The organism is Herbidospora yilanensis, from assembly GCF_001570565.1.
Taxonomy (GTDB): domain Bacteria; phylum Actinomycetota; class Actinomycetes; order Streptosporangiales; family Streptosporangiaceae; genus Herbidospora; species Herbidospora yilanensis.
In genome coordinates this window covers 226937-282724 of sequence record NZ_BBXE01000017.1, presented here as the reverse complement: position 1 = coordinate 282724, position 55788 = coordinate 226937, and the positions used below count along the sequence as shown (strand labels likewise).

General features: G+C 72.5%; 54 protein-coding genes (2 of these 54 only partly in view). 25 read left to right on the top strand and 29 right to left on the bottom strand.

Annotated elements, in window-relative coordinates:
- Positions 1 to 2411, bottom strand: partial view of a WD40 domain-containing protein gene (locus AW273_RS11010; RefSeq protein WP_232327278.1) — the 5' portion only. It extends 3307 nt beyond the left edge of the window; only the first 2411 of its 5718 coding nucleotides appear in the window; its start codon is at positions 2409 to 2411; its stop codon lies beyond the left edge, outside the window.
- 17 nt (positions 2412 to 2428) lie between these two features.
- On the opposite strand from AW273_RS11010, the gene AW273_RS11005 reads away from it, so the two are divergent.
- Together AW273_RS11005 and AW273_RS11000 are read left to right on the top strand one after the other, a co-directional pair.
- Positions 2429 to 3664 (top strand): ArsB/NhaD family transporter, encoded by a 1236-nt coding sequence (locus AW273_RS11005; protein WP_083949664.1) that lies wholly within the window; start codon positions 2429 to 2431, stop codon positions 3662 to 3664.
- Positions 3665 to 3678: 14 nt separating this feature from the next.
- Complete coding sequence (locus AW273_RS11000) at positions 3679 to 4323, top strand: hypothetical protein (RefSeq protein ID WP_062347876.1); 645 nt, start codon at positions 3679 to 3681, stop codon at positions 4321 to 4323.
- On the opposite strand, the gene AW273_RS10995 is transcribed toward AW273_RS11000, so the two are convergent.
- From AW273_RS10995 to AW273_RS10980, 4 genes are all read right to left on the bottom strand, one after another.
- The gene (locus tag AW273_RS10995; RefSeq protein ID WP_062347874.1) at positions 4312 to 5088 is read right to left on the bottom strand and encodes an inositol monophosphatase family protein; all 777 of its coding nucleotides are present in this window, start codon (positions 5086 to 5088) and stop codon (positions 4312 to 4314) included. The two genes, AW273_RS11000 and AW273_RS10995, sit on opposite strands and share 12 nt — an antisense overlap.
- 12 nt (positions 5089 to 5100) lie before the next feature.
- Positions 5101 to 5751, bottom strand: coding sequence for a hypothetical protein (locus AW273_RS10990; protein ID WP_062347872.1), 651 nt, complete (start codon positions 5749 to 5751; stop codon positions 5101 to 5103).
- 20 nt (positions 5752 to 5771) lie between these two features.
- Positions 5772 to 6797: a hypothetical protein gene (locus AW273_RS10985; protein ID WP_062347870.1), complete on the bottom strand. Its 1026-nt coding sequence runs from the start codon at positions 6795 to 6797 to the stop codon at positions 5772 to 5774.
- Positions 6798 to 6987: 190 nt separating this feature from the next.
- Positions 6988 to 7956, bottom strand: a complete 969-nt coding sequence (locus AW273_RS10980; protein WP_062347868.1) for an FAD-dependent oxidoreductase — start codon at positions 7954 to 7956, stop codon at positions 6988 to 6990.
- Between the two features lie 312 nt (positions 7957 to 8268).
- Here AW273_RS10980 and AW273_RS10975 point away from each other — a divergent pair, with 312 nt between their 5' ends.
- Complete coding sequence (locus AW273_RS10975; protein ID WP_062347866.1) at positions 8269 to 8745, top strand: hypothetical protein; 477 nt, start codon at positions 8269 to 8271, stop codon at positions 8743 to 8745.
- A gap of 26 nt (positions 8746 to 8771) precedes the next feature.
- A complete protein-coding gene (locus AW273_RS10970; RefSeq protein WP_232327276.1) occupies positions 8772 to 9494 on the top strand; it encodes a sulfite exporter TauE/SafE family protein in 723 nt (240 codons plus the stop codon).
- A gap of 48 nt (positions 9495 to 9542) precedes the next feature.
- Here AW273_RS10970 and AW273_RS10965 read toward each other — a convergent pair whose 3' ends face one another.
- The 3 genes from AW273_RS10965 to AW273_RS10955 all read right to left on the bottom strand — a co-directional run bounded on the left by AW273_RS10965 (position 9543) and on the right by AW273_RS10955 (position 13394).
- Positions 9543 to 10577: a family 2 encapsulin nanocompartment cargo protein polyprenyl transferase gene (locus tag AW273_RS10965; protein WP_062347864.1), complete on the bottom strand. Its 1035-nt coding sequence runs from the start codon at positions 10575 to 10577 to the stop codon at positions 9543 to 9545.
- Positions 10574 to 11941, bottom strand: a complete 1368-nt coding sequence (locus AW273_RS10960) for a family 2B encapsulin nanocompartment shell protein (RefSeq protein ID WP_062347862.1) — start codon at positions 11939 to 11941, stop codon at positions 10574 to 10576. Before AW273_RS10960 ends, AW273_RS10965 begins: the two co-directional genes overlap by 4 nt.
- Positions 11942 to 12017: 76 nt before the next feature.
- Entirely contained in the window at positions 12018 to 13394 is a 1377-nt protein-coding gene (locus AW273_RS10955) for a family 2B encapsulin nanocompartment shell protein (RefSeq protein WP_062347860.1), read from the bottom strand.
- Between the two features lie 266 nt (positions 13395 to 13660).
- On the opposite strand from AW273_RS10955, the gene AW273_RS10950 reads away from it, so the two are divergent.
- The 3 genes from AW273_RS10950 to AW273_RS37130 all read left to right on the top strand — a co-directional run bounded on the left by AW273_RS10950 (position 13661) and on the right by AW273_RS37130 (position 16435).
- The gene (locus AW273_RS10950) at positions 13661 to 14260 is read left to right on the top strand and encodes a ScbR family autoregulator-binding transcription factor (RefSeq protein WP_062331890.1); all 600 of its coding nucleotides are present in this window, start codon (positions 13661 to 13663) and stop codon (positions 14258 to 14260) included.
- A gap of 106 nt (positions 14261 to 14366) precedes the next feature.
- Complete coding sequence (locus tag AW273_RS10945; protein ID WP_062347858.1) at positions 14367 to 15113, top strand: IclR family transcriptional regulator; 747 nt, start codon at positions 14367 to 14369, stop codon at positions 15111 to 15113.
- Positions 15114 to 15280: 167 nt separating this feature from the next.
- Positions 15281 to 16435: an acyl-CoA synthetase family protein gene (locus AW273_RS37130; RefSeq protein WP_157555689.1), complete on the top strand. Its 1155-nt coding sequence runs from the start codon at positions 15281 to 15283 to the stop codon at positions 16433 to 16435.
- Between the two features lie 6 nt (positions 16436 to 16441).
- Here AW273_RS37130 and AW273_RS10935 read toward each other — a convergent pair whose 3' ends face one another.
- Entirely contained in the window at positions 16442 to 19174 is a 2733-nt protein-coding gene (locus tag AW273_RS10935; protein ID WP_063909906.1) for a helix-turn-helix transcriptional regulator, read from the bottom strand.
- A gap of 201 nt (positions 19175 to 19375) precedes the next feature.
- Between AW273_RS10935 and AW273_RS10930 the strand changes: the two genes are divergently transcribed.
- The 3 genes from AW273_RS10930 to AW273_RS10920 are packed head-to-tail and all read left to right on the top strand — an operon-like array spanning position 19376 to position 22875.
- Positions 19376 to 19711: a type 1 periplasmic-binding domain-containing protein gene (locus AW273_RS10930; RefSeq protein ID WP_157555687.1), complete on the top strand. Its 336-nt coding sequence runs from the start codon at positions 19376 to 19378 to the stop codon at positions 19709 to 19711.
- 11 nt (positions 19712 to 19722) lie between these two features.
- Positions 19723 to 20010 carry a hypothetical protein gene (locus tag AW273_RS10925; RefSeq protein ID WP_062347849.1) on the top strand — a complete coding sequence of 96 codons (288 nt, stop codon included), beginning with the start codon at positions 19723 to 19725 and terminating at the stop codon, positions 20008 to 20010.
- 15 nt (positions 20011 to 20025) lie between these two features.
- Positions 20026 to 22875, top strand: coding sequence for a tetratricopeptide repeat protein (locus AW273_RS10920; RefSeq protein ID WP_157555685.1), 2850 nt, complete (start codon positions 20026 to 20028; stop codon positions 22873 to 22875).
- 1 nt (position 22876) lies between these two features.
- Here AW273_RS10920 and AW273_RS10915 read toward each other — a convergent pair whose 3' ends face one another.
- Genes AW273_RS10915 through AW273_RS10895 form a run of 5 tightly spaced genes read right to left on the bottom strand, consistent with a single transcriptional unit; the run spans position 22877 to position 27684 of the window.
- Positions 22877 to 24148 carry an ABC transporter substrate-binding protein gene (locus AW273_RS10915; protein ID WP_062347845.1) on the bottom strand — a complete coding sequence of 424 codons (1272 nt, stop codon included), beginning with the start codon at positions 24146 to 24148 and terminating at the stop codon, positions 22877 to 22879.
- Complete coding sequence (locus tag AW273_RS10910) at positions 24138 to 25238, bottom strand: branched-chain amino acid ABC transporter permease (RefSeq protein ID WP_062347843.1); 1101 nt, start codon at positions 25236 to 25238, stop codon at positions 24138 to 24140. The genes AW273_RS10915 and AW273_RS10910 overlap by 11 nt, the downstream gene beginning before the upstream one ends.
- Entirely contained in the window at positions 25231 to 26121 is an 891-nt protein-coding gene (locus AW273_RS10905) for a branched-chain amino acid ABC transporter permease (RefSeq protein WP_062347841.1), read from the bottom strand. Before AW273_RS10905 ends, AW273_RS10910 begins: the two co-directional genes overlap by 8 nt.
- A complete protein-coding gene (locus AW273_RS10900; RefSeq protein WP_062347840.1) occupies positions 26118 to 26885 on the bottom strand; it encodes an ABC transporter ATP-binding protein in 768 nt (255 codons plus the stop codon). The genes AW273_RS10905 and AW273_RS10900 overlap by 4 nt, the downstream gene beginning before the upstream one ends.
- Before the next feature lie 28 nt (positions 26886 to 26913).
- Entirely contained in the window at positions 26914 to 27684 is a 771-nt protein-coding gene (locus AW273_RS10895; RefSeq protein ID WP_062347838.1) for an ABC transporter ATP-binding protein, read from the bottom strand.
- 188 nt (positions 27685 to 27872) lie between these two features.
- On the opposite strand from AW273_RS10895, the gene AW273_RS10890 reads away from it, so the two are divergent.
- Entirely contained in the window at positions 27873 to 29072 is a 1200-nt protein-coding gene (locus AW273_RS10890) for a PucR family transcriptional regulator (protein WP_062347836.1), read from the top strand.
- Positions 29073 to 29102: 30 nt separating this feature from the next.
- Positions 29103 to 30128 (top strand): LacI family DNA-binding transcriptional regulator, encoded by a 1026-nt coding sequence (locus tag AW273_RS10885; RefSeq protein WP_062347834.1) that lies wholly within the window; start codon positions 29103 to 29105, stop codon positions 30126 to 30128.
- Positions 30129 to 30254: 126 nt separating this feature from the next.
- Here the strand turns inward: AW273_RS10885 and AW273_RS10880 are convergent, their stop codons facing one another.
- The gene (locus AW273_RS10880; RefSeq protein ID WP_232327274.1) at positions 30255 to 30983 is read right to left on the bottom strand and encodes a DUF3152 domain-containing protein; all 729 of its coding nucleotides are present in this window, start codon (positions 30981 to 30983) and stop codon (positions 30255 to 30257) included.
- 156 nt (positions 30984 to 31139) lie between these two features.
- Between AW273_RS10880 and AW273_RS38530 the strand changes: the two genes are divergently transcribed.
- Entirely contained in the window at positions 31140 to 31934 is a 795-nt protein-coding gene (locus AW273_RS38530) for a CHAP domain-containing protein (protein ID WP_062347833.1), read from the top strand.
- Positions 31935 to 31944: 10 nt separating this feature from the next.
- Here the strand turns inward: AW273_RS38530 and AW273_RS10870 are convergent, their stop codons facing one another.
- The 3 genes from AW273_RS10870 to AW273_RS10860 form a co-directional block, all read right to left on the bottom strand.
- Entirely contained in the window at positions 31945 to 32466 is a 522-nt protein-coding gene (locus AW273_RS10870) for a hypothetical protein (RefSeq protein WP_062347831.1), read from the bottom strand.
- Positions 32467 to 32572: 106 nt separating this feature from the next.
- Entirely contained in the window at positions 32573 to 33007 is a 435-nt protein-coding gene (locus tag AW273_RS10865) for a type II toxin-antitoxin system PemK/MazF family toxin (RefSeq protein ID WP_062347999.1), read from the bottom strand.
- A gap of 10 nt (positions 33008 to 33017) precedes the next feature.
- Complete coding sequence (locus AW273_RS10860; protein WP_062347829.1) at positions 33018 to 33515, bottom strand: hypothetical protein; 498 nt, start codon at positions 33513 to 33515, stop codon at positions 33018 to 33020.
- An 80-nt stretch (positions 33516 to 33595) separates the two neighbouring features.
- Here AW273_RS10860 and AW273_RS10855 point away from each other — a divergent pair, with 80 nt between their 5' ends.
- Genes AW273_RS10855 through AW273_RS10845 form a run of 3 tightly spaced genes read left to right on the top strand, consistent with a single transcriptional unit; the run spans position 33596 to position 35924 of the window.
- On the top strand, positions 33596 to 34687 hold the full coding sequence (locus tag AW273_RS10855; protein WP_062347826.1) for an MBL fold metallo-hydrolase: 1092 nt from the start codon (positions 33596 to 33598) through the stop codon (positions 34685 to 34687).
- A gap of 42 nt (positions 34688 to 34729) precedes the next feature.
- Positions 34730 to 35086: an Lsr2 dimerization domain-containing protein gene (locus AW273_RS10850; RefSeq protein WP_062347824.1), complete on the top strand. Its 357-nt coding sequence runs from the start codon at positions 34730 to 34732 to the stop codon at positions 35084 to 35086.
- Between the two features lie 4 nt (positions 35087 to 35090).
- The gene (locus AW273_RS10845; RefSeq protein WP_062347821.1) at positions 35091 to 35924 is read left to right on the top strand and encodes a PHP domain-containing protein; all 834 of its coding nucleotides are present in this window, start codon (positions 35091 to 35093) and stop codon (positions 35922 to 35924) included.
- Here AW273_RS10845 and AW273_RS10840 read toward each other — a convergent pair.
- Positions 35885 to 36142 (bottom strand): hypothetical protein, encoded by a 258-nt coding sequence (locus tag AW273_RS10840; RefSeq protein WP_062347819.1) that lies wholly within the window; start codon positions 36140 to 36142, stop codon positions 35885 to 35887. The genes AW273_RS10845 and AW273_RS10840 overlap by 40 nt on opposite strands.
- Before the next feature lie 18 nt (positions 36143 to 36160).
- Complete coding sequence (locus AW273_RS10835) at positions 36161 to 37864, bottom strand: glycoside hydrolase family 15 protein (protein ID WP_062347818.1); 1704 nt, start codon at positions 37862 to 37864, stop codon at positions 36161 to 36163.
- 70 nt (positions 37865 to 37934) lie between these two features.
- Here AW273_RS10835 and AW273_RS10830 point away from each other — a divergent pair, with 70 nt between their 5' ends.
- The gene (locus AW273_RS10830; RefSeq protein WP_062347816.1) at positions 37935 to 38162 is read left to right on the top strand and encodes a hypothetical protein; all 228 of its coding nucleotides are present in this window, start codon (positions 37935 to 37937) and stop codon (positions 38160 to 38162) included.
- A 188-nt stretch (positions 38163 to 38350) separates the two neighbouring features.
- Positions 38351 to 38839 (top strand): MarR family winged helix-turn-helix transcriptional regulator, encoded by a 489-nt coding sequence (locus AW273_RS10825; protein ID WP_062347814.1) that lies wholly within the window; start codon positions 38351 to 38353, stop codon positions 38837 to 38839.
- Here AW273_RS10825 and AW273_RS37835 read toward each other — a convergent pair.
- On the bottom strand, positions 38836 to 39204 hold the full coding sequence (locus tag AW273_RS37835; protein WP_198168106.1) for an STAS domain-containing protein: 369 nt from the start codon (positions 39202 to 39204) through the stop codon (positions 38836 to 38838). The two genes, AW273_RS10825 and AW273_RS37835, sit on opposite strands and share 4 nt — an antisense overlap.
- Before the next feature lie 235 nt (positions 39205 to 39439).
- Here AW273_RS37835 and AW273_RS37830 point away from each other — a divergent pair, with 235 nt between their 5' ends.
- From AW273_RS37830 to AW273_RS10800, 4 genes are all read left to right on the top strand, one after another.
- Positions 39440 to 39730, top strand: a complete 291-nt coding sequence (locus tag AW273_RS37830; protein WP_062347811.1) for a hypothetical protein — start codon at positions 39440 to 39442, stop codon at positions 39728 to 39730.
- The gene (locus AW273_RS10810) at positions 39727 to 40758 is read left to right on the top strand and encodes a PP2C family protein-serine/threonine phosphatase (RefSeq protein WP_062347998.1); all 1032 of its coding nucleotides are present in this window, start codon (positions 39727 to 39729) and stop codon (positions 40756 to 40758) included. The genes AW273_RS37830 and AW273_RS10810 overlap by 4 nt, the downstream gene beginning before the upstream one ends.
- A gap of 229 nt (positions 40759 to 40987) precedes the next feature.
- Positions 40988 to 41611, top strand: a complete 624-nt coding sequence (locus tag AW273_RS10805; RefSeq protein ID WP_062347996.1) for a TetR/AcrR family transcriptional regulator — start codon at positions 40988 to 40990, stop codon at positions 41609 to 41611.
- Positions 41608 to 42864, top strand: a complete 1257-nt coding sequence (locus tag AW273_RS10800) for a glycosyltransferase (protein ID WP_062347809.1) — start codon at positions 41608 to 41610, stop codon at positions 42862 to 42864. Before AW273_RS10805 ends, AW273_RS10800 begins: the two co-directional genes overlap by 4 nt.
- A 40-nt stretch (positions 42865 to 42904) precedes the next feature.
- Here AW273_RS10800 and AW273_RS10795 read toward each other — a convergent pair whose 3' ends face one another.
- The 4 genes from AW273_RS10795 to map all read right to left on the bottom strand — a co-directional run bounded on the left by AW273_RS10795 (position 42905) and on the right by map (position 46764).
- Entirely contained in the window at positions 42905 to 44494 is a 1590-nt protein-coding gene (locus AW273_RS10795) for an ABC transporter permease (protein ID WP_062347807.1), read from the bottom strand.
- Positions 44491 to 45069 carry an ATP-binding cassette domain-containing protein gene (locus tag AW273_RS10790; protein WP_062347806.1) on the bottom strand — a complete coding sequence of 193 codons (579 nt, stop codon included), beginning with the start codon at positions 45067 to 45069 and terminating at the stop codon, positions 44491 to 44493. The genes AW273_RS10795 and AW273_RS10790 overlap by 4 nt, the downstream gene beginning before the upstream one ends.
- Before the next feature lie 247 nt (positions 45070 to 45316).
- Positions 45317 to 45958 carry an alpha/beta hydrolase gene (locus tag AW273_RS10785; protein ID WP_062347804.1) on the bottom strand — a complete coding sequence of 214 codons (642 nt, stop codon included), beginning with the start codon at positions 45956 to 45958 and terminating at the stop codon, positions 45317 to 45319.
- Between the two features lie 38 nt (positions 45959 to 45996).
- A complete protein-coding gene (map, locus tag AW273_RS10780) occupies positions 45997 to 46764 on the bottom strand; it encodes a type I methionyl aminopeptidase (RefSeq protein WP_062347802.1) in 768 nt (255 codons plus the stop codon).
- Between the two features lie 65 nt (positions 46765 to 46829).
- Between map and AW273_RS10775 the strand changes: the two genes are divergently transcribed.
- The 3 genes from AW273_RS10775 (at position 46830) to AW273_RS10765 (ending at position 48478) form a co-directional block, all read left to right on the top strand.
- Complete coding sequence (locus AW273_RS10775) at positions 46830 to 47084, top strand: helix-turn-helix domain-containing protein (RefSeq protein ID WP_062347799.1); 255 nt, start codon at positions 46830 to 46832, stop codon at positions 47082 to 47084.
- Positions 47081 to 47581, top strand: a complete 501-nt coding sequence (locus AW273_RS10770; RefSeq protein ID WP_063909916.1) for an HAD domain-containing protein — start codon at positions 47081 to 47083, stop codon at positions 47579 to 47581. Before AW273_RS10775 ends, AW273_RS10770 begins: the two co-directional genes overlap by 4 nt.
- A gap of 246 nt (positions 47582 to 47827) precedes the next feature.
- Positions 47828 to 48478, top strand: coding sequence for an HAD family hydrolase (locus AW273_RS10765; protein WP_062347793.1), 651 nt, complete (start codon positions 47828 to 47830; stop codon positions 48476 to 48478).
- A gap of 160 nt (positions 48479 to 48638) precedes the next feature.
- Here the strand turns inward: AW273_RS10765 and AW273_RS10760 are convergent, their stop codons facing one another.
- From AW273_RS10760 to AW273_RS10745, 4 genes are all read right to left on the bottom strand, one after another.
- Complete coding sequence (locus AW273_RS10760; protein WP_062347792.1) at positions 48639 to 51008, bottom strand: Tex family protein; 2370 nt, start codon at positions 51006 to 51008, stop codon at positions 48639 to 48641.
- Positions 50993 to 52807, bottom strand: a complete 1815-nt coding sequence (locus AW273_RS39070) for a WD40 domain-containing protein (protein WP_062347790.1) — start codon at positions 52805 to 52807, stop codon at positions 50993 to 50995. The genes AW273_RS10760 and AW273_RS39070 overlap by 16 nt, the downstream gene beginning before the upstream one ends.
- A 120-nt stretch (positions 52808 to 52927) precedes the next feature.
- Entirely contained in the window at positions 52928 to 55183 is a 2256-nt protein-coding gene (locus AW273_RS36145; RefSeq protein WP_083949660.1) for a glycosyl hydrolase family 18 protein, read from the bottom strand.
- Positions 55184 to 55309: 126 nt separating this feature from the next.
- A protein-coding gene (locus AW273_RS10745) for a TetR/AcrR family transcriptional regulator (RefSeq protein ID WP_062347788.1) crosses the window boundary here: on the bottom strand, positions 55310 to 55788 show its 3' portion. 94 nt of this gene lie beyond the right edge of the window; 479 of the gene's 573 nt are visible here — the last part of the coding sequence; its start codon lies off the right edge, out of view — the gene reads right to left on this strand; it ends in the stop codon at positions 55310 to 55312.

Sequence of the window (55788 nt, the reverse complement as noted above, 5' to 3'; positions counted from 1 at the left end):
CTCGCCACGACGATCTTCGCCTGGTCCTGCGCCGCCTGGAGCAGCGTCTCGAGATGGTCGGCGGCCCGGTCGTAGGTGACCCGGGTGACCAGTTCGTCGAACCCGTCGAAGAACAACACGATCCGGCCCTGCCGGAGCATGTACTGCACGGCCTTCAGGTCGATCTGGTCTTCGCCGTGGTTGGCCAGGTGGGCGGCGATCAGCGTCTCGACCGAGTGGGCCTTGTCGAGCGTGCGCAGGTCGATCAGGACCGGCGTCAGATGGGGCGTCTCGGTGGCCATGCGCCGCACGACCTGGCGCAGCACGAACGTCTTGCCCCGGCCGAAGTCGCCCAGCACCAGCACGAACCTGCCCTGGTCGCCGTGGAGCTGGGAGATCAGCTCACCGGCCAGGTCGTGGCGGACCTCGCCGCCGGTCGGGTCGAGCTCGCGGTAGTCCTGGGTGACGTAGAGGTGGGCGGGGTAGGTCGGGTCGGCGTTGAGCCGCCGGGTCTGGGCCGCGACGTAGCCCGACAGGTCGACCAGGCCCTGGAACTCGATCAGGCTGCGCAGCCGCACGCCCCGCCGGGCGGCGTCCTCGCGCAGGCTGCGCGGCGGGGTCGGGCCGAGGTAGACCAGCTCGGCCGACTGCCCCATGTGGCCCGCGTGGACGTGGCGCACGAACTCGTCGACCTCGCCCTCGGTCGGCTCGCCGACGATCACGCCGACCCAGAACTCGCGCACGAACCCGCCGTCGCGGTAGCTCACCCGCAGGTGGGGCGGGTCGTCGTCGACGGTCCGGATGACGGCGTGGTCGAAGCGGGTCTCGCAGGCCTCGGCGACCCGGTCGAGGAGCTGGGCCCGGGGCCCCTGCGCCCGCGCCGGGGGCTGCCGGTCGGGCTCGGGCCCGCCGACGGCCAGCGGCTCGGGCACGGCCCCCGGCGCGGGGAAGATCCCGCCGGCCGAGATCCAGCGCCGCTCGATCGTGGCCGGGGGCGCGGTGGTCCGGTGGACGACCAGGCCGTCGGGCGTGAACTCCAGCACCTGCTGACGGCCGGGCTCCAGCGGGGGCAGCACGAGCGCCCCGGCCCCCAGCGGAGCCGGGTCGCCGTCGCGGCCGCCGCCCTGGAGGATCGTGTGGAGCTTCCCGCCGAGCAGCCCCTCGACGACGCCCGCGTCGGTGAGCGAGTCGGGGTGCCCCGGCGTCAGGCCGTGGTGGACCACGCCGAGGCGCAACCAGCCCTCCCGCTCGAAAGCGCGGACCCGCTCGGCGAACCACGCGGCCTGCGACTCGCCGACCAGGCCGAACCGGTGCTCGGTCCGGTGGCTGATCGCCATCGTGGAGTTGAGCCCGGCCACCACGACCTTGATCTCGGGGATCGCGAAGAGCGTCCACGGCTGGGCGCTGTCGAACATGACCGAGTCGACGCCCTGGTAGAACTCGCGGAACAACGACGCGAAGTGGCGCCACTTCGGCCAGTAGGGCGCCTCGGGGCGTTCGTCGTCGGCCTTGCAGTCGTTGAAGTAGGCCTCGCAGGCGGCCAGGTTCACGTCACGCGCGCCCGGCACCAGCACCACCCGCTGGGGTTCGAGCCCGGCGAGCGCGCGCAGCCCGGTGAGGAAGGTCAGCGCGTCGGTCATCTGCCTGCGGCTGCCCGCCGCCGTCAGGTCGCCGGCCACCACCATCAGCTCGGGCCGGGGCACCCCCGCGTCGGTCAGCCGGGTCAGCTCGGCGAAGATGTGGGACTGCAGCCCGGCCGGGCTCAGGGGCGGCTCGGCCCCCATCGTCCGGCCGAACCGGGGGCCCGCCACGTGGAGCACGCTCAGGCTGTCGCGCCGGGCGGGCGGCTCGAAGTCGGCCGGATATCCCGGCGGCACCACCGGCACCCGGCGGGCCCGCCGATGCCCGGTCGGCACGGTCGGCCGGGGCGAGGTGAGCGGCGCGGGCGGCCGGGCGTCGGACCCGGTGGGGAAGGCGGGGCGTAACTCGGGCTTGGCCCGCCCGGCCAGCGCCTCGCGGATGCGGGTGAGGACGAGCCCCCGCGCGTGGTCGGGAGTGGTCACCCCGACGAGGTCGACCCAGGTGATGTTCGAGAGGAGCCCGTCGACCCGGCAGTCCTCGATTCGCACGGTGATGAGTTTGTTTTCTGGATTATCCGGATTGGCGCGGAGCGCGGCCTGCCATTCGAGTTTCCCGTAACGGGAACCCAGATAATTCTCGGTCAGCAGGGCCAGCACGACCGCGGCCTCCCGGACGCCCCGGTCCATGAAGTCGACGAAATTGGTGCCGGGGACGAAATCCCAGGCCTGCAGCATGGTGCGGTATCCTGCTGCCTCGAGTTCCCAGCCCAGCCAGGACGCCCAGCGTTCGTCGGCCGGAGAGTAGCTGATGAAAATGTCGATCGGCCGCTCCATGACGCCGGTATCACCCACCTCGCCGGAATGAAGCCATGATATTTTCTACCGTGGGCGACGAAGGGTCACCGTCCGTGCCGTTGTGGAAACGGGCCGTACGAGCACCGAGTGTACTCGACTGGATTCGAATCGGCCTGCTTTTCATCGGCGTCGGTTGCGTATTGACGGGTCTGCTGCCGATTGCGGAGGCGCGGGCGAGTGTCGAGCGAATAGCTCCCCTCATGGTGTTTCTGGTCAGCGTTATCGTGCTGGCCGAATTGACCAAACAGGCGCAGGTGTTCGACGTCATCGCGGCCCGGCTGGCGCTGCTCGGCCGGGGGGCCTATCCGGCGCTGTTCCTGCTGTGCGTCGCGTTCGCCTCGGCCACCACGGTCTTCCTCAACCTCGACACCACGGCGGTCCTGCTCACGCCCGTCATGCTGGCCCTCGCGCCGCGCGCGAAGATCGCGCCGCTCCCCCTGGCGATGACCACGGTGTGGCTGGCCAACACCGCCAGCCTGCTGCTCCCGGTGAGCAACCTGACCAACCTGCTGGCGCTGAACAAGGTGGGCCTGTCGGCGCCGGAGTTCGCGGTCCGCATGTGGCTCCCGCAGACGGTCGCGATCGCGGTCACGATGGCGCTGCTGTGGGTGTTCTACTGGCGGCGGAGCGTGCGGGGAGCCGACCGCTACGAGCCCGCCCAGCCCGAGCCGGTCAAGGACCCGGTGCTGTTCTGGGGCACCGGCGCGGCCTGCCTGCTGTTCATCGCGGCCATCCTCGCCGGGCTGCAGATCGAGGTCGCGGCGATCGTCGCCGCCGCGCTGGCCGTCACCGCCTACCTCGTCCGCGACCGCCGGTCGCTGCGCCCCTCGCTGATCCCCTGGCAGCTCCTCGTGTTCGTCACCGGCCTGTTCCTGGTGGTGCCGACGCTGATGCGCCACGGCCTCAACGACCTGATGAGCCTGCTCATCGGCGCGGGAGAGGGGTTCGCCGGGCTGCTGCGCACGGCCGCGGCGGGCGCGGGCCTGTCGAACACGGTCAACAACCTGCCGGCCTACGTCGCGGGCGAACAGGTCGTGCCCGCGGACAATCTCGACCAGTTGCTGGCCCTTCTCGTCGGCACCAATGTCGGCTCGGTCGTCACGCCCTGGGCCTCGCTGGCCACGCTGCTCTGGTTCGAATGGTGCCGCCGCCGGGGCGTCAGGGTGCCCATGGGGAAATTCGTGCTGACCGGCGCGTTGCTCGCCATTCTCCTGCTCCCTTCCGTCGTCTGGGTGCTGGCGCTCACCTGAAATAGAGTGGGCGCATGTCGGGTCTTCCGGTTTACGACGCGGTGCTGTTACCGGGCGCCGATGTCGAGGAGCGTTCGGTGCGGTTGAGCGCGTGGTGCGCGGAATTCGCGCCGGTCGAATTCACGCTGCGGAGCGGTTCGCTCTATCCGCACATCTCGCTTTACATGGCGAATTTCGAATCCGCGCGCCTCGGCCAGGCGCGGGAGGCGCTTCGCCGGGTCGCGGGGCGAACCGCCGAGATCCCGCTGGAGGGCGGCCATTTCGCCGCCAACGACCAGGGCATGTTCGAGCTGTTCTACCGGAAGACCGCCGCCGTCACCCGGCTCCAGAACGACCTCGTCGCCGGGCTCGGCCCGCTGCGCACCGGGTTGCGCGAACTCGACCCGGTCGGCCGGGTGCTGGCCGACCACCGCCTCGTCGCGCCGCCGGAGGCCCGCGCCAACCTCGACCGCCACGGCTACGACGAGATCGGCGGGCTGTTCCGCCCCCACATCACGATGACCCGGTTCCGCGACCGCGGCCTGCGGGTGCCCGCCGGCCTGCTGCCGCCGGCCCGGACGTTCGACGACGTCTTCCGCACCCTCGCGTTGTGCGTGATGGGCGACCACGGCACCTGCGTCGAGGTCGTCGAGACCGTCGGGCTCGGCTCAGCCGCCTGAGGGCCAGATCCGGGCGAACTGCCCGGCCCGGCAGGCGACGAAGTTCCGCTCCGACTCCGGCAGGTCGACCCGCAGGTCGAACGGCCGCCCGTCGAACCGGTGGATCTCCACCCCCGCCTCGGCCGCGATCAGCGCGCCCGCCGGGAAGTCGACGAGTTCGGCCCGGTAGCCGACCATGCCGTCGATCCGCCCCCGGGCCAGCATGATCCACGCGACCAGCGGCGCCCAGAGCTGCAGCAGCCGGCCGGACCGCGCCTCCACGGCGGTGCGCAGGGCGCCGGTGGCCGGATCGGCGGCCAGGCCGTGCCCCTGCGTCCAGGCCAGCAGCGGCGGCCGCGCGCTCGGCGTCACCTCGGCGGGCAGCCCCGGCCCCCGCGCGCCGGCGCCCCGCACCGCCGACCACGTGCCGCCGCTGACGGGGTCGTGCACCACCCCGGCCACGGGCCGCGCGGCCACGCAGAAGGCGATGCCCACCGCGTAGACGGGCAGGCCGATCGCGAGGTTGTTGGTGCCGTCGAGCGGGTCGACGAACCAGACGCGGTCGCCCTCGGCGCCGGCCGCGCCCGACTCCTCGGCCACGATCCGGTCGTCGGGATAGGCGGCCCTGACCCGGCTCACGATCAGCTCCTCCGAACGGAGGTCCAGGTCGGTGCTGAGATCGCCGCCCGCGCCCTTGGCGCTGATCCACGCGGGCTCGCGCCGCAGCAGCGTGCCCGCCGCCTCCGCGGCGGCCACGGCCACCGCCAGTTCCGCCGAGACGTCCACAGCGGGGTCCCTTCAGTAGGTGTACTGGGCGGCCAGGCCGGCCGTCGCGACCGCGGCGGCCCTGGCCGACTCGGCGTCGCCGCACACGTGCCGGCGCTGGGTGTGGCTGGGCGCGTCGAGCGGCCCGAGCGACAGGTCGGAACCCGGGCGGACCATCCGCCCGAGCGCGACCGTCGCCGCCTCGCCCGACCCCTCGATCACCGTGCTGTGGAAGACGCCCGAGGCCAGCGAGTAGCTCTCGCCCGCGCCGAACCGCTCCAGGCGCTCGGGCCGGTAGTCGACCACCCGGTCGGTGGCCCTGATGGTGTCCTCGTCGTCGCCGCCGGTCACCTCGAAGAGCCGGTGGACGGTCCCGTCGGAGATCCGGCCGAGCACGTTGGAGATCCGGCCGTACAGGACGAAACTCAGCAGGTCCCAGCTGTGACAGTGCACCAGCGAGGTGCTGCTGCCCGAGGTGGTGAGCTGCGGCGACCAGACGTGCAGGCAGACGCCCAGGTCGCCGTCGCGTTCGACGGGCAGGCAGAAGAACCCGAGCGGATGCCGCACCGCCGGGATGCGCAGCGCCCCGGCGGCGACCGCCTGGAGCACCGACCCGGCCCACGCCGGGATCGCCGGGACGGCGGTGCCCTGGTCGATCTCGTGCCGTAGATCGGAGTAGCGCATGTCGCCCCTCTGTGGTCATCTCACCGGTAGGGCTCCGCGGGCCGCAGCGCCCGGCGGGTCACGTCGGCCACCTCGGAGTCGTCGAGGGAGTCGAGCGGCAACCCCAGCACCTCGAAGAGGTCGCGCACCTCGTCGACCGTCGGCTCGTCGCCGAGCGGCACCATCAGAACGTTCTCCACGGGCAGCCTCCTCGACTGCGCGTAGCTGCTGTTCAGCTCGGTCTCACACCAGGAGTAGTAGAGCTTGCCCTGGTAGGCCACCAGCGCCGGCGCGGTGGGATCCTCCCGGGTGACGATGACGCGCGAGGCCGACATGTCCCACCGGCAGGTCGTCATCGTCGACGACAACCCGACCCGGACGGTGAGGAAGTCGTTGTGCCGCCGGTACCAGCTCGCGGCCAGGATCGTCGCGTACGACTCCTTGCGGGTCCGGTCGGCCGTCCAGGGGTCGGCGCGGCCGGTCACGAGCGACTGGCGGAACCGGGCGTACACCGCGCAGGCGGTGTCGTTCTCCGGGTCGATGATCTCCAGTTGCACCTGGAGCTGGCGGCGCGCGGCCCGCGAGTTCTCCACGCACTCGGGCAGGGTGAAGGCGCGGATGAAGGTGCCGGTGCCGCCCTTGAAGACCCAGGTGTTGGTGTGCTGGGTCGCCGCCACGAGCTCGGCCCGCACCTGCGCCCCCGGCAGCAGCGAGACGACCGACATCTGGTCGATCGCCTGCCGCGACCTCTCCAGCAATTCGGTGACCTCGCCGAGCCGCTCGGGCACCTGGTGCAGCGCCTCGCCGGAGTCGGTCAGCGCCCGCCGGAGCTCCGTCTCGACGGCGCCGGTGCGGATCCGGCTGCGCACCAGCGTGCTGGCGATCAGCGCGAGGACGACGAGCGTGGCCTCCTGGACCGGCTGGGTCACGTTGTCCGTGAGGCCGTAGATGGCGACGCCCACGGCGATCAGGAACGCGATGACCACCTCGGGCTCGTCGCGCAGCCACGAGAACCGTTCCGTCCAGGGTGGCCTGCGGGAATCGCCCGCGCCGTTCTCGACCGACATGAACCCATCCCCACGGACCGCATTCCGGCTTTCCCCGCGTATATCGTCCCCGGCCCGGTGGAAATCCGCCACCTGTTAGTCGGGAGGGTGTTCCCGGAAGAAACGCCGTTTACGTTCCGGTCTCCCGGCATGCGTGCGAAAGGCCGGTGGGTTCGGGCCGGTCGTGGAGACCATGCCCACCCTCGCGACCTCACGGCTGCTCTGGCGCGTGCCCTGACACCATCTTCACGACGTCGAGCGCGCAGCCCCAGCTCATGCTGACCCCCACGCCGCCGTGCCCGTAGTTGTGGATGAGCCGCCCGTGCTCGACCTGCTGCTCCTCCACGCGGATCGACGGGCGGCCGGGCCGCAGGCCGACGTCCACCTTGACCACGCGGGCGTCGGCAAGGCGGGGCTCGACCTCGGCGCAGCGCCGGAGGATGTCGGCGCTCTGCGCCTCGTCGGGTTCGAGGTTCCAGTCGCCCTTGCGGGCGTTGCCGCCCAGGACGACGCGGTCGCCGTGCGGGAAGAAGCCCGTCCAGTCGTCGTCGGCGCCGCCCTCGTAGAAGAACTCGGTCAGGCCGGGGTTCTCGACGACGACGTGCTGCCCGCGTACGGGGGTCACCGAGTCGTCGCAGGCCAGCGTGGCCCCGGCCACCCCGGCGCAGTTGACCACGACCGGCGCGTGGGAGGTCGGCTGTTCCAGGGAGGCCACCGTGCACACCTCGATGTCGCCGCCCGACCGGCACAACCGGTCGACGAGGTAGTCGAGGTAGCAGGGCATGTCGGCGATCGGGCTGGTGATCCAGAAGCCCGCCTTGAACCCGGCCAGCTCCTCGGGGGAGCACTCGGCGAAGCCGGGCAGGTCGCGGGCCCACGGCGGGGTGCCGCCGTCGAGGCGGGTGACCAGCCGGCCGCGCGCGGCGGTCACGCCGGTGTGCGGGTGGGTGGCCAGCTCGCCGAAGATCTCCAGGCCCGTCTTCTGCCAGCGGACCGCGTCGGCGCGGGGCTCGCTCATGACCGGGCCGCCCAGCAGGGCGCCCGCGACGGCGGAGGTGGTCAGCCGGGGGACCTCGGCGGTCCACACGACCGCCCGGATCCCGGCCTCGTTCAGGGCGATCGCGGTCGTGAGACCGACGACGCCTCCCCCCACCACGACGACATCGGCACGCTGCGCCATCGACGACGACCTCCCTCAAAGCGAATGGTGCGGAACTTCCCGCAAAAGGGGCCCGCATGCACGAGCCCCGCCCCTCACCTGATCGAGGGGCGGGACCGCAGTTTCAGTGGTGCCTTTCGCGATCGGCCGGGGCGGCCAGCCGATCGGCTTCCCAATGGAGGGCCTCCACGAGGACGAGCTCCAGCCGGAGATCTCCGTCGAGGAGGTTGTCCAGGACGTCCATACGGGCCTCCCTTGCCAGACATGACGCCCCAGGGGTCACTTCGGTTCACCGGATTGAACCGCTCTCGTCCACGCCGCGTATCCCCGGGCGTGCTGACTGTTTCGCGCCATGCCGCCCTCGCCGCCGCCGCTCTGGCCGTCGTGTCGCTGTCCGCCTGCTCGGGCGGCTCTTCCGCGCCCGCCGGGGGCGCCTACCAGGTATCCGATCCGGCTCCGGCCGCGGCCGCCGCGCCCGTCGAGGCCGGGCCCGCCCCGACCGTCGAGGAACTCGCCGCCAAGGTCGGTTGCAAGGTGAAGATCCAGGTCGACGCCGAGGAACTGCGCACCGGCGCCTGCTCGACCGAGGCCGGGGAGTTCTTCGTCAACACCTTCGCCACCGAGAAGGGCAAGGACGCCTGGATGGACCAGGCGCCGGAATACAACCCCCATCTCGTGGGCCGGCTCTGGACCGTGCTCGGCACCCGGGAGACCCTCGACAAGCTGCGCACCGACCTGGGCGGGGACCTGCACCTCACCGACCACCGGGTGACCCCCAAGGCGGTGGCGTCCGCCCCGGCGGCGTACTGAAACGATCTTGTGGTTGAGTTCGGTGCGTGGAGATCCTCGTCCTTGCCCTCGTGGGGGTCGCGACGGGGATCGTGAGCACGGTCGTGTCGCTCGCCTCGATCGTCTCCTACCCGGCTCTGCTCGCCTTCGGGCTGCCGCCGCTGGCGGCCAACGTCACGAACACGGTGTCGCTCACGTTCACCGGGGTCGGGTCGGCCGCGGCGTCGCGGCCGGAGCTCAGGGGCCAGGCGCCCCTGGTGCTGCGCCTGTGCGCGGTGACCGCGCTCGGCGGCGCCACCGGGGCGGCCCTGCTGCTGCTGACCCCGCCGAAGGCGTTCGAACTGGTCGCGCCGGTGCTGGTCGCGGGCGCGTCGCTGGTGCTGCTGCGGGCTCCCAGGGCCGCGGCGCTGCGCGGGTGGGCGTTCTATCTGGGCGTGTACGCCGTCGCGATCTACACCGGCTACTTCGGGGCGGCCGGTGGGGTGATCATGTTCGCCATCCTGACGGCGGCCCTCGACCAGAGCCCGGCCCGCGTGAACGCGGTCAAGAACGTGATCGCGATGGCCTCCAACGGCGTGGCCGCCCTCGGGTTCGCCCTGTTCGGGCCGGTGCGGTGGGACGTGGTCGTCCCGCTGTCGGCCGGCATGATCGTCGGCGGCTGGATCGGGCCGCTGATCGCCCGGCGGCTGCCGGGCCAGTCGCTGCGGGTGCTGACCGCGGTGGCGGGGCTGATCGTCGCGGTCAAGCTCGCTTTCGACACCTACACGTGAGCGCGTGAGCGGTGCTGGGCGTCCTCGACGCCGCCCAGCACCGCCGCCTCAGAGGGTGCGCCGGGCCATCAGCGTGGACAGCGCCGTCAGCTCGGCCGCCGGGCGGGCCGCGCAGCCCGCCTCCGCCAGGTGGGCGGGGGCCCGCGCGAGCAGGCCGTCGGCGGTCTCGCGGCACCAGTCGCGGCCCCCGGCCCGCTCCACCAGGTCGGCGGCCCTGGCCAGCTCGGCGTCCGACAGGACGGCGCCCGACCGGTAGATCTCGGCCAGCTCCGCGGCCTCCCCGGTCGCGGAGGTGAGCGCGGCCACCACCGGCAGCGACTTCTTGCGGTTGGCGAGGTCGGAGAAGACCGGCTTGCCGGTCACCTCCGGATCGCCCCAGATGCCGAGCAGGTCGTCGGCGAGCTGGAAGGCCAGCCCGAGCTCGGCGCCGAAGGTCCGCAGGCGCTCGATCACCCGCGCGTCGGCTCCCCCGTAGAGGGCGCCGAGCGCGCACGCGCACGCGATGAGCGCGCCGGTCTTCGACCCGGCCATCCGGATGCACTCGGGCAGCGTCACGTCGGCCCGGTCTTCGAACCCGACGTCGGCGCTCTGCCCGTCGAGCAGGTCGAGGACCGTCGCGTTCAGCAGCCGCGCCCCCTCGTGGGCCAGCGGATGGCCGCTCTCGGCCAGCCGGGCGAACGCCAGCGACACCAGCGCGTCACCGGCCAGGATCGCCTGGCTCACCCCGAACACCCGCCACGCCGTGGGGCGGTGACGCCGGGTGGCGTCGCCGTCCATCACGTCGTCGTGCAGCAGCGAGAAATCGTGGACGAGCTCGACCGCCACCGCGGCCGGCAGCGCCCCCTCGGCCGATCCGCCCACCGCCTCGGCGGCCAGCAGCGCCAGCGCCGGACGCACCGACTTGCCGGCGCCGGTGGTGATCGGGCGGCCCCGCTCGTCCCACCAGCCCATGTGATAGCCGGAGATGTGCCGCATCGAGGCCGGCAGGGTCTCGGCCGCCTCCCGGATCGCCGGCTGCACCAGGTCGCGGCTCCAGGAGAGCACCTCCGCGACGTCGCGAGCCCCCGTCTCGGTCGTCGTCATCGATGGCCGAGTTCCACGTTCTCCAGGACGCCGAGCGCGTCCGGGATCAGGATCGCGGCCGAGTAGTAGGCGCTGACCAGATAGTTGATCACCGCTCGGTCGTCGACGCCCATGAACCGCACGTTCAGGCCGGGCTGGTATTCGTCCGGGATGCCGGTCTGGTGCAGGCCCACCACGCCCTGGTTCTCCTCGCCGAGCCGCATCGCCATGATCGAGGTGGTGCGGGTCTCGCTGATGGGCAGCTTGTTGCACGGCAGGATCGGCACCCCCCGCCAGGCCGTCAGGCGCACCCCCTCGACCTCCACGTTGGTCGGGTAGACGCCCCTCTTGGTGCACTCGCGGCCGAACGCGGCGATGGCCTGGGGGTGGGCCACGAAGTACTGCGTCTTGCGGCGGCGGCAGAGCAGATCGTCCATGTCGTCGGGGGTCGGCGGGCCCGACCGCGACTGGAGCCGCTGCTTCAGGTCGGCGTTGGCGAGCAGGCCGAACTCGCGGTTGTTGACGATCTCGTGTTCCTGGCGTTCGCGCAGCGCCTCGATGGTCAGCCGGAGCTGCTGCTCGACCTGGTCCATCGGGTCGTTGTAGAGGTCGGCGACCCGCGAGTGCACCCGCAACACGGTCTGCGCCACGCTCAGCTCGTATTCCCGGGGCGAGGTCTCGTAGTCGACGAACGTGCCGGGCAGCGCCGCCTCGCCGTGGTGCCCGGCCGCGAGCGCGATCTCCGCCTGCCCGTGCCGGTCCTGCGGCCTTTCGGGACTGCTCCGGTAGGCCTCCACGTGGGCCCGCAGCGTCTCGAACCGGTCGGCCAGCTCCTCGAACGCGCGCCGGCCCAGCGTCAGCACCGTGCCCGCCGTCGTGGCCTTCACGGTGAAGTCCCACGTGCCGGGGGCGAGCAGGGCGTGGTCGCCGACGTGGTCGCCGTCGCCGAGGAGGCCGAGCGCGGTCTCGCCCCCGTAGGCGCCGGTGCCGACCTTGGTGAGCTTGCCGTGCGCGACCAGGATGACCTCGTCGGCCTGGTCGCCCTCCCCGGCGATGACGTCGCCGGCGGCGAAGTCGCGCTGGGAGAACCGGCCCGCGAGGGCCTCCAGGGCCTCGGGGTCGTCGAAACCGCGCAGGAGGGGGAGTTCGGTGAGCTCGGCGGGGATGACCCGGACCTGGCCCGACTGGACGGTGAAGGTGACCCGGCCGTCGCCGACGGCGTAGGACAGGCGGCGGTTGACGCGGTAGGCGCCGCCGGAGACCTGGACCCAGGGCAGGACCTTCAGCAGCCACCTGCTGCTGATGCCCTGCATCTGGGGGACGGTTTTGGTGGTGGTCGCCAGTTTCCTGGCCGCCGCCGTGCCCAGGCTCAGTTGATCGTTCACGGCACTCCCTTACTGGTGGGAATTAAAAAGGGCGGCCCGAGAATTTCCGCACGGGCCGCCCTGGGGGAACCATTCGTCAATGACCGACTTCGACGTTCTCCAGAATTCCGAGGGCGTCGGGGACGAGGATCGCGGCCGAATAGTAGGCGCTCACCAGATATTTGATGATGGCCTTCTCGTCGATGCCCATGAAGCGCACCGACAGGCTCGGCTGGTATTCGTCGGGGATGCCGACCTGGTGGAGGCCGACCACCCCCTGCTTCTCCTCGCCGAGCCGCATCACGATCATCGAGGAGGTGCGGGTGTCGGTCACCGGGATCTTGTTGCAGGGCAGGATCGGCACCCCGCGCCACGACGGGAAGTGGTGGCCCCCGACGTCGACGCTGGTCGGGTAGACCCCGCGGGCGCTGCACTCCCGCCCGAAGGCCGCGATGGCCAGCGGGTGGGCCAGGATGTACGACGGCTCCCGCCACACCAGCGACAGCAGCTCGTCGACGTCGTCGGGGGTCGGCGGGCCCGACCGGGTGTGGGTGCGCTGCTTGAGGTCGGCGTTGGCGAGCAGGCCGAACTCGCGGTTGTTGACGATCTCGTGTTCCTGGCGTTCGCGCAGCGCCTCGATGGTCAGCCGGAGCTGCTGCTCGATCTGGTCCATCGGGTCGTTGTAGAGGTCGGCGACGCGCGAGTGCACCCGAAGGACGGTCTGGGCGACGCTCAGCTCGTATTCGCGCGGGGAGGTCTCGTAGTCGACGAACGTGCCGGGCAGCGAGGGCTCGCCGTGGTGGCCGGAGGAGACCTCGATGGCGGCCTCGCCGTATTCGTCCTGCGGGCGGCCCGAGCCGGCCTGGTAGGACTCGACGTGGGCGCGGAGCGCGTCGGACTGGTCGACGAGCCGCTCGAACTCACTGCGGGGGAGGGTCAGCACGGTGCCCGCCGTGGTGGCCCTGACCGTGTAGTCCCAGGTGCCGGGGGTCAGCAGGGTCTGGTCGCCGACGTGGTCGCCGTCGGCGAGCAGGCCGAGGGCGACCTGGTCGCCGTAGGGGCCGGTGCCGATCTTGGTCAGCTTGCCGTGGGCCACCAGGATCACCTGGTCGGCGGGCTGGCCGGCCTCCACGATGACGTCGCCCGAGGAGAAGTCGCGCTGGGTGAAGCGCTCGGACAGGGCGGTCAGCGTGTCGGGGTCGTCGAAACCGCGCAGCAGGGGGAGTTCGGTGAGCTCGGCGGGGATGACCCGGACCTGGCCCGACTGGACGGTGAAGGTGACCCGGCCGTCGCCGACGGCGTAGGACAGGCGGCGGTTGACGCGGTAGGCGCCGCCGGAGACCTGGACCCAGGGCAGGACCTTCAGCAGCCACCTGCTGCTGATGCCCTGCATCTGGGGGACGGTTTTGGTGGTGGTGGCCAGTTTTCTGGCCGCCGCCGTGCCCAGGCTCAATTGCTCGTTCTCAACGGTCAACTCGACTCCTGTTCCTGCGGCGAAGCGAAAAAAATTCAGGGGGCCCGCGCGAGAAACCTCATTGGGCTGGCCGAACGGATCAATAATGCAGGGGCGATCTTCGGAGTGTCAATTACGAGTTTGCATTCGAATGACCCGACCACAAAATAACGAAATAGACCGTGATTATCCGTAGTGGGTCTGTTACCCGTTTTGGTAGATTCTTCCCGTGTTAACCTCTGAAAGGGCCACGTCTGTGGGGTCGGGGCCCGTAGGAGGCGAGGGCCGTGCAGCAGCGTGCACTGGCGACCCGTGAACGGCTGCTCCGCGCGGCCGCCGAGATCTTCGCGGCCAACGGGTACGCCGGGACCAGCCTGACCGAGATCCACGAGCGGGCCGGGGTGACCAAGGGCGCGATCTACTTCCACTACCCGAACAAGGAGTCGGTGGCCGAGGCGATCGTCGAGCGCCAGCTCGAACGCTGGCCCGCCCTCGTGAAACGGTTCTGCGGCGAGGAGTCCGACCCCGTCGTGGTGGTCGTCGCGCTGACCTTCGCCATCACCCGGGCCTTCCGCGACGAACCGGTCATGCGCGCGGGGGCGCGGCTGGCCCTCGACCGCAACGTGGGCGCCTGGGAGGCCGCGTTCACGCAGGTGCTCCAGCCGGCCGAGCGGGCCGGCGAGCTCGCCGAGGGCGTCACCGCAGAGAAGGCGGCGCGGGTGGTCGTCAGCTCGTTCTTCGGGGTCTTCCAGGTCAGCGACACGCTCGGCCGGGCCGACACCGAGGAGCGGTTGCGCGAGATGTGGCGCGTCGTGCTGTTCGGCATCCAGGCCGAACCCTCGCCGCGGACCACCGTCCGCCGGGCCGAGGCGCTCGCCCTCACCTGAGCGACAGGTTCTGCTGTCTCCCCTTCAGTTCGCCCCGGGTCGGCCCTATAAAAATACATTCCGGTCGGTTTTTTTCGGGGACGTCCAACGCGCTGAAGGAGCCGTCATGGAACGGATCGGCACGCTGGCCAAGGCCATGATCGTGCTGCGCACTCTGGCCACGTCGCCGGAGCCGGTCAGCCTCACCACCCTGGCACGCCAGGTCCAGATGCCCAAGTCCACGGTCCACCGGCTGCTCGCCGCCCTGGAGGCCGACGATCTCGTGGGCCGCACCGGGGCCGACTACCGCGTCGCCGCCACGCTGCGCCCCTACGCGCAGCCCGAACGGGTCCGCCACTTCCAGTGGCTGCGCCGCATGGCCACGCCCCACCTGCTGGAGCTCTACGAGCACACCCGCCAGATCGTCTCCATCGCAGTGCTGACCGACCGGCAGGCCGAGTACGTGATGACGCTCTGCCCGCGCACCCACGCCAAGGCGCTGTGGCGGACCGCCGAACTCGCGCCCGCCCACTGCACGGCGGCCGGGAAGGTGCTGCTGGCCTACCAGGGCGGCCCGCCCGACCTGCGGGTCCCGCTGCGCCGCCACACCGACCGGACCATCACCGACCCCGGCGTGCTCGAACGCCAGCTCGCCGTGGTCCGCCGCCAGGGGGTGGCGTGGTGCGTGGAGGAGTACGTCCCGGGGCTCAGCGCCATCGCGGTCCCCGTGCCGGGGGTGCCCAACTTCGGGGTGGTGGCGGTCTGCGTGTCCGGCCCGATCAGGCTGCTGCAGGCCGGCCCGGCGGAGGCCGCGGTGCGGCGGGCCGGCCACGAGCTCGCGGTCACCCTGCGGACGGCCCGGCTGGCGGGATGAACCGCCGCCGTCCCGGACGTCTCCCGGCGGATGGAGCACGTCCTTCGCGGTTCCGGCTTAGAGGCCATTTGTTCCAATATTTGGAACATGTCGTGGCGTCCCGGAAAAAGCCCGACTTACGCTCTCGGTTCGAGAGCACGCCCCCCTCTCCGACCGAGGAGCGCCCCATGCCTCCGCAGCGGATCTGCGCCGCGATCCCCCACCCCCGACGCCTGTCCGGGCCCGCCCCGAATCCGCCACGCGGCCGGGCATCCGCGCGGCCGGGCGGGCCCGGCCAGGACGGTCCCGCGCCCGACGCGCGGGACACCCGGGTGATCGACGCCCGGACCGACGAGATCCTCTACGGGCCCGTGCTGCGGGGGGCCGTCCAGCGGGCCGCGCTGCGGCTGTCGCGGCTGCCCGGCGGGCTGCTGATGCTGGCCGCGCCCGCGACCGCCGAGGTGATCGTCACCTACCTGGCCGCGCTGCGCGCGGGGCGTCCGGTCGCGCCGCTCGATCCCCGGCTCGTCCGGTCCCGCGCGGGCGACCTCGTGACCCGGTTCGCACCGGCCGCCCTGCTCGGGGCGCCGGGGGCACCGCCGCCCGGATACCGCGCCGACGGGCGGGCATGGGTGCGCACGGACCCCGGCGCCCCGGTCCACCCCGACCTGGCGGTGGTGCTCCTCGACGGGCCCGGCGGGATGCGACTGTCCCGCCGGGCCGTACAGGCCGAGGGTGAGGCGGTGGCGCGGGCGCTGCGCATCCGCTCCGGCGAGGCCACGCTGACCAGCCCGCCCCTCTTCACCGGGGCCGGGCTCGCGCTCCTCAACGCCCACCTCGCGGCCGGGGCGGCCGTCGTCGCCGCCGAGGGCTCGGTCGCGGGCGCGGAGTTCTGGGCCGCCGCCGAACGGTGGGCGTGCGGGTCGTTCGCCGCCTCCCCGCGCGTCTTCGCGCTGCTCCACCGGCTCGGCTGGGCGCCCGTCCGGCACCGCTCCCTGCGCACGCTCACCATGGTCGGCGGCGCCCCGCCGGAGGGCTTCGCCTCTCTCCTGTACGGGGTCGCCGCCACCCCGCCCGGCCGGGCCCGCCCCGGCTCCGTCGGCCCGGCGCTGCCCGGCGGGCGGTTGTCGATCGTGCGCGGCGAGGTCGTCTACGAGGGCGACACGGTCGGCATGGGCCCGGCCCGCTCGGCGCGTGACCTGGCCCGGGGCGACGACCTGCGCGGGGTGCTGCGCACGGGCGAGCGCGGCCACCTGGACGCCGACGGCTTCCTCCACCTGGCCCGCGACCACCGCTACCTGTTCGACCCGGGGTTCGACCCGGGGTTCGACACAGTGGCCTGAGAGCGTTCAGGTCAGCAACCGCACCAGGTCGACCCGGGACCTGATGTCGAGCTTGGCGAAGATGTTGCGCAGGTGGTGCTCGACCGTCCGGGGGCTCAGGTAGAGCTGGGCGGCGACCTCCCTGTTCGTCGCGCCGTCGGCGACCATGCGGGCGATCTGGAACTGCTGGGCGGTCAGCTCCTCGGCCGCCTTCGGCCGGGTCGTCCGCACCGGCTCGCCGGCCGCGCGCAGTTCGCTCCGCGCCTGGTCGACCCACAGCCGGGCCCCGTAGCGCTCGAACGTGTCGAGGGCGCTGTACAGGTGCTCCCGCGCCGCGCCCGGACGGCGGTCGCGGCGCAGGGCGGAGCCGTACAGCAACTCGGTCCTGGCCGTCTCGAACTCGGAGAAGCCCTGGTGATGCAGGTCGAGCGCGGCGCGGAACAGTTCGTCGGCCTCGCCCGGCGGGGCGAGCAGGGCGCGGCAGCGCACGGCGAGCGCCCGCCGGTCGGGGCTGGCCGTGCTGTCGGCCCAGCGTTGGAAGACGCGCAGGGCGCGGGCCGCCTGGTCGCGCTCGCCGGTCCGCGCGGCGGCCTCGACGAAGTGCGGGGTCGCGGTCACCTGGACGACCAGATGGGTGTTGCGCACGTCGGCCCGCGTGGTCGGCCGCAACCGCTGCACCGCCGCCGCCGGGCGGCCCGAGGCCAGGTCGATCTGGGCCAGCGCCCAGTTGCCCAGGGCCCCGGCGATGCTCACGCCGTGGGCGCCGGCCAGTTCGATCGCGGCGCGGGCCCGCGTCTGGACGGTCTCCTCGTCGCCCTGGACGGCGGCCATCATCGACAACCAGCCCAGGTGCTGCCCGGCGCTGCCGCGCTGGCCGGTCTCCCGCGCCAGCCGCAGGCCCTCCGAGGCGTTGGCGGCGGCCGAGGCGAACCGGCCGAGCCAGAACTCGCTGTTGATCGCGAACTCCAGCACCTGCGGCACGGTCGCCACCGCGCCCAGCGCGCGGGCCGTCTCGACCGCGCGGGTGGAGAGCCGGAACGCCTGCGCGTCGTCGCCCAGCATCAGGCTCGACACGGCCGCCCAGACCAGCACCGACGGGCTGTGCACGTGGGGCGCCAGCTCGACGACCCGGCGCAGCGGGCCGGCCGCCTCGTCGTGGCGGCCGCGGAACGAGGCGGCCATGCCGGTCAGGTACTCGAACATCAGCCGGATCGCGGGCGGGTCGTCGTCGCGCCGCAGCGTCAGGGCGTCGCGGGCGATGACGACGAACCGGTGGTGGTCGCCCGCCAGGTAACTGGCCTCGGCGGCCCGCACCAGCGCCCTGACCGCCATCGTGCGGTCGCGGTCGAGCAGCGACGAGGCGACCGCGAGGAGTTCGTCGCGGGCGAAGCTGGTCTCGCCGCCGCGTAACTCCAGCCGGGCCCGGATGCTCTCGGCCTGCTGCCGCAGTTCGGCCGAGACCGCGCCGCTGCGCAGCCGGTCGAGCAGGGCGTGCGCGCGGTGGGGGCGGCCTTCGAGGCGGGCGTACTGGGCGGCGGCGGCCAGCCGGGTCGCCTTGACGTCGCCGCGGGTGCTCAGCTCGGCGGCCCGCTCGTAGGCCAGCGACAACTCCGGGAACGGGCAGGGCGAACCGGTCGCGGTGGCGGCGGCCTCCAGCTCGTCGGCCAGGTCCTCGGGCGGCCCGTCGAGGGCGGCGGCCCGGTGCCAGGCCCGCCGGAGCCGGTGATGGGCCAGCGCTCCGGCGAGTGCCCGGTGGGCGCCCCGGCGGGCCAGCAGCGACGCGCCGTGGTAGACCACCGGCCCGGCCGCCGGGTCGCGGAACCGGAACCGGTCGCCCGCGACCTCGACGATCCCGGCCTCCTCGGCCGCCTCCAGCGCGGTGAACGGGTCGCCGTCGAACGCCCGCACCAGCGTGGCCGTGTCGAGGCGCGGATCGGCGGCCAGCAGGAGCAGCAGGTCCCGCGTCGGGGCGGGCAGGTCGTCGATCTGGTCGGTGTACGCCCGCCACAACCGCCCCTCGCGCGGCAGGGCCGCCGGAGGGGCGGCCGTCCCGGCGAGCTGTCCGGGCGTGAGGGCGGCGGCGAGCTCGGTGAGCGCCAGCGGGTTGCCCCGGGCGATCTGGTCGAGCGCGGCCCGAAGGTCGTCGGGCAGCCCGCCGGGCACCAGGTCGTCGGTCAGCTCCCTGGCGGCCCGTTCGTCGAGGTCGTCGAGCTGCCGGACCGGCACCGCGCCCGCCCAGACGTCGGAGCGCGCGGCGGCCACCAGGGCCACGGGTTCACCGGCCAGGCGCCGGGCGGTGAACAGCAGGGCCTCGCGGCTGGGCGCGTCGAGCTGGTGCAGGTCGTCCACGACCGCGACGACCGGACGGTCGGCCGCCGCCAGCGACAGCAGCGTGAGCACGGCGGCCGGGACGACCAGGCGGCCCGTCGGCGTGCCCAGGTCGAGGGCCTCGGTCAGCGCCTCGCCCTGCGCCTTCGGCAGCGCCGCCAGCCGGTCGCGCAGCGGGCGCAGCAGGCCGTGCAGCCCGGCGTAGGGCAGGTCGCGTTCGCACGCCACCCCCCGCGCGCGGAGCACCAGCAGGTCGCCGGCCTCGGCGGCGGCGAGGTCGAGCAGCGCCGACTTGCCCGTTCCCGCCGCGCCGACGAGAAGGAGGGCGCCGCCCGACCCGGCCCGCGCGCCGGCCTGCGCCTCCCGCAACGCGGCCAGTTCGGCCGCACGGCCCCTCAGGGGGGCGGGTGTGACGTGATGGGCTGCCGGCATCTCCTCAGTGTTACGGCCACCTGACTTCCCTGAAAGAGGGATATGCCGGAAAAGTCGCGACACCTTTCGTCACCTGCGGCGCGCAGGGAAGGACTGGTGATTTCACCGATGCGCGACCCGGTCACCGCTGCCAAGACTCGTGCACCGTTCCGTCGGCACGCGACGAGGCGGAGACAAGGCGGCGACAAGGCGATGGTGCCCATGTTGGAAATCGGCCGGCTGACCGTGCGCTTCGGCGGAGTCACCGCACTCGACGCCGTCGGCCTGACGGCCGTCCGGCGGCACGTCCCCGACGCCGACCCGTCCAGTTCCCAGGTGATGTTCGGCTGGACGTCGGCGGCGGCCTTCGCGGCGGCGCTGGAACGGATGGAGTGCCCGTCGCGGGAGGGCCTGATGGCGGCGGCCCGGGATCTGCGGGACGTCGAGATCGGCACCCTGCTGCCCGGCGTCACCGTCTCGACCGGCCCCGGCGACCCCTACCCCGTGGAGGACCTGCGGGTGTTCCGGTTCGGCGACTCGGGGTGGGAGGCGGTTTAATCGGACTTGCGATGTCTCACACTCACGTTGACCGAAAGATCCTGGAGGCGGGCGCGGCCTACCGCAACCTGCTCGTGTCGTCGACCGGTTGGGGCGTCCAGGCGCCCCACGCGCTGACGTCGATCCGGCCCGAGAGCCTGACCTGCCTGCCCGGCCGGGAGCACGCCGCCGCCGGGCACCGGCGCTACGCCGGCCAGGTCGAGCGCCTGAGCCGGATGACGGGCTCGGTCGTCACCCCCGCCGAGGCAGGCGAGGCCGCGACGCGGGCACGCGACACGGCCCGGAAGTTCGCGAACTGAGCCGGGTTGCCCGAAGTGGTTGATCGGTTGCTGTTCGACGTCGGCGATGACGGGCCCGCCCCCTTCGCCGGCTCGCCCGACCTGCCCGACCTGCGGTGGTATCTGGAGGACTACCGCAGGGTCCCCTACGGCGTCGGCGCCGCCCGGGGAGCCGAGGTCTCCGCGGAGCTCGCGGAGTGGGGCGAGGCGCTGTTCGCCGCCGTCCTCACCACGCACGACCGGCGGGCCGCCTACCAGGCGGCGCGGGCCGGTGGGGGCCCGGTCGAGCTCGTGATCCGGGGGCGGGAGGCCGGCCTGCCGTGGGAGCTGCTGCGCGACCCGGAGCGTGGCCGGTTCCTGGTCCTCGACGGGGTCGCGGTGGTGCGCGCCGCGCCCGGAACCGATCCCGGCCCGCCCGCGTCCGTGCCCGGCGACCGGCTGCGGGTGCTCTCGGTGCTCTCCCGGGGGGACCACCCGATCGTCGCCCGCCCGCTGCTGGAGCGGCTCGGCGGCGACGCCCTCGTCGTCCTGCGCCCGCCCACCCTGGCACGGCTCCGCGAGGCGGCGGCCGGTTTCCACGTGGTCCACTTCGACGGCGGCGGCCTGCCGGGACCGGCCGAGGAGGTCGCCGAGGCGCTCGGCGACGTGCCGCTGGTGATCGCCAACGGCTGCCCGCCCGAGGCCGCCGCGACGCTGGCCGGGGCCGCCGGATCGGTGGTGGCCCTGCCCTACCGCCTCGACCCGGCCGCCGCCGCCGACTTCCTGTCCTGCCTGTACGACCGCCTGATCGCCGGCGACACCGTCGCCGGCGCCGTCACGGCCGGCCGCGAACGCCTGGCCGCCCGCCCCGGCCGCCCCAGCCTGCGCGGGCCGCTGCGGCTGGACGACTGGCTGGTCCCCGTCCACCACCTCCGCCGCGACGCGCGCTTCCCCGGCCTGCGCGCCCACAAGGCCGAGCCCGCCCCGGCGCGGGAGACGTTCGTCGGCCGCGACGACCTCTTCCACGAGCTGGAAGACCACCTCCACCACCGGGGGGCCGCGCTGCTGCACGGCCCTCCGGGGATCGGGAAGACCGAGCTGGCCGAGGCGTTCGGCCGCTGGTGGGCCCGCACGGGCGGAGCCGAGCCCGGCGGCGTGGTCCGGCACCGCGCCTCGGGCCCCGACGGGGTCGTCGCCGCACTCGGCCTGTCCCACCTGGGCGCCGAGTTCGCCCGCGCCGGCCGCGACCGGCGCCGCGACCTGGTGCGGCGGCTCCTCGGCGAGCGGCGGCTGCTGCTGATCCTCGACGGCCTCGACACCCTCGACTCCCTCGACTCCCTCGACGACGGACCGGCCGCCCTGCGCGACCTCGTGGCCGACGTGGCCGCGTCGGAGCGCGGCGCGGTGCTGATCACCAGCCGCACCCCCGAGCCCCGCCTCGGCGACCTGCCCCGGATCGAGGTGGCCGGGCTGAACGCCGATGACGCCACCGAATACGCCGACCGGCTGCTGGCGGGCGTCCCCCAGGCGGCGGCCCGGCGCCAGCGGTGGTTGTTCTCCGACCTGATGGCGGCCCTGGCGGGGCACCCCCTCGCCATGCGGCTGATCCTGCCCCGGCTGGCCGACACCGAGCCCGAGGAACTGCTCGACGCCCTCCGCCACCGGGGGCTCGGCCGCGACCTGCTCGGCGCGGGCGTCCACCACGCCCTCGCCTACCTGTCGGCCGACGAGCGGCGGCGGCTGGGCGCCGCGGCGCTGTTCCCCGGCGTGGTGATCACCGACGTCCTGGCCGTGTTGTCGCGGTTCTGGTCGGCCCCCGACGCCTTCCGCGGTCTCGGCCCGGCGGCCTGGCGCTCGGAGCTCGACCGCGCCGTCGCGACCGGGCTGCTCACCCGCGTGCGCGTCAGCACCGAGACCTCCCAGGGCCTGGGCACCGGCCCGGCGCTGGCCATGGCGCTCGGCATGTACGCCGTCCACCCGGCCCTGCGCCCCTACCTGGTCGAGGAGTGGCGGGCCGCCGGGCAGCGCGGCTTCGACCAGGAGTACGCCACCACCCGCTTCGCCCTCCTGGAGGCCACCGCCGAGTTCGCCGAGCGGCTGCACCACCAGCTCACCGAGGGCGACGCCGAACTGGCCGACCGTGTGCTGCGAGTCCAGTACGACAGCCTGGCCGGGGTGTTCGGCTCGGCCCTCGACGGCCGCCAGTGGCGGTCCGCGCGGCGGATCGCGACGGTGCTCACCACACGCTGGTCCGACGACCTCGACGACGAGGGGCGGGCGTGGACCGCCCGGGGCCGCCGCGCCCTGGAGTTCGCGGGCGGCCTCGCCCCGGCCCTCGACGGCCCCGCCGGGGAGTTGTGGTTCGCCCTGGTGGCCGGGGACGCCGAGCGCCACCTCGCGGCGGGCCGCCTGGCCGAGGCGGGCGGCGCCTACCGCGACCTGCTCGCCGCGCTCCCGGAGCGGCCCGCCGACGCGCGGCTCGCCGCCGTCCAGCACCAGCTCGGCCGGGTCACCGAGGAACTGGGGGAGTGGGACGAGGCCGAGAAGTGGTACCGCACCTCCCTGGCCACCGGCGAGGAGATCGACTACCGGCCGGTGATGGCCGGCAGTTGCCACGGGCTCGGCCGGGTGGCCTGCGAACGCGGGCGGCTCGACGAGGCGGAGCGGTGGTTCCGCCGGTCGCTGGACGCGAACGGCCGTCTCGGCGACCGGCGGATGACGACGGCCACCTGCCGCCAGCTCGTCCGGGTCGCCGAGGCCAGGGGCGACGCGGAGGCCGCGCTCGACTGGGTCGTTCGCTGCGTCGCCCCGGCCGGGCCCGGCGAGATCGGCGACCGGTGGCGTGAGCTGACCGGCGAACCCCTCCCGCCGCTGGTCAGGGACCTGGTGGCCGAGGAGGGCGGCTGACCTACGCGGGCGGCGGGACCTGATACTCCTTGGCCAGGTCGGAGATCGTGTGCTCCTTGAAGATCACCGCTCCGCCGATCGCCTCCTTGTCGGGCTTCACGATGTACGTCGACAACGACGCCGGCTTGTCGTACACGGAGAAGTCCATCGGGGTGCCGCCGAACCCGCCCTCCCAGGCGTTCTGCGACCGGTGGGCCGTGATGATGCCCGCGCGGCTGAGGTCCTTGGCCGCGCAGGCGGCCTTCAGGGCGTCGCCGATGATGACGGCCTGCGTGTAGCCGGAGGCCACGCCGCTGTCGAGCGGCTCGCCGGGGAACTTCGCCTCGTAGTCGGTGATGAGCTTCTGGTAGACGGGCAGCGGCGCGGAGATCGGCGCCCCGGCCGTGGCCACGTAGTAGTCCTTGAGCAGCGCGGGCGCGGCGGGCGTGTCGAGGAGCAGCGGGCTGTAGGCGGAGTTGCTGCCCACGAACGGCACGTCGAGGCCGGAGGCGAGCGCCACGCCGACCAGCGAGGCGGCCTGGCGGGGGCCGACCGAGACCAGGATCGCGTTCACGCCGGCCTTCTTGAAGGCGGTGGCCTGCGCGGTCATGTCCTGGTCGGTGGCCTTGATCTTCTGCTCGACCAGTTCGAGGCCGGCCTTTCCCGCGGCGAACTTCGAACCGTTGAGGGCGCTCTCGCCGTAGTCGCCCTCGAAGTACAGGTGCCCGATCCTGTCGCCGGCCTTGATGCCCTTCTCCTTCGTCAGGAAGTCGACGGCGTTGATCATGTCGACGTCGTAGGTCGTGCCGGTGACCTGGATCGCGTCGCTGCCGAGCAGGCTGGTCGCCCACGCGTTCGGGAGCGTGAGGATCTTGTCGGCGGTGATCTTCTCCTTCAGCGCCGTCACCATCGGCGACCCGATGAACTGCGGGATCGCGGCGGTGCGCGGCGCGACCTCGGCGTAGGCCGCCATCGCCTTCTGCACGTCGTAGCCGTGGTCGCGGACCACCGTCTCGATGGTCCGGCCGCAGACGCCCCCGGCGGCGTTGAGCTGCTCGAAGTACATCTGCTGGGCCTGCGTGACGCTCTTGCCGAGCGAGGCGTAGGGCCCGGTCAGGTCGGTCAGCAGGCTCAGCGTGATCGTGGTCTCGGTCACGCCCGGCCCGGTCTTCACGCCGTCGCCGCCCGTCGCGGTGGCCGGGGCCGCCCCGCCGGTGGCCTTGTCGCTGGCGCAGGCCGACGCGGCGAGCGCCAGGGCCGCGATGACGATCGCGGCCTTCCTGTCAAGGGACATGCGGACTCCTGGTTTCTGGTGAGGGGGAGGGGGAGGAGAGGGGCAGCCGCAGGCGCGGCGGTCTCAGGCGGATCTTCCGGATCAGCCCGAGCAGGCCGCCCGGCAGGAAGAGCACGACCGTCACGACGGCCGCGCCGTAGAGGATGCGGGCGGCCTCGGCGGGGGAGACGCCCCCCGGCGTCCCCGGGGCGGCCACCAGCGGGATCGAGTCGCTGTACTTCGTGAGCAGTTGCGGCAGCAGGGACACGAACAGGGCGCCGCCGACCGCGCCGCCGACCGAGCCCAGGCCGCCGATGACGATCATGGCCAGGTAGTCGAGGGACAGCAGCACGCCGAAGTACTCGGGCACCGTCCGCTGGAAGACCAGTGCCAGCAGGACGCCGGCGAGGCCGCCGTACATGCTGGAGAGCACGAAGACCCCGGCCCGGTAACGCGCGACCGGCACCCCCATCACGCCCGCCGCGATCTCGTGGTCGCGGATGGTGTTCATGGCCCGGCCGGGCCGGCCCTTCAGCACGCCCTGGGCGAAGACGATCGACAGCGCCACCAGGGCGAGCCCGAGGAACCACAGGCGCTCCAGCGTGCCGAACGGCACCTGGAGGACGACCAGCGCCGGGGTGTCGCCGAAGGAGAAGCCGAACAGGTCGAGCTCCGGCACCGCCCGGCCGTTGAAGCCGCCGGTCAGGTGCTCGGCGTTGAACAGGACGTGCTGACCTCCGAAGATCAGCGCGAACGTGGCGATGCCCAGGTAGGCGCCCTTCAGCCGTCCGGCGATGGGGCTGAACAGCCCGCCCGCGACGCCCGCGACGACGACCGCCAGCACCGCCGCGAGCCCCGTCGGCAGGCCCAGCCCGCCCAGCTTGGCGGTGGGCTCGGCGGAGAAGAACACGTACGCGTAGGCCCCGACCGCGAGGAAGAACGCGTGGCCCATCGAGAGCTGGCCGGTCGCCCCGGTGAGCAGGTTGATGCCGATCGCCCCGATCGCCGCCGACATCGCGAACAGCCCGGTCTGGAGCCAGAAGCCGTCGAGGTAGAACGGCACCAGGAACAACACGGCCGCGACGCCGGTCCAGGCGAGACACCTATACACGGGCCAGCTCCTTCGTCCCGAACAGCCCGGCGGGCCGGATGAGCAGGATCACGAGCATCACCAGGAACGGCGCCACGTCGCCGATGCCGCGGCCGAGGAACACCATGTCGTTCTGGTAGCCGCTCATCATCGACTCGGTCACGCCGATGACCAGGCCGCCGACCAGCGCACCCGTGGTCGAGTCGAGCCCGCCGAGGATCGCGGCCGGGAACGCCTTCAGCGCGACCAGCGAGGTGCTGCGGTCGAGCCCGGGGGTGGGGAAGACGCACAGGAACAACGCGGCCACCGCCGCCAGGCCGCCCGCCACCGCCCACGCGCTCATCGACACCCGGCCGAGCCGCACCCCCATCAGCGCGGCCGTCTCGGCGTCCTCGGCGGCGGCGCGCATGGCGACGCCCCAGCCGGTGTACTTGAACGCCAGCAGGAACGCGGTGATCAGCGCCGCCGCCGTCACGAGCGCCACGATCCGGGTCTCCGCGAGGGTGACCCCGCCGAACCGCACCACCTCGCTGCCCCACGGGTCGCCCATGGCCAGCACGTCGGTGCCGATCTGCCGGGTCAGCTCGGTCGTGATCACGATGTCGACGCCGATGGTGACGATCGCCAGCACGCTGTGGGAGGCCACGTCGGCCCGGCGGATCACCAGGAACTCGATGGCCGCGGCGACCAGCGCCGCCGCCGCGACGCCGATCAGCAGCGCGGCCCAGAAGCCCACCAGGGGCCACAACCGGGCCACCAGGTAGCCGCCGGCCAGCAGCAGCGAGGCGTGCGCGAAGTTCACCACCTCGGTCGCCTTGAAGATGATGACGAAGCCGAGCGCGATGAGCGCGTACACGGCCCCGATGGAGATCCCGTTGACGAGCAGCTCCACGAACGTGGTCACGTGCCCTCCGTCCCGAGGTAGGCGCCGATGACGGCGGGGTCGGCCTGCACCTCGGCAGGGGTTCCGTCGGCGATGCGCCGGCCGAAGTCGAGCACGGTCACCCGGTCGGCCAGCCGCATGACCATGCCCATGTCGTGCTCGACCAGCACGATCGAGATGCCGAGGCTGTCGCGCGCCGACAGGATGAGCTCGGCCATCTCCTGGCGCTCACCGCTGTTCATCCCGGCCACCGGCTCGTCGAGGAGCAGCAGCCGGGGCTCCATGCACAGGGCGCGGGCCAGTTCCACCCGCTTCTGCACGCCGTAGGGCAGCAGCCCCACCGGCGAGGCGAGCCTGCCGGTCAGCCCGACGAACTCGGCGATCTCCGCCACCCGCGCGAAGTGCCGTCGCTCCTCCCGCCGGGCGGCGGGCAGGCGCAGCCCCGCCGAGACGAACCCCGACGACGTCAGCCGGTGCCGGCCCAGCAGCAGGTTGTCGCGCACCGGCAGCCGGGGCGACAACGCGATGTTCTGGAACGTGCGGGCCACGCCCAGCGCCGCGATCCGGTGCGGTTTCAGCGTGGTGAGCTCGGCGTCGCCGAACCTGACCGAGCCCGAGGTCGCCTTGTAGACGCCCGACAACACGTTGAAGCACGTCGACTTGCCGGCCCCGTTGGGCCCGATGACGGCGTGCACGGTGCCGGGCGCCACGGTGAAGCTCACGGCGTCGAGGGCGGTGAGCCCGGCGAACCGCACGGTCACGTCGCGGACTTCCAGAGGTTCCATACCGTCCGGTTGGTATGCCGTCGTCATGCTACGACCACCTCGACAGGGTGCGTGTCTCGAGCGTGCCCTCCACGGCGTCGGCGACGCCGAGGTAGCGGCGGCGCACCTCGTCGCCGGCCCGCAGGTCGGCGGCGGCGCCCTCCAGGGCGACCTCGCCGACCTCCAGGACGTAGGCGTGCGACGCCAGCGACAGGGCCATCGCCACGTTCTGCTCCACGAGCAGGACCGAGGTGCCCAAACTGTTGATCTCCTTGATCGTCTCGGCGATGCGGGCGGCCATCAGCGGGGCCAGCCCCAGGGTGGGTTCGTCGAGCAGCAGCGTCGTCGGCCCGGCCATCAGCGCCCGCCCGATGGCGAGCATCTGCTGCTCGCCGCCCGACAACAGCCCGGCCCGCTGCCGGGCGCGGTCCCTCAGCACGGGGAAGAGCTCCACCACCTGGTCGTGCGCCTTGGCGTAGTCGCGGCGCGGCCGGCCCAGACCGCCCGCCCGCAGGTTCTCCTCGACCGTCATCCGGGCGAACACGCGCCGCCCTTCGGGCACCTGCACGACCCCGCGCGCCACCACCGAGGCAGCGTCGAGCCCGGTCAGCCGCCGGTCGCCCAGGGTCACGGCGCCCCGGCAGGCGCCCCGGTGGAACCGGAGCGTGCCGGAGATCGCCCGCAGCAGCGTCGACTTGCCCGCGCCGTTCGCCCCGAGCACGGCGACGATCGACCCGGACGGCACCCGCATGGACACCCCGCGCAGCGCCCGCACCGGCCCGTAGCCCACCACCAGATCGCGGACGACGAGATCGGCCATCACGTGATTCCTCCAAGTGCGTCGGTGGTGCACACCAAACCCCGCGCTCGCACGGCCGTCCAGAGCGTCCGGTGAAGTCGCGACCCCTGCCCACTCATGACGGGACCCCGTTGTGCAACCGCACAACGGCGTGTCACGAAACGAAACCGAACCTTGTTCCGGAACGGGGCGGGTGGCAGGTTGGGGAGATGCGCTCCCTTACGCAGTCCAACCACGATGCGGAGGTCCGTGAGCTGCTGCGCGGCGCGGCCGGGGCCCTCCTGGCCCGGCTCCCCGAGCTGACCGACGAACTGGTGACGCGGGTCCGCGGCGGCGACGAGGCCTACTGCACGTTCGTGCCCGCCGACGACCACTGGCAGAGCACCCGCGAGGGCCTGCGGATCGGCATCACCACGATCCTGCAGGACCGGCACGAGCGCCGCGACCTGCCCTTCACCGAGTCGATGGCCCGCCGCCGCGCCGAGCAGGGCCTGCCGGTCGACTCCCTGATGCGCATGTACCGGCTGGCCGCGCAGGTGATGTGGTCGGCCATCGTCGACTACGTGGAGCGCGAGCAGCCCGGCCGCGTCGGCGTGCTGGTCAGGGTGGCCACCCACGTCTGGCACGCCATCGACCGGCAGGCGCTGGTCGCCGGGAACACCTACCGGAGAAGGGAGCAGGAACTGCTCGGGCGCAACCACGAACGCGTGAACGCGCTGCTCGACGCCCTCCTCGACGGCACCGCCGACGCCGGCGTGGTGCGCGGCGCCTCGGCCGCCCTCGACCTGCCCGAACGGGCCCGCTTCGCGGTCGTGACGGTGCGTTTCCCGATCCGCCACGACCACGAGGGCACGCGGCTGCCCGAGAAGATCGGCCGGATGCGCTTCATGTGGCGGATGCGGACCGGTCACGAGGTCGGCGTGGTCGCCCTGGGCGACGCCTCCCTCGACGACCTGACCGAAGGGCTGCGCCTGCTCGTCAGCGGCGTGGCCGGGGTGAGCCCGGTGGTGGAGAGCCTGGTCGACCTCGGCGACGCCCACCGCCTGGCCGAGCTCGCGATGCGCACCTGCGCCGACGCCGGGCCCGAGATCGCCCGCCTCGACCAGCGGCTCGCCACCGTGCTGGTCATCTGCCAGCCGGAGTTGTCGGGCCACCTGGTCGGGGGCGTGCTGGGACCGCTGCTGGCGCTGGAGGGCGCCGACCGCGACGTGCTGCTGACGACACTGGAGACCTGGTTGTCGTGCGAGGGCTCGGCCGCCCGCGCGGCCGGCCGCCTCTACTGCCACCGCAACACGATCATCAACCGGATCCGCCGCATCGAGCAGCTCACCGGCCGCTCCCTGTCGCGCCCGCGCGACATCGTGGACCTCACCCTCGCCTTGGACGCCGTGCGCCTCTTACCCCTCTGATGGAGAGCGCTCTCCGCTAAAGTGGCGGATATGAGGGAAGATCGGGTGGCTTCGCCCACGCTGGAAGACGTGGCACGGGCCGCCGGGGTCTCCCGCGCGACGGTCTCCCGCGTGATCAACGGCATCCGCAACGTCGACCCGTCGATCCAGGAGGTGGTCCGCCGGGCCATCGCCGAGGTCGGGTACGTGCCCAACCGGGCCGCCCGCCAGCTCGTCACCGGCAAGACCGGCTCGATCGCGCTCATCGTCTCCGGGGCGGGCCAGTTCTTCGCCCGCGTCTTCACCGACCCCTTCTTCGGCCGCGTCGTCGAGGGCATCAGCGGCCACCTGCGCCCGCTCGGCGTGCACCTCGTGCTGATGCTGGCCGAGGCCGCCGACGCGCGCGCCCAGGTCGTCGACTACGTCCGGCAGGGCCACGTCGACGGCGCGATCCTGGTCACCACCCACGCCGACGACCCCCTCCCGGCCATGCTGGCCGAGTCGGGCACCCCCGTCGTCCTGTTCGCCCGCCCCGACCAGCCGATCCCCATCTCGTACGTCGACCTCGCCCACGGCGCGGGCGCGCGCATGGCCGCCGACCACCTGGTCGCGCGCGGTTGCGAACGGGTCGCCACCATCTCGGGCCCCCTCGACGTGCTCGCCTCGATGGAACGCCTGTCGGGCTTCCGCGAGGCGATGGCCCGCCACGGCCACGCCTATGTGCCCAGCGTGGCCGGCAACTTCACCAAGGAGAGCGGTGAGGCGGCCATGACCCGGCTGCTGGCGGAGCAGCCGCGGATCGACGGCCTGTTCGTCGCCAACGACCTGATGGCCCAGGGCGCCCTGGAGGTCGCCGCCGCCCGCGGCCTGCGCATCCCGGCCGACCTCAAGGTCGTCGGCTTCGACGACAGCACGGCCGCGCTGGCCTGCCGGCCGCCGCTGACGACCATAAGGCACCCGGTCGAGGACATGTCGGCGGAGATGTCCCGGCTCCTGCTGTCCCAGATCGAAGACCCGTCGCGGCGGCCGAAGTCGGTCATCTTCGAACCGGAACTGGTCGTCCGCGAGTCGGCCTAGCGGACCAGCCGCGCCGGCGGGCGGCCTCGGTCGCCTCGGCGGCCGACGTCGTTCACGCCCTCGAAGACCAGCAGCCACGCCGCGCCGCTGACGGACAGGCCGTCGTCGAGGGCGCCGGGAGGTTCATCAGGGCTCCCGGCCGGGGTTCGGCCACGGGTTGGGCTTGCAGCCGCGCAGGGAGATCGTCTGCTGGACCATCACCGGGGCCGCGCGCCCCCGGGCCGGGCAGTCGCGGTGGCCGTGCCCGAGGCCGTGGCCGACCTCGTGGCTGATGACGTACTTCCGGTAGAGGTCGAGGTCCTCGTACGTGTCGGCGCCGAACGCCCAGCGGCGCGCGTTGATGACCGCCCGGTGGCCGTTCCAGCAGGACAACTGGCCGAACGTGCGCAGCGGGAGGCACTCCCGGTTGGTCGTGCCGGGGGTGGCCAGCGTGACCCGGAGCCGGGCCGCGCCCTTCGAGACGCGCTCGAACCGTCCCCAGCCCCGGGGGTCGTTCAGGATCTCGTGCACGGCCGTCGCGAACTCGTCCACGTCGAAGGGGAGCCCCTTCTCGACCTCGACCATGTACTTGATCACGGGCGCCCGGCCCGGCCGGGCCCCGGACCCGCCGTCGGCGACGCGGTACTTCCCGGAGCCCTTCTCGGGCACCTTGACCTTCTTCGGCGTCCTCGGCGGAGGCGGCGTCGGGGCGGGCGGCGGGATGTACGGCAGCGTCGCCCGGGGGGAGGCCGGCGGTGGCACGGTCCCGCTCTGGGCCACCGGCTCCGGGACCTCCTCGGAGGGCAGCGCGAAACCCCAGGTCACCGCCCCCACCACGGCGATCCCGGCCGCCGCGAACAGGACACGGTGGTTCACGACCCTCCCAAAATGAACTGAACGTGATCATACGGGAGGAGATCATCCGCACAGTTACGGTTGGGGGGTATTGCTCGCCCTTTCTGGTGAATCGGGGGCGTACTTCCGATTTCCGAATTACAGTCCAGGTATCGGGAGGCATGGAGGACACAGCGGGTGGAACGTTCCCCAGAGACGATCACCAACGACCTTTTAGCCGTCGTCACCCGAGAGCTCGGATACCGGGAGAAGCCCGGACAGCACACCAAATACGGCGCGTGGTACGCCGAGACCGTCAAGGATCCGCAGTACCGCAACGCCCCGTGGTGTGACATGTTCATCGCCTGGGCCGCGGACCGGGCCGGAGTCACCGACTACGTCGGCGCCTTCGCCTGGACGCCCTCCCACGCGCGCTGGTTCGAACAGCACCAGGCGTGGACGGACGAACCCGAGCCGGGCGCCCTGGTCTTCTTCGACTGGGCGGGTGGCGACGACATCAAGGGCATCGACCACGTGGGCATCGTCGAGAGGGTCGACGGCGGCAAGATCCACACGATCGAGGCGAACGTCGACAAGGTGTGGCTGAAGCGGAAGGTCCGCGACGAGAGCAAGGTCGTCGGCTACGGCGTCCCCCGGATGGTCAGGCCCGACCTGACGGTCGAACCGGCCGACGTGTCGCTGGCGTTACGGCCCGACGCGGTCAGCGCGACCACGAGCCAGGCGGCCGGGGTCGACCCGGTCGCGGCGATGGCGACGGGGGTGCTCGTCGTGGCGGTGGGGGTGAGCCTCGTCTTCGGCGGTTTCCACGTGCGGAAGCTCGCCTTCTCCGAAGGCCGCCACCGCCGCAGGCGGAAGCCGGCCCCGGCGGAGCCGCCGCCGTCGCTGGGGGCGTCCCCGGAGGCGGCGGAGCGGGCGATGGCCTCGGTGGCCGTCCGAGTCTCCTCCAGCCGCCGCTCCCGGCCCTACGAGTAGGGATCGGTGGTCAGATCGGCTGCCGGCGGGAATCGAACCTCACGAAGGTGTAGAAACCGACCCCGGCGATGAGGCTGAGGTTCGGCACCAGGTACTTGCTGAGCGAGAACCCGGAAGCCGTCCACGAGTTCACGTAGATGTCGATCATCTCGGCGAGGAAGAGCGCGCCCAGGAACGTGAAGACTCTGACAACCAGGTCGGTGCGTGCCCGCAGAGCCTTGATGTAGTAGGCGGACACCAGGAACCCCATGATCAGGGGGACCAGCACGGCCGCCAGGACGAACACCATGATCTCGTCGTCGGCGATGGGCTTCTTCAGAAGCGCGAAGACGGTGAGACCCGAGGCCTTGAGGGCGAAGAACGCCGCCAGCCCCGTGCCGATGGCGACGAACCTGATCGTGGCCTCCACGCCGCTGTTCGGATGAGACGTGTCGTCGTCCATCAGCGCGCGCTCTCCCAGCGCCACGATTCCGCCGATCGTGGTGGCGATGATGATCAGGGGGACGAGAAGGGAGGCCAGCCAGGAGAACATCGCGTACCTCGTTTGCGTGCCGAAGGCAGGAACGGCGCCGTCGGTTGTTCATCGGACTACAGATAGGTCCGTTACGCGCCTACGATTCCTGGCTACAGCCCACCGGTCAGCCGTCGGCCGCCCAGGCCCACGTCTTCTTCAGCACCGCCGCGACCCGGGCGAAGCGCATCGGGTCGAGCACCGCGCCCTCGCGCCGGATGTCGTCCTCGTTCATCTCGAAGACGCGGTCGAGGCGGAGGTAGGACGGGCGGGGGTCGCCGCCCCAGACGCCCAGCGGCAGCCAGTCGCGGGAGTCGTCGTCGCCCTTGCTGGAGAGCATCATGCCGAGCAGACGGCGCCCGTGGCGGCCGACGACGAGCAGGGGGCGGTCCTTGCCGCGTGACGGGTCCTCCTCGTAGGGGACCCACGTCCAGACGACCTCGCCCGGGTCGGCCATGCCGTCGAGGTCGGGCGAGTACTCCATACGGGCCGCCCGGTCGATCCGGTGGACCTCGCGGACGGCGCCCCGCGACGGGCGCGGGTCCTCTCCATGATCACGCACGATACGCACTCTATCGGACGGTCTTCACCCAGTATGGGTCGTCATAGAGGACCGCTCCCGAATCGTCCAGAAGCTGTTCGGGCGCGGAGATGAGCGCGACCTCGCCCTCCTGCTGGAGCTGCAGCAGGATGTCCCGCACCCGGGGGCCGACCGGCAACCTGCCCGGCGGCAGGTTGAGGCGTTCGCGCACCAGGTCGGCGAGCTCGGACAGGCGGAACGGCCGGTGCGGCAGCAGCGCCAGGACCACCCGGACCGGGATGGCGGTCTCGGCCTCGGCGTGCGCCAGCTCCCACACGAGCTGCGGGCCCCGGCGGCCGGTCCCGGCGCAGGCCAGGCAGCGCCGCCGCCAGCCGGGGTAGGGCTCCTCTTCGAGGGTGCCGAGGCAGACCGTGCACAGGTTGGCCTCGGAGGCGTGGAGTTCGGCCGACACCTGGTCGGGCAGGTCGGCCCCGCAACTGCACGCGTAGGGCGCGGTCGACATGACGTGGCGGGATTTTTCCTGGTTCATCCCTTGGCACTGTAGCCACTCACGACGCGACACGGTGTCTCCCGACCGGCTGATCAAGGGGCTGTGACACCATTCCTCGTATGCGAAAAACCGGATGGCTTGTCGCGGGGGCACTGGCCGCTGGAGTCGCGTGGAAGCTGCGCGACGTCCCCGAGGCGATGGGCGCCGACCCCACCGGCGCGCGCGCCGAAAGGGTCCGCCGTTCCCCGCAGTTCCGCGGCACCGCGTTCGCCAACTCGGCGCCCGCGGCCGTCACCTCGCGCGAGGAGACCGCCAAGATCCTCCGCGACCTCTTGTTCGGCGGCGAGCGGCGCCGCCCGCGTGGCGTCATCCCCGTGGTCACGCCCGCGTCCGACCCCATCAGCGACCTCGACGTCGTCTGGTACGGCCACGCGACCGTGCTGACCGAGATCGAGGGCCGCCGGGTCCTGTTCGACCCGGTGTGGAGCGACCGGTGCTCGCCGGTGCCGTTCGCCGGCCCCCGGCGCAACCACAGGCCGCCGCAGCCGATCGACATGCTGCCCCGGCTCGACGCCATCGTGATCTCCCACGACCACTACGACCACCTCGACATGCGGACCGTCCAGGCCCTCACCGGCTTCCAGGACGCGCCCTTCGTCGTCCCCCTCGGCGTGGGCGCCCACCTGGAGCGGTGGGGCGTGCCCGAGTCGCGGATCGTCGAGCTCGACTGGAACGAGAGCGTCACCGTCCGCGGCCTCACCCTCACGGTCACCGAGGCCCGCCACTTCTCCGGCCGTTCCTTCACCCGCAACACCACCCTGTGGGGCTCGTGGGTGGTGGCGGGCGAACGCCGCAAGGTCTTCTACACCGGCGACTCCGGCTACTTCGAGGGGTACGCCGAGATCGGCCGCCGCCACGGCCCGTTCGACGTGGCGCTGGTGCAGATCGGCGCCTACAGCGACAGCTGGCCCGACATCCACATGACGCCCGAGGAGGCGGTCCGCGCCCACCTCGACCTGAACGCCGGGCTGCTGGTGCCGGTCCACTGGTGCACCTTCACGCTGGCCTTCCACTCGTGGGGCGAGCCGGTCGAACGGTTGTGGCGCGAGGCGAAGGGCCGCGGCGTCCACCTGGCCGTGCCCCGGCCCGGCGAGCGGTTCGCGGTCGACGAGCCGCCGCTTGTGGACGGGTGGTGGCAGCAGATCGAATAGGCTGTCGGCTTCCGTAATCGTGAAGACCGGGGGAGTAGCCACGTGGCCGAGAAGGTCGTCCTGATCGATGATCTCGACGCGTCCGAAGGGGAAGACGTCTCGCGGCGGGAGTTCCGCCTGCTCGACAAGCTGTTCGCGATCGACCTGTCCGAGGCCAACAACGAACGGCTCGCCGAGGCCGTCGGCCTGATCGAGCTGGCGATCGAGAAGGGCCGTGAGGTCAAGCAGGCCGGGCGGGGCCGCAAGCCCGCCGAGCCGAGCAAGCTGCAGGGCTTCACCAACACCGACGTGCGCGACTGGGCCAAGGCCCAGGGCATGGAGGTCCCCGCACGCGGGAAACTGCCGGAAGACGTGATCGACGCCTTCGTGGCGGCGCAGCGGGAGCCCGTGGAATCCTGATCGGGTGCGGATCGACCTCCACAGCCACAGCACCGCCTCCGACGGGACCGAACGCCCCGCCGAGGTGGTGTGGCGCGCCCGCGAGGCCGGTCTCGACGTGCTGGCCCTCACCGACCACGACGGGGTCGGCGGCCACGCCGAGGCCCTGGCGAACCTGCCCGACGGCCTGACCCTGGTGCCCGGCATGGAGTTGTCGTGCCGCCGCGACGGCATGAGCATCCACATGCTCGCCTACCTGTTCGACCCCGACCACCCGGGCCTGGCCCGGGAGACGGCGCTGATCCGCGAGGCCAGAGACGGCCGGGCCGCCGAGATGGTGGCCCGGCTGATCGAGCTCGGCGTCCCGATCACCATGGAGATGGTCGAGCGCATCGCCGGCGGCGGCGTCGTCGGCCGCCCCCACGTGGCGCGGGCGATGGTCGCGGTGGGCGCCGTCGCCGACTTCGAAGAGGCCTTCTCCAACCGCTGGATCGGATCGGGCGGGCGCGCCCACGTGGCGCGCTACGCCCTCGACCCCGTCCGCGCCGTCGAACTGACCCGCGCCGCCGGAGGGGTGGCGGTGCTGGCCCACCCGAGGTCGGCCAAGCGCGGCCGGGTGGTTCCCGACGAGTGGATCGCCGACATGGCCGCGGCGGGCCTGACCGGGATCGAGGTCGACCACCGCGACCACACCACGGCGGCCCGCGCGGAACTGCGCGGCCTGGCCGAAGACCTCGGGCTGGTCGTGACCGGGTCGAGCGACGACCACGGCGAGCTGACCGGCCACCGCCTGGGCTGCGAGACGACCGCGCCCGAGGCCTACGAGGCGCTGCTCGACGCGGTGCCGAGCCGTACCTGACTTCGGGCCCCTGACCATCCGGAGGGGACGCCCGGGAACGGCGTCCGCCCGGCCGGCGGCAGGGCGTCGAACCGCACCCCGCTCCTGACCGCCGTGCCCATCCCGGTGCCGATGACGGGATCCCGGCTGGTGACCAGCGCCGAGGCGCGGGTGCCCAGGGCGGCGACCGAGTAATCGTCGCTATCGATCCGGCGCGGGCCGCGCTCGACCGGGCACATGCGAACCGGCTCCTCCGGTCACGTGGACAAGGTCGCCGCGGCCTCCAGGGCGAGTGCGTGCACGAACGCCTGGGGCAGATTGCCCCGCGACTGGCCCTCGGTGATGTCGTACTCCTCGGAGTACAGACCCGGTGGTCCGCACGTTCCCCGGCTGCGTTCGAAGAGGCGGGTCGCCTGGACGCGGTCGCCGCTCCGGTGGGCGGCGAGGGCCGCGACGAAGCCGCACAGGACGAAGGCGCCCTCGGCCTCGCCGAGCGGGCGCCGGTCCTGCCGGAACCGGTAGACGTGGCCGTCGCGTTCGAGGTCGGCGTGGACGGCGGCTCGCGTGGCGACGACGCGCGGGTCCTCGGGGGGCAGGACGCCGCGGACCGCGGGGATGAGCAGGGACGCGTCCACCCGGGAATCGTCGAAGGCACGTTGCCAGCGTCCCGACGGATGGAGGCCGTACAGGGTGGTGTGGGTCAGGATGCCGTGGGCGAGGTCCCGCCATTTCGCGGCCTGCCGGGCGGGGGCCACGGCGGCGGCGGCCTTCAGCCCGGCGGCGCAGGCGAGCTGCGAGTGCACCCATCGCCGCCGGTCCAGCTCCCAGATCCCGGAGTCGGGCTCTCTCCAGCGGAGCGCGATCGCGTCGGCGGCCGTCTCCACCGCCCGCCACGCGTCGGAGTCCAGCCGGTCGAGGCGGGCCGCGGCGGCCAGCAGCACGAGGGTCTCGCCGAAGACGTCGAGCTGGAACTGGTCGTTGACGTGGTTGCCCACTTTGACCGGCGCTCCCGGGTAGCCCGGGAGGAAGGGCAGCGGCTGCTCGTCCGGCACCCGGCCGCCCGCGGCGGTGTAGGCGGGCACCAGGCCGGGGCCGTCGGTCAGCAGCCGGGCGGTGATGAAGCCGGTCGCCGCGTCGAGGAGGGGGCCGTCGCCCGCGGCCGCCGCGGCGTGACCGGCGTAGCACTGGTCGCGGATCCAGGCGTAGCGGTAGTCGTAGTTCCTGCCCGCGTCGGCGCGTTCCGGCAGGGAGGTGGTGGCCGCGGCGACCAGGCCGCCGCCCGGGGTGTTCATGCCGCGCAGTACGGCGTGGGCGAGCATGTTGTCCCGGTCGGCGAAGGACGGCCGGCCGCTCCGCCACCACTGTTCGGTGGTGCGCCAGGCCGTCTCGGCGTCGACGGGCGCCGTGTCGAAGGGGCGGCAGGACAGCTCCAGCACCAGGTCGTGACAGTGTCCAGGGTGTATCAGCAGGTCGTCGGCGCCGGTCCAGCGGAAGTGGAGGTCGCCCGTGCGGCCGGTCCAGCTTCCCGACGCGTCCTGGTGGAGGTCGCGCACCGGCTCCCGGCCGTAACCGGCTCGTGGGTCGAGGATCGCGGTCACCCTGGCAGGGCCGTCCAGGGTGCTGATCCGGCGGAGCAGCACCGCCCGGTCGGGCGTGGCGGGGAGCGCGAGGGCCTCGCGGCAGTCCAGGATGCCGGTGGAGGTGACCCAGCGGCTGTGCCAGATGAGCGAGCCGCTCTCGTAGAAGCCGCCCCAGACGAATCGGCGGTCGGCGGGCGTCACGGCGTAGAGGCCGGCGCCGCCGAGCAGGCTCGCGAAGACGGCGTCCGAATCCCAGCGCGGCATGCACAACCAGCCGATGTCACCCATCGGGCCGATGAGCGCGCCGCGATAGCCGTCGGCGAGAAATGCGTACTGGCGTAGTGTCTGCGGGGTGAATTCTCGGTGGCCTCCATTTTTCATGGAAAGACTCCTTCACCGGGCTTTCGCCTTCCGAGCCTACCTCGACCGGACGGCGGGGTAGGAGGCCGATATGAGAGTGCCGCGAAACGTCCGTCTGATCGTCTATTGTTTCGCGTTCATCCTCTTCCTTTTCTTTACCGTCTCCGCGGGAATTTCGCAGGACTGGATTCTTTTCCTCGTCGGCATGGTCGTGACCGGGCTGGCGGCCACGTGCGCGCTCGTCGTCGGGGAGTGGTTCGCCACCCATCGGGAGCGGGCCGGCAGACCTCGCGCCAAATCGGAGAAAAAGGACGTGTAGCCACAGGGCGGTCGGGTGACGCGGCGACTACTGCTGAGCACCCCGAGCCCGCAACTGGCCCGACTGCCGAGGCTGACCGGGCTGGACCGGCGATTCCGCGTACGGGCCGACGTCGCCGACGCCGGAGTAAGACCTCCTCGATCGGCGTGCTGTACGCCGCGGTGCGGGCATGCGTGTAGAAAATCCTCATGAGTGATGAGCGTGCCGACGACGGCGATCTCGACGCCGTCGTCTCCGCGGTGCTGACCGGGTCGCGGCTGCTGGTGTCGATCGCGGCACGCTCCCTGGGCTCGGTCGACGAGGCCGTCACGCTGCCCCAGTTCCGGCTGCTGGTGGTCCTGGCCGGGCGGGGTGAGGCCAAGCTGGTGACGCTGGCCGAGGCCCTGGACGTGAACCCGTCCACGGCGATGCGGATGGCCGACCGGCTGGCCAACGCGAACCTGGTCAGGCGAGCCACCAACCCGGACAACCGGCGGGAAAGCCTGATCCGGCTCACCGCCGAGGGAAGGCGCGTCGTCGACGAGGTCACCGCCCGCCGCGGCGCCGAGATCGAGAAGATCGTCTCCCGGCTCACCCGTGATCAGCGCCAGGCACTCGTGACGGCCATGGCGGCGTTCAACGAGGCCGGCGGCGAGCCCCCGGTGGCCGCGCACCCTCTCGGCTGGCCGTCCCTCTAACCGTCCGGCGAGAACATCCGCAGCTCGACGATGGCCTCACTCACCGTTCGCCGGAGCGTGAGCACCTCATCCAGACCTCGCCTGCGCAGTTCCACCCGGACGAGATCGGTGGCGCCCGCGACGAGCATCCGGCCGTTCGTCTCACGGGCATGCCGATCCGCTCCCATGAGGGCGGCGAGTCCGTAGGAGTCGGAGGAGGAAAGCTCGCTCAGGTCGACGACGAGGCGAGGCGGGTCGTGGACGGCCAGGGCGCGGGCGAGGCCCTGCTGGACCTCGCCGCAGTTGTCCACCGCCAGTTCGCCGCCGATCTGGAGAATGACGATCCGGCCGACGATCATGAACTGGGAGACGGACACCTCAGCCATGACGGGCCGGGAGAGGACTGCGGACGAGCATGGCGGCCTCCAGCGCGGAGCGCGAACACGGACTCGCCGACCAGACTTCCCGGCACACCTACGGCTCACGCTAGCAGACAGCTGCAATATGCAATGTTTGCTACCGCAAGCAATGGCCTCGCTGATAAGGTCGATCACGGTGCGCCGGGAAGTCTGGTCGGCAATGTCCAAGCCGTCCGATCGACAGCCCTCCCGGAGGCCCGTGATGGCCGCACTGCCGCCCCCGTTCGCGGCGGCCCTGCTCGCGGTGCCGCTGTCCAGCCCGGCCAACCGCACGATCCTGCCGACCGTGGCGCTGTTCCCGGTCTCTGGTCCCCTGTCAGGCGACGGAGCGTTCGGCCCCGTCCGTCTGCGGCCCGACGACATCGCCTTGTTCGCCGTGCCGTTCGGCGACGGAATGCGGGTGCTCGGGACGAGCGTAAGACCATTGCAGTATGCAACCGTCTTTGACGGGCAGAGCATCGGGTCGGCGCGGAGAAAGAGGTGCGTGAGATGAGGCCGCAGGCGGTTCTCGGGGCATTGCCGGTCACGGTGATGCTCGCCGTCGCCGTCGCCGACGTCGTCGCGGGCCCGACGCTGGGGTTCCTTCCCCTCCTGACTCTCGGGCCCACGTTCGGCGCCGCGGTGGGAAGTGTCCGGCGCACGGCCGTGACGGGCCTGGTGGCGCTCGCCCTGTGCGTGCCGCTGGCGGCCTACAACGAGCTGTTGTTCACCCGGCAGAACAACGTCACCCTGGCGACGATCGTCGGGGTGACCTGCGCGGCCACCGTGGTCAGCCATCTACGGCTCAAAAGGGAGCGGGAACTGGCGAACCTCCGGCTGGTGGCCGAGGCGGCGCAGCGGGTCCTGCTGCGGCCGGTCCCGCGCCGGGCCGGCGATCTGCGGGTGGCGCTGTCCTATACCTCCGCCGCCGCCGAGGCCCAGATCGGCGGCGATCTCTACGAGGTGGTCACCACGCCCAAGGGGGTGCGCCTGCTGATCGGCGACGTCCAGGGCAAAGGACTGGCCTCCGTCGAGACGGCCGCCTGGGTCCTCGGGGCCTTCCGGGAGGCGGCCTACGAAGAGGACGACCTCTCCGGGGTCGGCGAACGTCTGGAGGCCAGCCTCGCCCGGCACCTGAGCGGAGAGACGTTCGTGACCGCCGTCATCGCCGAAACGCACGACGGAGAGATCTCCGTTCTGAACTGCGGACACCCCCCGCCCCTGGTCATCCGCCACGACGGGCGGGCCGTGCTGCTCGAACCCGAGGAGGACAGCCTCCCCCTCGGACTGGCCGCGCTGGGACTGCCCGGGCCCAAACCACTGCGGGTGCCGTTCACCCAGGGAGATCAGATGCTCCTCTACACCGACGGCGTGATCGAAGCCCGCGACGGGAACGGGGCGTTCTACCCGTTGACCGACCGCCTCGGCCTTCTCGGCCAGCCCGATCCCCAGAGAGCGCTGGACGACCTGCGGGCCGACCTGATCGGCCACGTCGGCGGGCCGCTGCCCGACGACGCGGCCATGCTGCTGGTCCGACGGTGATCGCCTGCCCGACGGCCTGTCGGGCACCGTCCTGGAGATCGGCGCGGCCAACCGCGCCTCCACCACCTGATCGGCACCGCTACCGCCATCGATGATCTCCCGACGGGGATCTCGCCCCGACGGCGGAACGTCCGGCACATCACAACAAACGGTATCAATACGCCCCGGGCTGGATTCTTGACGTCTTCTTGACGCCATCGCCACTGTACGATCGTTTAGCATGCTGAACATGCGTTCAACCGATGACCTCACGGCCCGGGCCCGCATCCGTGACGCGGCCCTGGAGCTGTTCGGCGCCGATGGGGCCGCCGGGGTCGGCGTCCGGGCCGTCGCCACGGCCGCCGGGGTCTCTCCGGCGCTGGTGCTGCACCACTTCGGGTCGAAGGAGGGGCTGCGCCGAGCCTGCGACGGCTACGTCGTCGAGGCGATCCGCGGGGCCGGTTCCGGCGTGCTCTCCGACACCTCGGGCCTGGCCGCGATGCTGGAGGCGGCCACCCCGGTCCGCCGCTACCTGGCCCGCGCCCTGCTCGACGGCTCGGCCGACGCGGCGGCACTGTTCGACGAGATCGTCACGCTGACCGGGAAATGGCTGGCCGACGGGGCCCGTGAGGGCTGGGCCCACCCGGCGGCCGACCCGCACGCCCGCGCCGCCGTCTACGTCTCGTGGCTGCTGGCCCCGCTGGTCCTGGAGAGCCACCTGGCCCGCGCGCTCGACGTCGACGACCTGCACGGCATCGACGCCACCATGCGCTACTCCGGGGCCGCCGTCGAGATGTTCACCCGAGGCGTCTTCGCCGACGACCGCGCGCTGACCGCCTGGGAGGCGGTCAGGAAGGAACGGGAAACGCGATGAAGGTACTGATGCTCACCCACGGCACCCGCGGCGACGTGCAGCCCTTCGCGGCGCTGGCCCACGCCTTACGACAGGCCGGGCACGAGGCGGTCCTCGCCGCCCCGGCCTCCTTCACGGGGCACTACGACCTGCCCTTCCTGCCGCTCCACGACGGCCCGAACACCCTCCTGGACGAACCCGAGATCCGCGAGGCCGTCGACACCAACTACCGGGGCCTGCGCGGCAAGAAGGTCGCTCTTCGAGTGATGCGCCGCAGCAGGCCCCTCATGGCCCAGGTCATCAAGGACATGGCCGGCACGGCCGCCGAAGGCGCCGACCTGGTCGTGCACATCGCCGGCATCCCCGGACACCACGTCGCGGAGAGGCTCGGCGTGCCGTCGGTGCCGGTCGCCCTCCAGCCCGTGTGGGTGCCGACCGGCGCCTTCCCCAATCCGATGCTGCCCGTCGCGCTGCCCCGGGCGTTGAACCGGGCGAGCTACCTGCCCATCAGGCTGATGCTGCGATCGTTCGCGGGCGTGGCGGACGACGTACGGAAAAACGATCTCGGACTGCCGCGACGGCGCGGACGGCACGACCCCCTGCGCCGGGCCGACGGCGGCCCGGCCACGGTGCTGCAGGCGTTCAGCCCCGAGCTGCTGCCCGCCGACCCCGGCCATCCGGCCTGGGTGCACACCACCGGCTTCTGGTATCTCCCGGCCGCCGAGGGCTGGCGGCCGTCGGAGGAACTGGCCGCCTTCCTGGACGACGGCCCGCCGCCGGTCTCGATCGGATTCGGCAGCATGGCGGGCACCGACCCGGCCAGGGTCGGCCGGATCGTGATCGCGGCCACGGAGATGGCGGGGGTTCGCGCGGTCCTGGTGTCCGGCTGGGGCGGCATGAGGGTGGCCGACCTGCCCGGGAACGTCATGCTGCTCGACCAGGCGCCTCATGACCGGCTCTTCCCGCGCATGGCGGCGGTGGTCCACCACGGAGGCGGCGGCACGACCGGTGCCGCGCTGGCCGCAGGGCGCCCGCAGGTGCTCTGTCCCTTCGTCGCCGATCAGCCGTTCTGGGCCGCCCGCGTCCACGCGGCCGGAGTCGCGCCCCCGCCACAGCCGCAGCGCCGCCTGACGGCCGAGGGCCTGGCCGAGGCGATCACGCAGGCGGTCACCGACCCGGGCCTGGCCGCCCGCGCGCCCGTGCTGGGCCGGAGGATGAGGGCCGAGAACGGCGTCGCCGCCGCGGTCGCGGTCCTGGAGTCGCTCGGCCGCTGAACCGTGGTGCGTCCTGTCCGGAGAACGAAACAGCCCGGTCCTAGTCCGGTCGCAGATCCCGCTGGACGAACCCCGCGACCCCCACTCCGATCAGCAGCACGGCGGTCAGGCACAACCACACGTAGGGGAGCGGGGTGAACTCTCCGCCGGGCAGGACCGGCAGGCGGGCGTACGGAGAGAGCTGCCGGACCCATTCGTCGAGCCGGAACAGCGGCCCGAACAGGTCGAGCACGCCGAAGTCGACCAGCAACGCCCACGCGACGGCCGTGGCCCGCGGCACCACCCCGAACAGCAGAACCGCGAACCCGGCCGACACCCATACGGCCGGGACCTGGGCGACGGCCGCGCCGAGGATTCTGACCGCCTGACCGGCCGGATCACCGACCCGCAGACCGTGGGCGAGGCCACCGGCCAGCCCTGCGGCGGCCAGGACGACGGCCGACCCGGCCAGCGACCACGCCACGTGGCCGAGGAGCCAGCGCCGTCGCGGCACGGCGGTGGCGAGCACCGGTTCGGCCCGCCCGGCGACCTCCTCCGACCGGGGCCGGAGCGCCGCCTGGACGGCATAACCCCCGGCGACCAGGGCGAACAGATCGAGCTGCGTGGCGAAGAACGTGTCGACCAGGACGTTCTCCCCGCCGAGCGCGGCCAGCAGGCCGGCGATCCGCTCGTTGCCCTCGACGAGGTCGCCCACGGTTTCGGCCAGCGCCCCGAACACCGCGCCGACCACGGTGAACGCCACCGCCCAGGTGGCCAGGGCGCCCCGGTGGAGCCGCCAGGCGAGTGCGAGCGGCGACCGCAGCGACGGCGCGGCGGACCCACGCCCGCGCCGCTCGGCCACCAGCCCCGAACCGAGATCCCGCCGCCGCGCCAGCAGGTCGGCGACGAAAAGGAGAGCGAGCGTCACGACGGCGAAGAGCGGAAGCACCCACCACCGTTCCCCGGCGAACGCCCGCGTGCGCTGCGCCCATCCGAGCGGTGACAACCAGGAGACGGCGTCGTTCCCGGCCGCGTCTCCGGCCGCCCGGAGCAGGAAGGACAGGCCCAGCACGCCGACCGCGATCGAGTTCGCGGGCCGCGCACCGCTGACGACCTGCGCGGCGACGGCGGCGATTCCCGTGAACACCAGCCCCGCGCCGGCCACCGATCCGGCGAAGGCGAGCGAGCCGGCGAACGGCAGCCCCCGCCCGGCCAGTCCCGCCGTCAGCAGCGCGGCGATCGTCGCGTTGGCCAGGACGGAGGTCAGCACCGCGGCGCCGGGCAGCGCGTACCGCCCGACGGGAGCGGCGCCGATCAGCTCGGCGCGTCCGCTCTCCTCTTCCGCCCGGGTGTGCCGGATGACGATCAGGGCGCTCATCAGGGCGGCCAGCACGGCGGCGATGGTGGTGGCCCGCCAGGCGGTCAGCCCGCCGACGGTAGCGGCGTCGTACACCGGGCCGGTCAGCGCCTGGAGGGCGGGGTTGGCCGTGATCGTCCCGCCCAGGGCCAGCCGTTGGCCGGTGGTGGGGTAGAGCTCGGCGACGGCCGAGGCCGTGCCGACCGGCAGGGCCACGATCACCAGGATCCAGAGCGGCAGCGGCAGGCGCTCGCGGCGCAGTGCCAGGCGCAGCAGGACGCGGGTGCCGGTCATGACGTGTAGTGCCGGAGGAAGAGCTGCTCCAGCGTGGGCGGCTGACAGGTCAGGCCGTGCAGCCCGGCCCGGGTGAGCGCGGTGATGATCGTTTGGAGGTGGTCGGCGTCGACCTCCATGCTCACCCGGGTGCCGCTCACCTCCAGGCCGTGCACGCCGGACAGATCGCCGAGCCCCGGAGGAAGCGCCGCCAGGTCGGCGGTGACCGACGTCCGGGTCAGATGTCTGAGCTGGGCCAGGGTGCCCGACTCCACCGCGCGCCCGTCCCGGATGATGGTGACCCGGTCGCAAGACAGGCCAGGCCACAGCGTGACGTCGCCGGGGACGTAGGCCAGCCGCCGGTGCAGCGCGACCGCGTCACGGAAGGGATGGCCGCCCAGGACCTCGACCTTGCCCGTGTCGCCGTGGAGGAGCCCGAGCATGATCCGTAACGCGGTGGTCTTGCCGGCCCCGTTGGGGCCCAGGAAACCGTGCACCTCGCCGGTCCGTACTTCCAGGTCGAGACCGTTGAGGGCGGGAACGTGGCCGAACCGTTTGGTGAGGCCGTGGACGAGGACGGCGTTGCCTTCCGGCATGGGGGCTCCAGAAGCCGATCGGACAGGACGATCGCCGACCAGGCTTCCCGGCACACCACGAAGGACGGTACTCCGCCGATCGATGTGACGGAAGTCTTCCAGCCCGGCGGTCGCCGGCCGATCTCGTCCCGGCCCGACACGAAGCTCTCGGCAGCCGGCCAGGGCGGGGGCATCGGCAGGGGCACGGCCGAGCGGATGCGGGACGGTTCCCGGTGCGCGCGGGCCATGCCGCGGATCAAAGCCCCCGTCAGCGCCCGCTCGGGCTGCCCGGCAGGAACGAGAGCACGAACTCCGCCGACAGCTCGTGCCAGTAGCCGGGGTCGCGCACCAGCGCGTGGTTCTCCCCGGGCACGTCGACCACCTCCACGTCCCGGGTCACCTCCCGGGCCCGGCCGGCGTAGTGGTGGGTGGCCCTGGGGGAGGTCGTCCGGTCATCGGTCCCGTGGGCCAGCAGCAGCCGCCGGTTCCTGAGCTGCTCCACCGGCTCTCCCTTCGGCAACCAGGGCGCCAGCGCCGCGACGCCCCGCACGTTCGGGTGCCCGGCGGCCCGCAGGGCGGTCCGTGCGCCCATCGAATGGCCGACCATGACGACCGGGACGTCGATCCCGTGCGCGAGCCGGACCTGCTCCAGCACCTGTTCGACGTCGGCGACGGGTGAGGCGGCCGGGCCGTTCCAGCCGCGGACCCGGTATCGCACCCGCCAGACCTCGACGCCCCGCCGCGCCCCCGCGTTCCGGACCGCCCAGGCGAACGGCAACATCCGCAGGACGGCGGGCTGCCATGCGCTCGTCGGGCCGGGCCCGATCTCCCTGCCGCCGTGCAGCACCAGCGTGACCAGGCGCGTCGCGCCCTGGGCGGGATAGACGGTCGTGTACGGCATGCTCTCCATGACATCTCATTCGGAGCGGTGGCCGGAACGGACGGGTGCTAGACGAGGGTCAGCACCCGGGGGCCGTCGTCGGTGACCGCGATGCTGTGCTCGACGTGCACGGCCCGGCTGCCGTCGACGGTGTGCAGGGCCCAGCCGTCCTGCGCCGTCAGGTAGCGGTCCCTGCCCCCGGCCATGAACATCGGCTCGATGGCCAGCGTCATCCCGGCCTTCAGGACCAGCCCCCGGCCGGGCCGGCCCTCGTTGGCGACGTGGGGGTCCTCGTGCATGTGCCGGCCGATGCCGTGGCCGCCGAAGTCGCGCGGGATGCCGTAGCCGGCGGCCCGGCCGACCGCGCCGATCGCCGCGCCGATGTCACCGAGCCGGTTTCCCGGCACGGCGGCGGCGATGCCCGCCTCCAGGGCCTTCTCGGCGGTGGCGACGAGGGCCCGGTCGGCCGGGTCGCCGGGGCCGACGATCACCGTGAACGCCGAGTCGCCGGCCCAGCCGTCGAGGTAGGCGCCGCAGTCGACGGTGACCACGTCGCCCTGGCGGATCCGGTAGCCGTCGGGGATGCCGTGCACGATCACGTCGTTGACGGAGGCGCAGATGACGGCGGGGAAGGGGGTCGGCGCGAATCCCGGCTGGTAGTGCAGGAAGGCGGGCTTGGCGCCGTGCTCCCGGATGACGGTCGCGGCGATCTCGTCCAGTTCCAGGAGCCGCACTCCGGGACGGATGGCGTCGCGGGCGGCCTTCAGCGCTCTGGCCACCACCCGGCCGGCCTCGCGCATGGCGTCCAGTTCGGTGGCGGTCTTGATCTCAACCATGGTCTGCTCCCGTGGATCCAATACTTATACCGGTATTGTTATCACGTGTTGCTATGATCGCGTGCATGGTCCGACCACCGCTCACCGAACTCGACCACGAACGCGGCAACCGCCTCGGCGCCGTCCTCCGCCAGGCGCGCGGCGACCGCAGCATGACCGAGGTCGCCGCCACCGCCGGCATCAGCCCCGAGACCCTCCGCAAGATCGAGACCGGCCGGGTCCCGACCCCGGCGTTCTTCACCATCGCCGCCCTGGCCGCCGCGCTGGGCATCTCCCTCGACGTCCTCGCCGAGATCACCACGGCGGAGCGCGCCGCCTGACGACCGGACGGCCCCTCATCCTCCTCGACGTCGACGGGGTGCTGAACCCGTTCCGGCGGCCGGGGCCGGAGTGGGGGCCGCACACGTGCACGGCCGCCGGGCAGCCCTACCTGCTGTGGCTGAACCCGGCCCACGGCCCGCTGCTGCTGGCGCTCGCCGACGCGACCGGGGCCGAACTGGTGTGGGCGACCACCTGGCAGCACGACGCCAACACCAGCGTCGGCCCCATCCTCGGGCTGCCCGAACTGCCGGTCATCGAGGTCGACAGGGGCCGGGGCGCGGAGGGACCCGGCTGCTGCTGGAAGATCCCGGCCGTCGCCGACTACGTCGACCGCCGCCCCTTCGTGTGGTTCGACGACGACCTCGGCCGGGCCGACCGGCTCTGGCTTGAAGCCCATCCGAACGTCGGGCGGTTCCGGCTCCTGCACGTCGGCTCGGGCCGGGGCATCCGCGACGCCCACTTCCGGCAGGCGCGTGCCTGGCTCACGACGGGGTGACGTGGCCCTTGGTATTCACGCAGTTCGGAGGGTTTTCGCTGGGTGGGGCCCCGAAGGGTGGCGTCGACGGCGACCCACAGAAGACGGCGCCCCTGGCGCCGACGAGCCCGGGAGGCCGGGAGGCCGACCGTCACCGAGCACGGCGGCGACTGCCGGGTCGTCACCGTCGGCAAGGTCGGGATGATCCACGCCAGGCGCGCTGGTCGACCTCGCCGCGAACCGCCGTGATCGTATTAGGGTTCCGGGGTGATCACTCCGATTGAACTGGTCATTTTCGACTGCGACGGCGTGCTCGTCGACAGCGAACGCCTGGCCGTGCGCCTCCATGTCGCTCTGGGCGCCGATCTGGGCTGGCCGCTGACCGAAGCCGAGGTGATCGATAAGTTCATCGGCCGGTCTCCCCTCTCCAACGGAGAACAAATCGCCGCGCGAGTGGGCCGAGCCCTGGCCGCGCTCTGGCAGGAGAGATTCGAGCGACTGCACCGCACGGCCGTCGACGCCGAGCTCACCCCGGTCGACGGCATCCTCGAAGTCCTCGACACCCTCACGATTCCCAGCTGCGTCGCCTCCGGCGGCAGCCACGACACGATGCGCCGCACTCTGGGCCGCACCGGAATCCACCCGTACTTCGAAGGCCGTATTTTCAGCGCGAGCGAGGTCACCCACGGCAAACCGGCCCCCGACCTGTTCCTTCACGCCGCCAGGCGGATGGGCGTCGACCCCTCCGCCTGCGTGGTCGTCGAAGACAGCAAATACGGAGTCCAGGCAGCCCGCGCGGCCGGTATGCGCGCTCTCGGCTACGCCGGCGGCCTCACGCCCGCGCACTGGCTCCAAGGGCCGAACACCACGGTCTTCCACGACATGCGCGAACTCCCGGCACTCCTCGCGCGAACCTGACCCATGAACGCACCCGGCCCCGAGGAGGAGACAGGGCTCGGGCCGGGGCTGCCCATTGAACGGTGTAACCGGCGGCGGATGAATTCATCGGATGATTCCTCCGTCGATCACCCGTGCCCAAAAGGGCCGGCCACGACACGTGGCCGGCCCTTCGGCGGACTCAGCGCTTCTTGCCGCCGTCGTCGGTCAGGCCCGCGCGCCGCAGCGCCTCGGCCATCGCGCCGCCCGGAGGCGGCGACGACTGGCGGCGGTCCTGCTGGCGGCCCTGGCGGGGCTGGCGGTCCTGGCGGTCCGGGCGCGGCTGCCGGTCGCCGCGTTCCTGGCGCGGGGCCTGCTGGCGGGCCGGTTCGTCCTGCAGGCGCAGCGTCAGTGAGATGCGCTTACGGGGGATGTCGACCTCAAGGACCTTCACCTTCACGATGTCGCCGGGCTTGACGACGTCGCGCGGGTCTTTCACGAACGTGTTCGACATGGCCGACACGTGGACCAGCCCGTCTTGGTGGACGCCGACGTCGACGAAGGCCCCGAAGGCCGCCACGTTCGTGACCACGCCTTCGAGGATCATGCCCTTCTGCAGGTCGGAGATCTTCTCGACGCCCTCCCGGAAGGCGGCCGTCTTGAACGCCGGGCGCGGGTCGCGGCCGGGCTTCTCCAGTTCGCCCAGGATGTCGGTCACCGTCGGCAGGCCGAACACGCCGTCGACGAAGTCGGCCGGCTTCAGCGACCGCAGCGCGGCCGTGTTGCCGATCAGGGTGCGCAGGTCGCCGCCGGTCGCCGTGAGGATCTTGCGGACCACCGGATAGGACTCGGGGTGGACGCTGGAGGCGTCGAGCGGGTCGTCGCCGCCGGGGATGCGCAGGAAGCCCGCGCACTGCTCGAACGCCTTCGGGCCCAGGCGCGGCACCTGCTTGAGCGCCGACCGCGACCGGAACGGGCCGTTGGCGTCGCGGTGCTGCACGATGTTGTCGGCCAGCGTCGAGCCGATGCCCGACACCCGCGTCAGCAGCGGGGCCGAGGCGGTGTTGACGTCGACGCCGACGGCGTTCACGCAGTCTTCGACAACCGCGTCGAGCGACCGCGAGAGCTTCTGCTCGGCCAGGTCGTGCTGGTATTGCCCGACGCCGATCGACTTGGGGTCGATCTTGACCAGCTCGGCCAGCGGGTCTTGCAGGCGGCGGGCGATCGAGACCGCGCCGCGCAGCGACACGTCGAGGCCGGGCAGTTCCTGCGAGGCGAAGGCCGACGCCGAGTAGACCGACGCGCCCGCCTCCGACACCATGATCTTGGTCAGGCCGGGCACCAGCCCGACGAGCTCGCCGGCGAGCTTGTCGGTCTCGCGGGAGGCGGTGCCGTTGCCGATCGCCACCAGCTCGACCTTGTGCTTCTGGCAGAGCGCCCCGAGCACCGCGAGCGACTGGTCCCACTGCCGCTTGGGCTCGTGGGGGTAGATCGTGGCGGTGTCGACGACCTTGCCGGTCGCGTCGACCACGGCCACCTTCACGCCCGTGCGCAGGCCGGGGTCGAGGCCCATCGTCGCCCGGGTGCCGGCCGGGGCGGCCAGCAGCAGGTCGCGCAGGTTGGCCGCGAACACCCGCACGGCCTCGTCCTCGGCCGCCTGCCACAACCGCATCCGCAGGTCGATGCCCAGGTGGACGAGGATGCGGGTGCGCCAGGCCCACCGCACGGTGTCGGAGAGCCACTTGTCGCCCGGACGCCCCTGGTCGGAGATCCCGAACCGGGTCGCGATGCGCACCTCGAACGTCGACGGGCCCTCCTGGGGCTCCTCCGGCTCCAGCGTGAGGGAGAGCACCTCCTCCTTCTCGCCCCGGAACATCGCCAGGACGCGGTGGGAGGGCAACTTGGGGAACGGCTCGGCGAAGTCGAAGTAGTCGGAGAACTTGGCCCCCGCCTCCTCCTTGCCCTCGCGGACGGCCGAGATCAGCCGGCCCCGGTTCCACATCGACTCGCGGAGGGTGCCGATCAGGTCGGCGTCTTCGCCGAAGCGCTCGATCAGGATCGCGCGGGCGCCCTCCAGGGCCGCCGCGGCGTCGGCGACGTTCTCGCCGACGAAGCCGGCCGCCGTGGCCGCCGGATCCAGGTTCGGGTCGGCGAGCAGCTTGTCGGCCAGCGGTTCGAGGCCGGCCTCGCGGGCGATCTGGGCCTTGGTGCGGCGCTTCGGCTTGTAGGGGAGGTAGATGTCCTCCAACCGGGCCTTCGAGTCGGCCGCCATGATCTGCGCCTCGAGCGCGTCGTCGAGCTTGCCCTGCGACCGGATCGACTCCAGGATCGCGGCGCGGCGCTCCTCCATCTCCCGCAGGTAACGCAGCCGCTCCTCCAGCGCGCGCAGTTGCGCGTCGTCGAGCATTTCGGTCGCTTCCTTGCGGTAGCGGGCGATGAACGGCACCGTCGCGCCGCCGTCGAGCAGATCGACGGCCGCGGCGACCTGCCGCTCACGTACGCCGAGTTCCTCGGCGATCCGCTGGTTGATCGACTGGATCACGATCTTCCTTCTCCCTAGGCTCCGGCCCATTCTGCCGGACCGGCGTGCCCGCCGAGCCTGGTCGGCCACAGCCGGGTGGTGCAGTCGTCCGAGGTGGTGGCCAGCAGGTGGCCGTCGGGATGGAAGGCGGCGCCGTTGACGGCGGAGGTGTGGCCGGTGAGGACGCCCAGCTCCGCGCCGCTCGCGGTGTCCCAGATCCGGACGGCACGGTCGCCGCCCCCCGTGGCCAGCAGTTCGCCCGTGCCGTCGAAGGCGACGGCCCGCACGTCGGAGGTGTGGCCGGTCAGCTCGCGCCGCGCGCCGGTCCGCCGGTTCTCCAGCGCCACCGCGCCCCCCGGCAGGGCGGTCGCCACGAGATGGCCGCACGCGGCCGTGGCCCCGACGACGAGGTCGGCGCCGGCGAAGGCCACGCGGGTCCCGGGCCGCTCGCTCACCTGGCGGCCCATGACGACGTCCCACACGCGGACCGTGCCGTCGGCGCTCGCGGTCGCGATGGTGTCGCCCGACGGGTGGAAGGCCACCGAGGTCACCGGGCCGGTGTGCCCGGTCAGGGGCTCGCCGAAGGAACGCCGGGTGCCGGGGTCCCAGAGCCGGACCGTGTGGTCGGCGCAGGCCGCCGCCAGCAGGTGGCCGCCCGGGTGGAAGGCCACGACCGGGCCGCCGGGCAGCGGGTCGCCGAGCTGGTCGCGGGTCACCGGGTCCCAGAGCCGGACCGCCCGGTCGGCGGTGGCCAGCAGGTGGCCGCGCGGGTGGAACGCCACCCCGTGGACCGGCGCGTCGTGGCCGGTCAACCGGCGGGCGACCACCGCCGAGGTCATCCGGGTCTCGAGCTCCTCGACGCGGGCGGTGAGCCGGCGCACGAGGTCGTCGCGCTCTTCGAGGCGGCGGTGCAGGTCGTCGCGGACCCGCCGGGCCACCGCGTGGGTGTGCTGGAGGGTCACCAGCGAGCGGCGCAGCCGGGCGACCCGGTCGGCCGGCTCGTCGGGCGGCTCGCCGGGCAGCTCGCCGGGCGGCCCGTCGACCCGCCACCGCCGGACCTCGCCCCGGTCGTCGGCGCTGACCATGAGCGACCGGCCGAGGGCCAGCGCCTGGACCACGCCCGTGTGGCCGGTCACCCGGGCGAGGGGGGTGGCGCTCAGGTCGTACAGGGAGATGGAGCCGTCCCAGTTCACCGCTGCGAGCACGTCGCCGCGGGTGGTCAGCCCGGACACCGGCTCGGGGGTGATCACCTCGTCGTCGGCCCGCGCGAGGCGGTCGGGGCCGACGATCACCAGCCGTCCGGCGAGGAAGGCGACGCCCTCGCCGGGGATCGGGTCGCCGATCGGCTGGCCGGTGCCGGCGTCCCACAGGCGGACCGTGCCGTCCTTGGCGGCGGTGGCCAGCAGGTGCCCGGCCGGGTGGAAGGCCAGTTCGGCGACCCGGCCGGTGTGCCCGGTCAGCGGGTCGCCGACCGGCATGCGGGTCACCGGGTCCCAGAGGCGGACGGAGTGGTCCCAGCCCGCGCTGGCCAGCAGGTGGCCGTCGGGGTGGAAGCCGACGGCGGTCACGACGTCGTCGTGGCCCTTCAGTTCGCCGGCCGGGACCCCCGAGAGGTCCCAGAGACGGACGACGCCGTCCTCGCCCCCGGAGGCGAGCAGGTGGCCGTCGGGGTGGAAGGCCAGGGTCATCGTGTACGGGGATCCGCTCATCTCCACGCCCGTGGAGTAGCGGATGAGTCCCGTGTCGTCCGAGGTGGCGATCAGTTCGCCGCCGGGATGGAGGGCCACCCCGGCGACGGGGGCGGAATGGCCGGTCAGCGGTTCGCCGATGGGCGTGACTCTTAGGCGCATATGACCGGCAGCATTCCAGATTGTCAGGATGACGGCAGGAGAACGAGCCGTCCCCGCAGTCCGCCCTCGGCGAGAGGAGAACCCCGGGCGGAAGCGCCCGGGGTTCTCCGCCGACGTGTGTTACGCGAGGCCGTTCTTCATGGCCGTGATGAGTTCGCCGTTGGCGGTGTCACCGCTGAGCTCCCAGAAGAAGGAACCGCCGAGGCTCTGGTCCTTCGAATAGGTCATCTTCCCGGTGATCGTGGACGGGGTGTCGTAGCTCCACCAGTTGTTGCCGCACTTGGCGTAGGCGGTGCCCGCGATGGTGCCGGTGGGCGGGCAGGTGTTCTTCAGGACCTTGTAGTCCTCGTTGCCGGCCTCGTAGGTGCCCGGCGCGGCCCCGGTCGCGCTGCCGCCCGGGGTGGCCTGGGTGACGCCGGTCCAGCCCCGGCCGTAGAAGCCGATGCCGAGCAGCAGCTTGGACGCCGGCACGCCCTTCGACTTGAGCTTCTGGATCGCGTTGTCGCTGTAGAAGCCGGCCGTCGGGATCCCGGCGTAGCTGTGCAGCGGCGAGTGCGGGGCGGTCGGGCCCTGGGCCGCGAAGGCGCCGAAGTAGTCGTAGGTCATGACGTTGTACCAGTCGAGGTACTGCGCCGCGCCGCCGTAGTCGGCCGCGTCGATCTTGCCGCCGCTGGTGCCGTCGGCGGTGATGGCCGCGGTGACCAGGTAGTTCTGGCCGAAGCGGTTGCGCAGCGCCTGCATCAGGTTCTTGAAGGACGCGAAGCCGGAGGCGTCGCAGCTCAGGCCGCAGGCGTTCGGGTACTCCCAGTCGATGTCGATGCCGTCGAACACGTCGGCCCAGCGCGGGTCCTCGACGAGGTTGTAGCAGGAGTTGGCGAAGGCGGTCGGGTTCTGCGCCGCCTGGCCGAAGCCGCCCGACCAGGTCCAGCCGCCGAAGGAGAACAGGACCTTGATGTTCGGGTACTGCTGCTTGAGCTTGCGGAGCTGGTTGAAGCTGCCGCGCAGCGGCTGGTCCCACGTGTCGGCCACGCCGTCGACGCTCTCGGCGGCGGTGTAGGCCTTCTCGTAGTCGGCGTAGCTGTCGCCGATGGTGCACTGCCCGTTCTGGACGTTGCCGAAGGCGTAGTTGATGTGGGTCAGCTTCGCCGCCGACCCGCTCGTGACGATGTTCTTCACGTGGTAGGCGCGCTGGTAGACGCCCCACTGCACGAAGTAGCCGAGCAGCTTCTTGTTCCCGCCGGTCCCGGTCTGGGAGGTGGTGCCGGTGACGCTGTTCGACAGCCCCGACTGGTTGTTGGCGGCGTCGCGGGCGCGCACCTGGTAGGTGTACGCCGTGTTGGCGGCGCGGCCGGTGTCGGTGTAGCTGGTGCCGGTCACGGTGGTGACCAGGGTGCCGCCCCGGTAGACCAGGTAGCCGGTGACGCCGACGTTGTCGGTCGAGGCGTTCCACGACAGCGACACGGAGTTGCTGGTCACCCCGGTCACCTGGAGGTTGCCGGGCGTCGAGGGCGCGGTGGTGTCGGGGCCGCCGGTGCCGGACGTGGTGCCGGTGACGCTGTTGGACAGGCCCGACTGGTTGTTGGCGGCGTCGCGGGCCCGCACCTGGTAGGTGTACGCGGTGCTCGCCGCGCGGCCGGTGTCGGTGAAGGTCGTGCCGGTCACGGTGGTGACCAGGGTGCCGCCCCGGTAGACCAGGTAGCCGGTGACGCCGACGTTGTCGGTGGAGGCGTTCCAGCTCAGCGACACGCTGCTGCTGGTCACGCCGGTCACCTGGAGGTTGCCGGGCGTCGAGGGCGCGGTGGTGTCGCCGCCGCCGGTGCCGCCGGTGACCTGGATCGCCGAGACGGTGGCGTAGTTGGCGCCCCCGTTCATGTTGAACTGCACGTTGAGCTGGCCGTCGGAGACGGTCGCGGTGTAGGTGCGGTCACAGGCGTTGAGCGCGCCGCAGGAGGCGAACACGTCGAACGCCGAGGCGACCACGGTGTTCTCGATCCGGATGTCGAACTTCCGCTGCCCGGCGGCGTTCGCCCAGTCCTCGACCATCTTCAGGGTGACCTGGTAGGTGCCGTTGGCCACGTCGAACTTGTAGCCGCCCCAGCCGTTGAAGAGCTGGTAGTTCTGGTAGAGCGCGTCGTCGGTGGTGCCGCCGATCGCGCTGCCGGTGGAGCCGGAGCCGTAGGACGTCTCGTAGCCCCAGGTGCCGCTGGAGTAGGCCTTGTCGGCGAGCCAGGCGTTGCCGCCGCCGTCGGTCAGGGCCGGGCCGCTGGCGTTGGCCCGCAGGGGCACGGTCACCGCGCCGTACGCCGCGGACTGCGCGAACATCAGTGGCAGGATCAGCGCACCGATCGCCAGTAAGAGGGTCAGGACTCTTCTCATCGTGCTACTCCACGTCCGGGGGGAAGGGGAATGCGGCGGGACGCGCCGGGAACAGGGGGTTCCCGTCCAACTAATAGGAAGCTTTCCTTTTAATTGGCCCGAACGTAACCCGCGTCACAGCTCTCGTCAATGGGCGCGCAGGGAACGCCAGATCGGACCGGGCAGCGCCTCGGCCGCCTCGTCCAGATCGAGGCCGGGCGCGCCGGCCAGCACCCGCCGCGTGGTCTCGGCGAGGGGCCCGATGAGCAGCATCTCGATCAGCGCCGGGGGCAGGTCGGCGATCTCCCCGGCGGCGACGCGCGGCGCGAACCAGGCCGCCAGGCGGTCCATCCGGGGCGCCTTCCCGGCCGCGACGGCGGCGGCGTGGGGGTCGACCAGGGGCGCGGCGTGGATGAACCGGGCCCGCGCGGTCTCGTCGCGGGCGAAGGCGAGATAGGCGCGCACGATGGCGCGCACCCCCTCCTCGGCGCCGTCGGCCCGCTCGACCGCCTCGATCAGGCGGGTCAGCAGGTCGTCCATGCACTCGGAGTAGAGGGCGGCGGCCAGCCCGTCGAAGCTGCCGAAGTGGTGGTAGAGGCTGCCCGTGCTGACGCCGCTGCGCGAGG

Coding starts and splice junctions, on each gene's coding strand:
- AW273_RS11005 (WP_083949664.1), top strand. CDS start 2,429: ATGATATTTTCTACCGTGGGCGACGAAGGGTCACCGTCCGTGCCGTTG.
- AW273_RS11000 (WP_062347876.1), top strand. CDS start 3,679: ATGTCGGGTCTTCCGGTTTACGACGCGGTGCTGTTACCGGGCGCCGAT.
- AW273_RS10990 (WP_062347872.1), bottom strand. CDS start 5,751: ATGCGCTACTCCGATCTACGGCACGAGATCGACCAGGGCACCGCCGTC.
- AW273_RS10985 (WP_062347870.1), bottom strand. CDS start 6,797: ATGTCGGTCGAGAACGGCGCGGGCGATTCCCGCAGGCCACCCTGGACG.
- AW273_RS10980 (WP_062347868.1), bottom strand. CDS start 7,956: ATGGCGCAGCGTGCCGATGTCGTCGTGGTGGGGGGAGGCGTCGTCGGT.
- AW273_RS10965 (WP_062347864.1), bottom strand. CDS start 10,577: ATGACGACGACCGAGACGGGGGCTCGCGACGTCGCGGAGGTGCTCTCC.
- AW273_RS10945 (WP_062347858.1), top strand. CDS start 14,367: ATGGAACGGATCGGCACGCTGGCCAAGGCCATGATCGTGCTGCGCACT.
- AW273_RS37130 (WP_157555689.1), top strand. CDS start 15,281: ATGCCTCCGCAGCGGATCTGCGCCGCGATCCCCCACCCCCGACGCCTG.
- AW273_RS10935 (WP_063909906.1), bottom strand. CDS start 19,174: ATGCCGGCAGCCCATCACGTCACACCCGCCCCCCTGAGGGGCCGTGCG.
- AW273_RS10930 (WP_157555687.1), top strand. CDS start 19,376: ATGTTGGAAATCGGCCGGCTGACCGTGCGCTTCGGCGGAGTCACCGCA.
- AW273_RS10925 (WP_062347849.1), top strand. CDS start 19,723: ATGTCTCACACTCACGTTGACCGAAAGATCCTGGAGGCGGGCGCGGCC.
- AW273_RS10915 (WP_062347845.1), bottom strand. CDS start 24,148: ATGTCCCTTGACAGGAAGGCCGCGATCGTCATCGCGGCCCTGGCGCTC.
- AW273_RS10900 (WP_062347840.1), bottom strand. CDS start 26,885: ATGGAACCTCTGGAAGTCCGCGACGTGACCGTGCGGTTCGCCGGGCTC.
- AW273_RS10895 (WP_062347838.1), bottom strand. CDS start 27,684: ATGGCCGATCTCGTCGTCCGCGATCTGGTGGTGGGCTACGGGCCGGTG.
- AW273_RS10890 (WP_062347836.1), top strand. CDS start 27,873: ATGCGCTCCCTTACGCAGTCCAACCACGATGCGGAGGTCCGTGAGCTG.
- AW273_RS10885 (WP_062347834.1), top strand. CDS start 29,103: ATGAGGGAAGATCGGGTGGCTTCGCCCACGCTGGAAGACGTGGCACGG.
- AW273_RS10870 (WP_062347831.1), bottom strand. CDS start 32,466: ATGTTCTCCTGGCTGGCCTCCCTTCTCGTCCCCCTGATCATCATCGCC.
- AW273_RS10860 (WP_062347829.1), bottom strand. CDS start 33,515: ATGAACCAGGAAAAATCCCGCCACGTCATGTCGACCGCGCCCTACGCG.
- AW273_RS10855 (WP_062347826.1), top strand. CDS start 33,596: ATGCGAAAAACCGGATGGCTTGTCGCGGGGGCACTGGCCGCTGGAGTC.
- AW273_RS10840 (WP_062347819.1), bottom strand. CDS start 36,142: ATGTGCCCGGTCGAGCGCGGCCCGCGCCGGATCGATAGCGACGATTAC.
- AW273_RS10835 (WP_062347818.1), bottom strand. CDS start 37,864: ATGAAAAATGGAGGCCACCGAGAATTCACCCCGCAGACACTACGCCAG.
- AW273_RS10830 (WP_062347816.1), top strand. CDS start 37,935: ATGAGAGTGCCGCGAAACGTCCGTCTGATCGTCTATTGTTTCGCGTTC.
- AW273_RS10825 (WP_062347814.1), top strand. CDS start 38,351: ATGAGTGATGAGCGTGCCGACGACGGCGATCTCGACGCCGTCGTCTCC.
- AW273_RS37835 (WP_198168106.1), bottom strand. CDS start 39,204: ATGGCTGAGGTGTCCGTCTCCCAGTTCATGATCGTCGGCCGGATCGTC.
- AW273_RS37830 (WP_062347811.1), top strand. CDS start 39,440: ATGGCCGCACTGCCGCCCCCGTTCGCGGCGGCCCTGCTCGCGGTGCCG.
- AW273_RS10810 (WP_062347998.1), top strand. CDS start 39,727: ATGAGGCCGCAGGCGGTTCTCGGGGCATTGCCGGTCACGGTGATGCTC.
- AW273_RS10805 (WP_062347996.1), top strand. CDS start 40,988: ATGCGTTCAACCGATGACCTCACGGCCCGGGCCCGCATCCGTGACGCG.
- AW273_RS10800 (WP_062347809.1), top strand. CDS start 41,608: ATGAAGGTACTGATGCTCACCCACGGCACCCGCGGCGACGTGCAGCCC.
- AW273_RS10795 (WP_062347807.1), bottom strand. CDS start 44,494: ATGACCGGCACCCGCGTCCTGCTGCGCCTGGCACTGCGCCGCGAGCGC.
- AW273_RS10790 (WP_062347806.1), bottom strand. CDS start 45,069: ATGCCGGAAGGCAACGCCGTCCTCGTCCACGGCCTCACCAAACGGTTC.
- AW273_RS10785 (WP_062347804.1), bottom strand. CDS start 45,958: ATGGAGAGCATGCCGTACACGACCGTCTATCCCGCCCAGGGCGCGACG.
- map (WP_062347802.1), bottom strand. CDS start 46,764: ATGGTTGAGATCAAGACCGCCACCGAACTGGACGCCATGCGCGAGGCC.
- AW273_RS10775 (WP_062347799.1), top strand. CDS start 46,830: ATGGTCCGACCACCGCTCACCGAACTCGACCACGAACGCGGCAACCGC.
- AW273_RS10760 (WP_062347792.1), bottom strand. CDS start 51,008: ATGGGCCGGAGCCTAGGGAGAAGGAAGATCGTGATCCAGTCGATCAAC.
- AW273_RS39070 (WP_062347790.1), bottom strand. CDS start 52,807: ATGCGCCTAAGAGTCACGCCCATCGGCGAACCGCTGACCGGCCATTCC.
- AW273_RS36145 (WP_083949660.1), bottom strand. CDS start 55,183: ATGAGAAGAGTCCTGACCCTCTTACTGGCGATCGGTGCGCTGATCCTG.